The organism is Clostridium sp. (assembly GCF_030532265.1).
In the GTDB taxonomy this organism is placed as follows: Bacteria; Bacillota; Clostridia; order Clostridiales; family Clostridiaceae; genus Clostridium.
The window spans coordinates 1-57,671 of the sequence record NZ_JAUNLM010000007.1; the positions used below are offsets into that span (position 1 = coordinate 1).

Below are 57,671 nucleotides of genomic sequence, written 5' to 3' on the forward strand. Positions count from 1 at the left end.
GTATTAGATAGATACTTTGGATAATAACAAACATCATAAAAACTTATAAACTTCCTATAATGAATCATCAAAGTTACATTAAGTAGTATACTTAATGTAACTTTTTTATATGGAAATAATTAAAAAAATAATAATAGTAAATGTTTTCAAATTTTAATAAAAATAAAGTTATATTAAATTTAGGTTAAAAAATAAAACAATACGTTAACAAAAAGGGTAAAGCATTTAAATAAAAAAAAGTAACGATTATACTTATTAAGGAATGGTTTCAAACCATATATGTTAATAAGGAGTGACAGAGATGTTCAATTTAAATCCAAGAGAAGATAAATTTTTTGAGATGTTTGTTGAAGAAGCTAAAAATATTCATGAAGCTGGTAAATTATTAAAAAGAGGATTTGTTGAATTAGAAGACAAAGAAAAAATTTCTAAAGAAATTGGAAGTCTAGAGCATAAGGGAGATAAAATAGTTCATGATAGTATAGTTGAGCTTGAAGATGCTTTCATAACACCTATAGATAGAGAAGATATTTATAAGTTAATAAAGAAAATGGATAATATATTAGATTCAATTGATTCAGCAGGAAGTAGACTTATAATGTATGATGTAAAAACAAGCAAAAAAGAAGTAATCAAATTATGTGAAATGATTGAAATGGCAACTGAGGAAGTTGTTAGATTAATGGAAGAGCTTAAGAAAATAGGCAAGAAAAACAATAGAATAGTAGAAAAGATAAAAAAGATAAATTCTATAGAGCATAATGGAGATTTACTTTATAGAGAAACAATAACAAACTTATTTAAAAGTGGCGAAGATGTATTAGAAATAATAAAATGGAAAGAAATAGTTACACTTTTAGAAAATACTTTAGATTATTGTGAAAAAGTTGCAGCAATAGTTGAAGGAGTTGTAATGAAGAATGCCTAGTACAGCAGTTATAATTACGATAGCTATAGTTATTTTAGCTTTATCTTTTGATTTTATAAATGGATTCCATGATACTGCAACAGCAGTTGCAACAACAATAACAACAAGGGCCTTAAAGCCAAAAACTGCAATACTTCTTTGTGCTACATTTAACTTTTTAGGAGCATTTATGGGAACAGCAGTTGCAAAAACAGTTGGTGATGATATAGTAAGTCATAATTATATGCCACAATGGGTATTAATTGGAGTATTAATTGCGTGTATAGTATGGAATATAATAACATGGTATTTTGGAATACCAAGTAGTTCATCTCATGCTCTTATAGGTTCTCTTATTGGTGGAGGAATAGTATATAATAGATCTTTTCATGTTGTTCAATGGGCAAATGTATTTGATCATGTAATAGTATGGTTAGTTCTTGGACCTGCCATAGGATTTGTTTTAGGATACATAGTAATGGTTATATTAAATTGGATACTTAAGCCATTTAAACCAAGAGGAGTTAATAGATTATTTCAAAAGCTTCAAATATTAGCATCTGCTTTTATGGCGCTTAACCATGGAGCCAATGATGCACAGAAATCAATGGGTATTATAACTATGGCTCTTTTAAGTGGAGGTCTTATAAGTACATTTGATGTTCCAATATGGGTAATAGGAGCATGTGCACTTGCTATGGCTCTTGGTACATCAGTAGGTGGTAAAAAGATAATAAAAACAATGGGAAGTGGAATGGCTAAACTTACTCCAGTAGGTGGATTTGCAGCCCAAATGGGAGCAGCTACTTCAATACTTGGAGCAACAATATTTGATGCACCTGTAAGTACTACTCAAGTTATAACAACAACTATAATGGGAGTTGGTGCTTCAAAGAATATAAAGTCTGTTAAATGGGGCGTTGCAAAAAATATTATATGGGCTTGGATTTTAACAGTGCCTTTAAGTGCTATAATAGCAGGAATAGTAGTAGAGATTTTAAAGATTATAGTTTAATAAAGAAAAAGTGAGATAGATAAATTCTATCTCTTTTTCTTTGTTAAGAATAATTTAAAAAAGTAGATTTTTGTAAGAAAAAAATGTAAAATATAAATTGTGCAAATAAGAATAACAAAAATACTAATTATAAGAGGAGAGATTAAATGTATATTATAAACTTTATAAGAGGGTTTTGTATGGCGCTAGCAGATAGTGTTCCGGGAGTTTCTGGTGGAACTATAGCGTTTATTTTGGGGTTTTATGATAAATTTATAAACTCATTAAATGATGTTGTATTAGGAAATAAAGAAAAAAGAATAGAAGCTATTAAATTTTTAATTAAACTAGGAATTGGGTGGATAACAGGCTTTATTTTATCTGTATTATTTATAACTTCAGTATTTAATGATCATATTTATGAAATCAGTTCATTGTTTATAGGATTTATAATTGTTGCTATACCAATAATATTTAAAGAAGAAAAAGAAAGTGTTATTGGACAATATAAAAATATAATATTTTTAATAATAGGTATACTTATTGTTGTAGGAATTACATATTTTAATCCAGCAGCAGGTGGTTCAGGAATCACGGTATCAGTAGAAAGCTTGAATATAGGTATTTCAATATATATTTTTATTTCTGCTATGATAGCAATATCAGCTATGGTTTTACCAGGAATATCAGGTTCAACTATACTTTTAATATTTGGACTTTATGCACCTGTTCTTGGAGCTATTAAGCAAGTTTTAAAGTTTAATTTTGATTATTTGCCAGTAGTAATAATATTTGGACTTGGAGTTTTAACAGGAATTGCTGTTACTATAAAAGGAGTTAAATATGCTCTTTCTCATTATAGATCTCAAACTATTTATTGTATATTAGGTCTTATGATAGGTTCTTTATATGCTGTTTTTATGGGACCTACATCATTAGAGATTCCTAAAGCACCAATGAATATGAATACATTTAGTATTTTTTACTTTATAATAGGTGGAGCTATAATAGTTTTCTTAGAAAGATTGAAAGTTAAATTAGAAAATAAAAATAGAAAATAAAAAATAAAACTACTGCATTTTGCAGTAGTTTTATTTTTCAGAAGTAATTAAAGATGTATTTCTTCCAGCGTTTTTAGCAATGTATAAGTTTTTATCTGCTAAAGTTAAAAATTCATTATCAGATATTTTTTTATCATATATTGTATATCCGCCTATACTACATGTTAAATTTATAGTTAAACCATTATATTCAAACAAATGAGCCTCTACAGTTTTTCGTATTCTTTCAGCGATTTTTTTTGCATTTTTTATTGGTGAATTATCTAATATTACTACAAATTCCTCTCCACCAAATCTTCCAAATAAATCACTTTCTCTAAGACAAGAAAAAACAACAGAGGAAAAATCTTTAAGTACATTATCTCCTATGATATGACCATATAAGTCATTAATATCTTTAAAATAGTCTAAATCAATAACTAATAATGAAATTGGTAGATTATTAGTTTCTTTTAATAATAATTTATTTAGTTTTTCATAAATTAAACGCTTATTATATGCTCCTGTAAGTTCGTCTTTATATAAGCTTTCATTTATAGTAGACATTAATTCTTTAGCTGTTATATTATTAGAGTTATCTGTTAAGAAAATATTTGTTGATATATCTTTAAGAAGTTCTACAATATATAATTTGTTATTGTACTCTACTGGAGTTGCAATTATTAAAAAGATTTTATTTTCTTTTAATTCTATTTTTATAAATGTGTCCTTTTTTAAATATGCATTGAGAGCAATACAATTTTTACACTTTTCATTTTTATTCCAAAATTTATAACATAATATAGGCTCAATAGAGTTTTTATCACCATTAGTTGATGTATTTATTACATTTGAGCTAATAGGATCTATAATTCTAATTACATCATAAAAGTTTTTAAAGTGTGATAATTTATTTTTTATTTTGTCAAGTAAATCCATAAATAACCTCTTATTAATTATAAGATTAAATTTAAAAATAATTTTATTACATATTATACTATAAAATTATATTATGTACATATATTATATTAAAACAATTTAATGTAAAGCATTTATAGACAATGCTTTTCTTCGTAATTATAATATATAGTATATTATTTTAATAATTAGGAGAGAAAAATATGATTATTGAGTTAAAAGATAGAAAAATAGAAGAATCAATTAAAAATTTAAGAAAAGCTATAGAGATTGTTGGAGGCAAGGAGTATTTAAATAATATAGAAGGTTTAGAAAATTTTGTTGAAGATATATTAAGCAATTTGTTTATTAAAGGGAAAGCTAATATAAACATAGAAGGAAGAAGATATGAAATTTCAGAGTTAATTTCTTTAAAAATAGATTTTGAAAAATATTTCTTAAAAAATAAGAGACAAATGATACAAAGAATAGTATCAAAAATAAAACAATATAATACATCATTAGAGAGTAAAATAAGAAAATTTAAAAAGAGCAATTCTATTGAAATATTTAGAGAAATAGTTGAAGAGATAGAAAAGACTTATAAGTGGGAATTTGATAATTTCTTTTTAGTTTATATAGATAATATAAATGAAGAAAAAGATTATTATGGAGAATATTTAACAGAAAAAAGAAAACAAATAATAGATAGTGTTTTAGTTAAATTAGGTATATAAAATTTTAGAAAAATATATTATAATGGTTAAGTAATTCAAATATTAAGAGAGCTTCATCTTTTTATATTTGTTTGTTTTAAGTTAAAAGTTATCTAATAGAAAAGAGTAATCTAATCTAGAAGAAAGAGGCTAACTAAATATTTAGTATAAATAATATAGGCATTTTATAAATAATTTTAATACCTATTATTGGAGTACATATTTTAAGCTGATTTTTCTATTTATTTTAGATAAATCAGCTTTTATTTATTTAGGAGGTAAAATAAGTGAATAAAATAGCAGTAATAAGTGCAATTCTTGAAGAACCAAAGCTATGCCAAGAAAAATTTAACTCTATAGTATCAGAGTTTAGAGGAAGTATTAGGGGGAGAATGGGAATACCTTTTGATGAAGGAATTTCAGTTATATCATTAACAGTTACAGGTGACATTAATGATATAAATAGTTTAACTGGAAAGCTTGGAAATATAAAAGGAGTAACTGTAAAGACAGCTATAGCAAAAAAAGAGATATAAAGAAAGGGAGAAGAATGAAAGTAAAAGACATTATTGATAAATTATATAAGGAACATAATGCCACAAGAGATGAGCTTTTATACTTGTTAAATAATATAACCTTAAAAGAACAGGAATATTTATGTGAAAAGGCAAATGAGATTAGGTTAGAGAACTATAGTAATAAGGTTTATATGAGAGGACTTATAGAGTTTACTAATTACTGTAAAAAAGATTGTGCTTATTGTGGAATAAGAAGAAGTAATAAAAATGCCGATAGATATAGATTAACTTTTGATCAAATTATGGAATGTGTTGATTTAGGAGACAAACTAGGATATAAGACTTATGTATTACAAGGTGGAGAAGATGCTTATTTTACAGATGATAAAATGGTAGAAATTATAAAAGAGATAAAGAAGAGATATCCAAGTAATGCAATAACTTTATCTTTAGGCGAAAGAAGTTATGATTCATATAAGAAAATGTTTGAAGCTGGAGCAGACAGATATTTATTAAGACATGAAACAGCTACAAAAGAATTGTACAATAAACTTCATCCAGGTGCATCTTTTGAAGAAAGACGTAAATGTTTAAGAGAATTAAAAGAAATTGGATATCAAGTTGGAGCTGGATTTATGGTAGGACTTCCAGAACAAACAAATGAAGATTTAGTAAATGATTTATTATTTGTAAAAGAATTTAAACCTGATATGTGTGGGATTGGTCCATTTATTCCACAAAAAGATACACCTTTAGGTGATGAAAAAGGTGGGACATTAGAAAAAACAGTAATAATGCTTTCTATTGTAAGATTGTTATTACCTGATGTATTGTTACCTGCAACTACTGCTCTTGGTAGTATAGACCCATTAGGTCGTGAAAAAGGAATAAAAGCAGGTGGGAATGTTGTAATGCCAAATCTTTCTCCAACAGAAGTTAGGGATAAGTATGCATTATATGATGGAAAAATATGTACTGGTGATGAAGCAGCAGAATGTAGACTTTGTATAGAAAAGAGAATGAGAAACTTTGGATATGAAGTTGAAGTAAGCAGGGGAGATAATGTAACTTGGCTTAAAGAAAATAAATGTAATGATGATTCGTCTAATAATTTGAATTCAAAAAAATATTTATCATTAAATTAAAATTATTAATGAAAAAGGTTAAAAACTTAAAAAATATCTTTTTTAATAATAGTTTAAAATATCACTTAGGAGGAGTATAATGTTTATAAATCACGAACTAATTTACAAAATTTTAGAGGAAACAAAAAATCCAAGTATAGAAGAAGCAAAAGATGTAATAGAAAGAGCAAGAAAAAAGGAAAAATTAAGTTATAGAGATATAGCAATACTTTTATCAATAGAAGATGAGGAAATTGTTTCTTCTATGTATAAGCTAGCTGGAGAAATAAAAGAGAGCATATATGGAAAGAGAATAGTTATGTTTGCGCCTCTTTATGTAAGTGATTATTGCGTAAATAATTGTGTTTACTGTGGTTATCAAAGATGTAATAAATTTTCAAGAAGAAAATTAACACAAGAAGAAGTTAGAGAAGAAGTTAAAATATTAGAAAAAATGGGTCATAAAAGATTAGCATTAGAGCTTGGAGAAGATCCAGTTAATGCACCTATTGAATATGTATTAGATTGTTTAAAAACAATATATGATACACAAAATGAAAATGGAGAAATAAGAAGAGTAAATGTAAATATTGCTGCAACAACTGTAGAAAATTATAAAAAATTAAAAGAAGCAGGAATTGGTACATATATATTATTCCAAGAAACTTACCATAAACCAACATATGATGCAATGCATCCAAATTCATTAAAGGGAGATTATGAATATCATTTAACATCTTTTGATAGAGCCATGGAAGCCGGAATAGATGATGTTGGTGGAGGAGCTTTATTTGGGCTTTATGATTATAAATTTGAAGTTTTAGGCCTTATGATGCACAATGCTCATTTAGAAGAAAAATTTGGGGTTGGATTCCATACAATATCAGTTCCAAGACTTAAAAAGGCAAGTGGAGTAACAATGGAAAAGTTCCCATATCTTTTAACAGATGATATGTTTAAAAGATTAGTTGCAGTACTTAGAATTGCAGTTCCATTTACTGGTATAATTCTTTCAACAAGAGAATCTGCTGCTATGAGAAAAGAAGTATTAAGATATGGAGTATCACAAGTATCAGCAGGCTCAAGTACAGGAGTTGGAGGATACAAAGAAAGAGAAGAAAATGGAAATGATGATAGACAATTTGAGACTGCTGATGAAAGAACACCACTTGAAGTTATAAAAGAATTATTAGATGATGGATATATACCAAGTTATTGTACTGCATGTTATAGAACAGGAAGAACTGGAGATAGATTTATGAAACTTGCAAAATCTGGTGAAATACAAAATGTATGTGAGCCAAATGCTATAACAACTCTTGTGGAATATGCTTTAGATTATGGTGATGATGAGTTTAAAGAAAAAGCTTTAAAAAATGCAGAGATTGTTGCAAATGCTATAAAAAATGAAAAGACTAAAAATATAGTTTTAAATAATATTAAGAAACTAAAAGAAGGAAAGAGAGATCTTTTCATGTAATAATAGGAGATGACTAATATGAACAATACACCTAATGCAAATAGAAAACATATTGCTATTTTTGGTAATACAAATAGTGGTAAATCTTCACTTATGAATAGAATATTAGGTCAAGAAATGTCTTTAGTATCAGAAGTTATGGGAACAACTACAGATCCAGTGCAAAAAGCTATGGAGCTTATACCAGTTGGACCAGTTCTTTTAATAGATACGGCAGGTCTTGAAGATAAATCAGAACTTGGAAACCTTAGAATGCAAAAAACAATGGAAGTATTAAAGAAAACAGATGTTGCTATATTTGTTCTTGATGCATCAAGTCCTGATTTTGAATCTTTTGATAAATGGAAAGTTGAAGCTTTAAAATATAATATTCCCTTTATAGTTGCTGCAAATAAAGCTGAAGTTGCAAGTAAAGAAATTGTAGAAACATTAAAAACTAAGTATAAAGAAGTTATATGTACATCTACAGTTGCAAATATAGGAATTAATGAAATAAAGGAAGCTTTAGTAAATATATTAGAAAAAGAAGATGAAGAAAAATCACTAATTGGAGATTTAGTGCCTTATGGTGGTAAAGTTATTTTAGTTGTACCTATAGATTCAGAAGCACCAAAAGGAAGACTTATACTTCCACAAGTTCAAGTTATAAGAGATTGTTTAGATAATGGTATTAAGAGTTATGTAGTTAGAGACACAGAGCTTTTAAGTGCATTATCTGATTTAAAAGATATAGATTTAGTTATAACAGATTCACAAGCTTTTAAAAGTGTTAGTAAAATAGTTCCAAAAGATATTAAGCTTACAAGTTTCTCTATATTATTTGCAAGGCAAAAAGGTGATTTAAAATCATTTATAGATGGAGTTAATAAAATAAGATTATTAAAACCTGGAGCAAATATATTAATATCTGAGAGTTGTACTCATAATGTATCTCATGAAGATATAGGAAGAATTAAAATTCCAAAGCTTTTAGAAAAGTATGTTGGTGGAAAATTAAACTTTGAATTTAGGGTAGGACATGATTTCCCAGAAAATATACAAAAATATGATTTAATAATTCATTGCGGTGCTTGTATGATAAATAGAAAAACTGTTTTAAATAGAGTTAAAATTTGTAGTGATAAAGAAATACCTATAACAAATTATGGTGTTGTTCTTGCATTTTTAACTGGAATATTAGATAGATCTACAGAGAATTTAATATAATATTTCTATAAAAAGAATGGTTATATAACCATTCTTTTTTGTTTAAACAAACTTATTTATGTTATATTAAATAAGTAAAATAAAAAACAATGGAGAGAACTTATGAAAAATCAATTTGAAAAGTTTAAATTAAGTAAAGAAATAATAAATGCATTAAATGATTTAGGATATATAAAACCTACAAATGTTCAGGATTTAGTAATTAAAGAAGGGCTTTTAAAAAAAGATTTAATAGTTAAATCTCAAACTGGAAGTGGAAAAACTGCTGCATTTTTAATTCCTATATGTGAAAAAATAGATTGGGAAGAAAATAAACCTCAAGCTTTAATATTAGCTCCAACTAGAGAGCTAGCTATGCAGATAAGAGATGATATTTTAAATATAGGAAGATATAAAAGAATTAATGCAGTAGCATTGGTTGGAAAAGAATCATTTAAAGAGCAAGAAAAAAAGTTAAAAGGTAAAGTTCATTTTGTAGTTGGAACTCCAGGTAGGGTTTTGGATCATTTAGACCAAGGAACTTTAAATGGAAAACTGCTAAAATATTTTGTTATAGATGAAGCTGACGAAATGTTTAATATGGGTTTTATTGGGCAAGTTGAAGGGGTGTTTAGAAGAATAAGTAAAAAGCGTGTAACTATGTTATTCTCTGCTACAATTAATGAAAATATTAAAGAACTAAGTAAAAAATATATGAATAGACCAGTAGAAATAAGTATAAAAAAACAAGGTTTAGTAACTGAGACGATAACTCATGGTTTAGTAAAAGTAGATGGAAAAGAAAAACTTAATAAAGTAAATGAGATTTTAATAAAAGAAAAACCAGAAACTGCAATTGTTTTTTGTAGAACAAAAGATAATGTGGAGTTAGCATTTGAATATTTTAAGAAAAAGGGATATTCAATAGATAAAATACATGGTGATATGTTGCAAAAAGATAGAACAAAAAAGATGGACGAATTTAAAGAAGGAAAATTTAGAATATTAATTGCTACTGATATAGCATCAAGAGGAATTGATGTAGATAATGTAACTCATGTAATAAATATAGATATACCTGTTGAAAAAGAGGCTTATGTTCATAGAATTGGTAGAACGGGAAGAAAAGGAAAAAGTGGTAAATCTATAACTATTATGACTCCTTTTGAAAATAAATATTTAGAAAGAATAGAAGAGTACATAGGATTTAAAATAGAAGATTATAAAGAATGTGAAAATATAAATATAGATGAAAGTATAAAAATTTTAAAAAGTAGACCTCAAATTAAAAAGAGTACAAAGAAATTAAATAAAAATATAACTAAAATATATTTAAATGGTGGAAAGAAGAAAAAAATAAGAGTAATAGATATAGTTGGAACTATAATGAGTATAGAAGGTATTGAAAAAGAAGATGTAGGTATAATTGATATTCAAGACAATGGATCAACTGTTGAGATACTTAATAATAAAGGAAGAAAAGTAATTTCTAAATTAAAAGAAAAAACTATAAAGGGGAAAAAGCTAAGAGTAGAAATAGCTAAAAAATAAATTAAAAATAGATGTGATAAATATTTTTTATTACATCTATTTTCTGTTTTAACAGGAATAAAGTTAAAAGTATAAAATAAATATATTAGTAAAAGGGTATAATAGGAGTGATATACTTGGATTTAGATTTAAAAGTTCCAACAGAGATTTTATTTGATAAAGACATAATAAAAAATAATTATAAAAAGTTTGAAAATTTAGGAGAAATAGCTTTAATAGTTATTGGTAAAAAATCAGCAAAAATAAATGGGGCGCTTCGTGATATATTAAGTGCTTTAGATGCTTATAATAAAGAATATTATATATTTGATAAGGTTGAGGAAAATCCTTCAATTGAAACAATAGAATCAGCTAGCAATTTAGGTAGAACGATAAAAGCAGATTTTATTATAGGAATTGGAGGAGGCTCGGCAATAGATGCATCCAAGGCAATTGCCTTTATGATAAAAAATTCAAATGTAAATAAAGATAATATATTTAATCAAAAAAAGTTAGATAGTTTACCTGTAATTGCAGTTCCAACTACAGCAGGAACAGGAAGTGAAGTAACTCAATATTCAATAATAACTGATAACAATAAAAGATGTAAAAGAAATTTAGGACAAGATATTTATCCTAAAATTGCATTTATAGACCCTAAATATACAAAAGGATTAAATATAGAAATAAGCAGAAATACAGCGATGGATTCCTTTTCTCATATAGTAGAAGGATATTTAAATAGTAATTCTACAGAATATACAGATAGATTGGCTTTAGAAGCTTTAAAAATATGGTCAGAAGCTTCTGATGATTTATTAGATGGAACATTAACTGACGAGGATAGAGAAAAACTTATGGTAGCATCAACTATTGGGGGAGCTATAATATCAAAAACTGGTACATCTCTTCCTCATGGTATGGGTTACCCATTAACATATTATAAGAATATTCCACATGGAATAGCAAATTTATGTTTGTATAATGAATATTTGGATTCATTTAAAAATAAAAACAAAATCAACAATATAGTAAATATATTAGGATTTACTTCATTAAAGGACTTAAAAAAGTTTATAAGTAAATTAATAGAAATTGATATAAATGTTACAAAAGAAGAAATTAAAAGTTATACAGATGAAGTATTTAAAAATAAAGAAAAGTTAAAAAATCATATTGAAAACATAACATATGATGACTTATATAATATATATTATAAAAGCTTAATAGAGAAATAATATATGATATACTAATTATATATTATTTAAGAAAAGAGGAGATTTTATGAAATACGAGTTTAAATATGAAGATAAAAATTATGAATTAAATAATGAAAACATAATTGAATTAATAAATGATGAAGAAAACCCAATAGAAGGTTTAAATGTAGATAAAATATTAGAACTTTTAAATGAAAGTAAGGAAGTTGATTTTCAAAAAGCTTATTATGATACACCTTGTGAAATATGTAATGAAAATTTTAAAGAAAAAAAGAGTATAAGTGAATATTTAGAATATTACTTTTATGTTTATTCTAAAAATGGGAAATATATTATAAGTGATATTTCAAAGGAATATGAAGGGTTAACCTTTAATAGGTTAGAATTAGAAGGAAAGGTTGATAATAGCTATATTGTAACTATTATTGTTTGTGCAAATTGTAGTGAATATATAATTCAAATAGAACAGTTAGAAGTATAATAAAATACAGAGGTTATCTATAAGATAGCCTCTTTTTTATATAAAAGTATAAATTTATATTTAATATAAATTATTAAAGTATTATTTAAGTTAAATTTATTTAACTTATGGAATACATTTATTTATAATTTTAAAAAAGCAATTAATAATAAGCATATTCCTGAAAGCCAAGAAAGGTCTGTGTTTGTTTGCTTTTTGAGAACATTACTACCTATATAACATCCTAATTTAATAGCAAGTATTCCAAGTAAAAAACATGCAATTAAAAGTAATAAAGGACTAATGCTTAGAAAACTTGCTCCAAAACCTACTGCTAAACTATCTATAGATAAAGCTAATGCTAAATAAATTGATTCTTTTATTGATATTTTTTTTGATTTATCAAAATCTGCTTTAGTTTCATCTATATAAACTGTAAGAGCAAATTTAAAGTCAAATAATTTAAAAGTAAGAGGTTTATCAAGCTTTGAAAAGTTACTAATATATTTTTTGAAAAAAACTTCAAATAATTTATAAATACCTAAACATACAAAAATAAAAAAGCTAATATATTTAGGTAAAAATTTAGGCATTATATTTTCTAAATAGTTACCAAGTAGAAGAGAAATGGCGAGCATAGCACATGATACTACATTTATTATAATTACAGATAGATTAGGAATTTTTATTTTATCAGCGCCATAGGCTATACTGGCTACAAAAGAATCTATTACAAGAGAAAAAACTAAAATCAGTATTTCCATAAAACTTTACCTCGAAAAATTTTATATGCTATATTATATTATGACAAATTTCTACAAGTGTGATTTAGTATATGAAGTTTTTAAATATTATACATATTTTAAATTATTTTATAACTTGAAATAAAATATTTAATAATTATAGATTAATAAAATGTAGTTTTACATAGGTTTTTATCATATAATAAATTACAAATATAAAAAAAGTGGGGAAATTATGTTAAATGTAGATTGGTTTTTAAATTTATTAAATAATTATAGTGAAATTGCCATTTTCATAAGTTTAATAATAAGTATAATAATTGCAATTTCTGGAGTTATACCATCTGTTTTTTTAACAGGAGCTAATATATTATTCTTTGGACCTATTTCAGGTTTTTTTATATCTTTAATTGGTGAAACAATTGGTGGATTTATTACATTTAAGTTATATAGAAAGGGATTTAAAAAAGGATTCAATAATTTAACTAATAAACATAAAGTTTTAAAGGAAATATCAAATAGCAAAGGAAATAGAGCAGCCTTTTTAATATTTCAAGGTAGAATAATACCTTTTATACCATCTGGTTTTGTAACACTAGCAGCATCTGTTAGCGAAATAGATGATTTTAGATATAATATAGCTACATTTTTGGGAAAGATTCCTTCTATATTATTAGAGGTTTTAGTAAGTTATGGTATAGTATCTTCAGGTGAAAAGTCAATAAAGTTAGCAATTACAATCATAGCAATTTACCTTATTTATAAGTCAATAAAGAGTAAAAAAGTATGATATAATAAATCTGATAAAGTTTAATTAAAACATTAAAGGGGAGTATAGAATGTATAAGTTAATAGCACTAGATATGGATGGAACTCTTTTAAATGAAGAGAAAAAAATAACAGAAAGAAATAGAGAAGCAATAAAAAAGGCTAAAGAACTTGGGGTATATGTTGTTTTAGCATCAGGTAGACCTATAGATGGATTATTAAAATTCTTAGATGAACTTGATCTTTTAGGAGACAATGATTATGTTCTTAGTTATAATGGATGTTTAGTTCAAAAAACAAAAAGTAGAGATGTTGTTTGTGATGTTACAATAACAGGTAAAGATCTTAAGTATTTAAAAAGATTAGCTGATGAAGCAGGACTTAATATTCATGCTTTCTCAAAGGAAAAAGGATTAATAACTCCTAAGGAAAATACATATACAAGTTATGAAGCATATCATAATGGAATAGATTTTTATATAAATGATTTTAGTGATATAAAAGATGACGAAGAAATAATAAAGGTAATGATGATTGATGAACCAGAAATATTAGAGGAAGGAATGAAAAAGTTACCTAAAGAAATATATGAAAAGTATAGTGTAGCTAAAAGTGCACCATTTTTCTTAGAATTCTTTAATAAGAAAGCAAATAAAGGAGAAGGTGTTAAGTTATTAGCTGAACACTTAGGAATAAAGAGAGAAGAAATAATTACAATGGGAGATGAAATGAATGATTTCCCAATGATAGAATATGCAGGTCTTGGAGTAGCTATGGGAAATGCATGTGATAAAATAAAAGAAATAGCAAATTATATAACTGATACAAATAATAATGATGGTGTTGGTAAGGTTATAGAGGAATTTGTAATAAAAGATAGAATATAAAATTTAATTTAAAGTGCTGATTAATTCAGCACTTTTTTTATTTAATATCTAATTTTCTTTAAATTAGTATAAAGGATAAATTTATATATAATAAAAATATTATAATAGGTTATTGTATAAAATTTATTTAAATAACAAAATTAGGATAAAAATTGAGTGAAAATTGAAATAAATGATAGATAAAATAAAAAAATATCAAATTTAAATATTAATATATTGAAAAAATAATAATTAAAAGTATATAATCAATTAGTAATACATTTAGCAGGATGGAGAGGATAAGATGGAAGAAAATAGAGAAAAATTTTCATCAGGCTTAGCTATATTTTTCGCAACTTTAAGTTCTTGTGTAGGACTAGGGAATATATGGATGTTTCCTTATGTTGTTGGAGAAAATGGAGGAGCAGCATTTATAATTATTTATTTAGCGTGTATTCTAGTAATTGGAATACCAGCACTTATTAGTGAATTTGCATTGGGAAGAGAAACAAAGAAAAATGTTTATGGTGCAGTAGCAAGTATAACAGATAAAAAGTTTTTTAGGATAATTGGGATAATTGGAGTAACATCATCTTTCTGTATGTTATTTTTCTATACAGTAGTTACTGGATGGGTATATTCATATGTTGTAAAAGCAATTACAGGACAATTTGCAGGTGCTAATGCACAAACTTTAACAAATATGTTTAATCAAACAAGTATTGGTCCATTAAGTCCTATATTATGGCAACTTTTAGCATTAATTGTTGGTGGAATTATACTTACAATGGGTGTTAAAAGTGGTATTGAAAAAATGACTAAAGTATTAATGCCAATACTTATAATTTTACTTCTTTTTTGTGCAGTTAGAAGTTTAACTTTACCAAATTCAATAGAAGGAGTTAAATTTTTATTTAAACCTGATTTTTCAAAGGTAACATTTTCAGTATTTTTATCTGCCCTTGGATTAGCATTTTTTAAACTTTCAGTTGGTACAGGATCAATGATTACATATAGTAGCTATTTTACAGATGATACTAACTTAATATCAACTGGAACAAAGGTTGCTTTATCAGATACTTTTGTGTCATTAATTGCAGGAACAGCAATATTTCCAGCGGTATTTTCATTTGGACAGAAACCAGAAGGAGGGCCAGGACTTTTATTTAATACTGTACCTTTAATATTCTCAAAAATACCAGGTGGCTCAATACTTGGAGTAATATTCTTTTTACTTACTGCAATAGCTGCAACAATGGCTATGATATCAATATTAGAAGTAATAGTAGCTATGCTTACAGAACAATTTAAAATAGAAAGAAAAAAATCTATAATAATTTGTATAATTGTTATTTTAATATTTGGTTCATTAGCTGCATTATCAGCTAACCCAAATGGAATTTTAGCACATAATACTATATTTGGATTAACATTTTTTGATTTTTATAATGATCTTATATCAAATGTTTTATTACCTATAAATGGATTTTTAGTAACTATATTAATGGGACATATTGTAAGTAATAAAATATATGTTTCTCAGTTAACTAATAATGGAACATTAAAGAATGAAGGATTGGTTAAGTTTATTACATTCTTAGTTAGATACATAACTCCGGCTTTAATATTTATAGTTTTTATAAAAACATTTATTTAGAAAAGCCATTATATAAAAATAGCAATAAGAAGAAAACTTATTGCTATTTTATTATTTAGATTATAAACTCTATCCACCTAAAGTTATATCCTGTTCGTTATACCAGTTTAGTGCTTGAAATAAATGATTTTCATTAAAATTAGGCCATAAATCATCTATAACATAAAAGTCTGAATAAACTGATTGAACAGGTAAAAATCCACTTAGTCTTCTTCTACCTCCCCAACGAATTATTAAATCTATTCTAGAGATGTCATTTGATTGAATATAATTAATTATATTTTTGTATTTATTATTACTATTTTTTAATGAGTAAAGATCCCATTCCCACCCGTAATTAATTAAGAAGTTTACCTTTATTCCACCTTTTCCAAATACTTTACGCTTTGTGTAAGGTATTAGTTCTTTTGGAAAGTTTTTAGAATCTTTATTTCCTATAACTAATATTTCACAGTCTTCTTTTTGTAGTAATTTTACTGATTCTATACAAGCATTTATAAATGCTTTTTTTTGTTCAGAAGGTCTTTTTGTATTATCAATTGTAAATCCATAATAAGTTAGTTCTTTAATACCTAGTTTTTGGCATTGTTTAAATAATATAAGTCCTGGTAGTATTCCAAGAGAGTATCCTTTGTCTTTGGTTAAACCTACTGATGTAGCATATCTTCTATTTCCATCTGGAATTATACCAATATGATTTGGAATTCTCATACTATTTTCCTCCTAAAATTTTAATATTTTTATTATTTCCAGATTAATAAAAATTATCCAAATATAAATTTATAAAACAGTTGAAAAATATATATAATGTAAAGTATAGTAAGATAGAAATAAACACGAATAGGTGATAAAATGATAGATTTAAATGAATTAAAATCATGTAAAATGCTTAAAGGCATTAATGAATTAACGTTAAGAAAATTATGTGAAATAGGTAAAAAGGTTCACTTTAAGAAAGAACAACATGTATTTAGAGATAAAGATTATATAGATGAAATTTACATAGTACAAAGTGGAAAAGTATCTTTATACAAATTAAATGAAGCTGCACATAAAAAAATAATATTTATATTAGGAGAAGGAAATATATTAAATGAAGTTATATTAGAAAGAATGAAGGCATCAATAAGTTGTGAAATGTTTGACGAAGGATATATATATGTTTTTGATAGAAATAACTTTATAAAAGTTATGAGTGAAGATTTTGAATTAGCAAAAAAAGTTTTAGATTCATTATCTTTAAAGGTTAGAAGATTATATAGACAAATGAAAAATTCTACTCCTCTTAAAATTGAGAAAAGGCTTGCAGCTAAGCTGTGGAAGCTATCTAAGGATTATGGGGTAGAGTGTGGAACTGAAACTTTAATTAATTTAAAAATAAGCATTACATATCTTTCAGATATGTTTGGAATGCCAAGAGAAACTATCTCAAGAGCTATAAAAATATTAGAGAAGGAGGGGCTTATAAGAAGAGAAAATAAAAAAGTTATTATAATTAATAGAGACAATTTGTCTAATTATTTTAAAGGTTTGTGATAATTATCACAGATAAGAAAAAAGAAAGGGAATATAATTAGGGGGAATTAAAAATGTATTTAGAAGATTTTAATAAGATTGTAGCACTATCTAGAAAGAAAACTAACCTATTAACTAATAATTTAAGAGGTTATTTTGTTAGTGCTATTCTTGCAGGTCTTTTTGTGGGATTTGGAGTAATACTTTCTTATACAGTTGGAGGTACACTAAATGAAGCTGGATCGCCATTTACAAAAATAGTTATGGGACTTTCGTTTTCAGTAGCGTTAAGCTTAGTTATTTTTGCAGGAGCAGAACTTTTTACGAGTAATGCTTTAGTTATGACATCAGGATGCTTAGGTGAAGAAATTAAATTTAATGATTTAATAAAAATATGGGGAGTTAGTTACTTTGGTAATTTTATTGGGTCAGTTTTAATAGCAATACTTTATTATGCATCAGGGCTTTGGAGAGGTATTTCAGGTGAATATATGGCAGAATATGCTATGAATAAAATTAATGTTATTCCAGGAGAATTGTTTATAAGAGGAATTCTCTGCAATATATTAGTTTGTTTAGCTGTATGGTGTTGTTACAGAATGAAGGATGAGTTAGGAAAAATTCTAATGATTACACTTTGTGTATATGTATTCTTTACAACAGGTTTTGAGCATAGTATAGCAAATATGTCATTACTTACTATTGGAAATTTAGTACCTTATGGAGATGTTAATATAATAGGAAGTTTGTATAACTTATTATTTGTAACATTAGGAAATATTGTAGGAGGAGTAGTATTTGTAGCAATCCCTTATTATATAATTTCAACAAATAAAAGAGCTCATTAGGAAGGAGTTTATTATGGGATTTAAAATTAGAACTAAAGATTTAAATGATGTTTTTGAAAACTTATCAAAAAGTTATAAGATTATGGCACCAACTGTTATAGAAGGGGCTGGAAGATCATCAGAAACAGATGTTGTGAGATACGATGTAGTTAAAAAAGTAGAGGATATTGAATTTAATAAAAAATCAGATTATTCATATAAGGAAGCATTAATTCCTATAACAGAAACAATATTATTTTTTAACCAAGATGAATATAAAGTACCAGACTATAAAGAAAAGCCACAAATAATATTCTTAAGAAGCTGTGATTTACATGCTGTTAAAAGATTAGATGATATTTATTTAAGAAATGGCTTTGAAGATCCTTATTATAAAAGAATAAGAGATAATGTAAAGTTTGTTCTTATGGGATGTGAAAATAGCTTTGATAGCTGTTATTGTGTTGATATGGGAACAAATAAATCAGAAAACTATGATGCTTATTTAAAAGTTACAGATGAATATGCATACTTAGATATAAAAGATGAAGAACTTAATGGCTATTTTAATGATATTCCTAAAAAAGAAGAAGAAATAAAACCAGATTTTGTTTTAGAAAATAAGGTAAGTGTTAATATACCAGAAAATTTAAATATAAATATATTTAAATCAAAAATGTGGGATGAATATTCAGAAAGATGTATAGCTTGTGGAAGATGTACATTTGTTTGTCCAACTTGTACTTGTAATTCAATGCAAGACATATATTACAGCGATAATGAAAATGTAGGAGAAAGAAGAAGAGTTTGGGCTTCATGCCAAGTTCCAGGATATACTACAATGGCTGGTGGACATGAGTTTAGAAAATCAAATGGTGAAAAGATGAGATTCAAGATCATGCATAAAGTATATGATTATAAAAAAAGATGGGGATACCATATGTGTGTTGGATGTGGAAGATGTGATGACATATGTCCAGAGTACATAAGTGTATCAGGATGTATAAATAAATTACAAGATGCAATGGACGAGGTGAACGCAAATGATAAATAATGATTATATACCATTTCCTTCAAAAATATTAGAAGTAATTGAACATACAGATATAGAATATACATTTAGAATGGAATTTAAGGGCGATGTAAAACCAGGACAATTCTTTGAAGTATCAATTCCAAGATATGGTGAAGCTCCAATATCAGTAAGTGGAATAGGTGAAAATTTTGTTGATTTAACAATAAGAAGAGTTGGTAAAGTTACAAATGAAATATTTAAAAATTATGTTGGAGACAAGTTATTCATGAGAGGACCATATGGAAATGGATTCGATGTGGATAATTATAAAAATAAAGAATTAATAGTTGTAGCTGGAGGAACAGGACTTTCACCAGTTAGAGGAGTTGTAAGTTATTTTGCTAATAATTCTTCAGAAACTAATGGTTTAACTTTAATTACAGGATTTAAGAGCCCAAAAGATATGCTTTTTAAAGATGATTTAAAAGCTTGGGAAGATAAAATGAACTTAATAGTTACAGTTGATTCAGCAGAAGAAGGATATACTGGACATACTGGTCTTGTAACTAAGTTCATACCTGAACTTGAGATTAAAGATAAAGAAAATGTTCAAGTTATAGTTGTCGGACCACCTATGATGATGAAGTTTACTGTAATGGAGTTTTTAAAACTTGGAATAAAAGAAGAAAATATATGGATTTCTCAAGAAAGAAAAATGTGTTGTGGACTTGGAAAATGTGGACATTGTAAGATAGATGATACATATATATGTTTAGATGGTCCAGTATTTAATTATACAAAAGGTAAACTTTTAATAGATTAGGAGGAACGTTTTTATGGATATGAATACAAAGAAGCTTAAGAAAAATGCGTTCAGAGTAACTAAAACAAGAGGAGTTACAGCTTCAAGAGTTAGAGTACCAGGTGGACACTTAGACTCAAAATATTTAGGAATGATTCAAGAAATTGCAGATAAGTATGGTAATGGATCTGTTCATATAACAACAAGACAAGGATTTGAAATTCCAGGAATTAAATTTGAAAATATTGATGAAGTAAACAAAATGCTTCAACCTATAATAGAGGGACTTCAAATAAATCAAGAAGTTAAGGGAGAAGGATATACAGCAGCTGGAACAAGAAACGTTGCAGCTTGTATAGGAAATAATGTTTGTCCTTTTGCAAATTATAACACAACTAATTTTGCAAAAAGAATAGAAGAAGCAATATTCCCAAATGATCTTCATTTTAAAATAGCTCTTACTGGATGTCCAAATGATTGTATAAAGGCTAGAATGCACGACTTTGGAATAATAGGGATGACAAAACCACAATATGATTATTACAGATGTGTAAGTTGTGGAGCTTGTGTTAAAGCTTGTAAGAAGAAAGCAACAGGGGCATTAACTTTTGAAAATTATAAAGTAAAAAGAGATGCTAGTAAATGTATAGGTTGTGGAGAATGTGTAATGTCATGTCCTACAAGAGCTTGGACTAGAAGTAAAGAAAAATATTATAGACTTTCAATAATGGGAAGAACAGGAAAGAAAAATCCAAGACTTGGAGAAGACTTTTTAATTTGGGCTGATGAAGATAGTATAGTTAAAATTATAGAAAATACTTATAAATACGTAAAAGAATATATAGCAAAAGATGCACCAGGTGGAAAAGAGCATATTGGATATATTATTGATAGAACAGGATTTATGGAATGGAAAAAATGGGCTTTAGAAGGAGTTACTCTTTCAGATGAAGCTATAATGAAAAATAATGTTTACTGGAGTGGAATAAAATATCCTAATCTTTAATAATTTTTAGTTCTAAATCTCATATAACTACGAGTTTATATAAAATATAATAAAAAGTTATTTGAATATCACTAGAATCTGATTTACAATTTATATTGAAAGTCAAATTTCTAGTGATATTTTTATTTAATAAAATATAATAAAAAAATAAAATAGAAGATAAATATAAATCGTTGTATAATGTTAAAGATAGTTATAAATAATATTTTATAAATTTATATAAATTAATTAATGGAGTGAGACGATGATAGCAGTTTTAGGAATACGAAAACATATTCCATTGCACATAAGGGAAAAATTTTCTATAAAGCAAACCCTTAGAGAAAAAGCAACAAAGGAACTAAAGGAAAGCCTTGAAGAAGTAGTTATATTAAGTACTTGTAATAGGACAGAAATATATTTTAATCATTCTTTATCTAAAAAAGAGGCTTTAGAAAAAATATTTAAAGCATTAAATTGGGAAGAGGAATTAAGAGAATATATTTTTTATATAGAAGGTGATGAAGCAGCAATACATTTATTTAAAGTAATATGTGGTTTCCATTCTAAAATATTAGGAGAAGATCAGATTTTAGGTCAAGTGAAAGATGCGTATATGTATGCGTTAGAAGCAAAATCAATAAATTTAGAACTTCAAAGATTATTTCAAGAGGGAATAACATGTGGTAAGAAATTTAGAAATGAGGCTAAGCTTTATGAAATACCAGTGTCATCAGCATCAATTGCTGTTAATAAGGCTATTGAGAGTAATTGTGAAAAATTTATGGTTTTAGGACATGGGGATGTAGGGCAGCTTGTTGTGAAGCATTTGTTATCTCACAATGTTAAAGAGATAATTATAGCAGTAAGAAATGTAAGTTCTTTAAGCTATGAAGAAGAAAATATTAAAGTAATAAGTTTTAATGATAGAGAAAAGTACATAAATAGTGTTGATTGTATAATATCTTGTACTTCAGCACCTCATACAGTAATTACAGAAAAAGAAATAAATATTGAAGGTAATGATATTATAATATTTGATTTAGCACTTCCAAGAGATGTTAGTGAAGAAGTTAAAAATATAAATAGGGTTACTGTTTATAACATAGATGAAATTAGTAAAGTAGATGACATAAATAAAGAACTTAGAGTTCAAAGAATGAAAGAATTTTATTATTTAATAGATGAGTACATAGAAGTTTATAATAATTGGAGAAGACTTAGAGAAGTAACGCCATATATAATAAATTTTAAAAAGCACGGAGATTTAATTTACAAGAAAAGGTATGAAACATTTAAAAATAAAGAAAGTAAAGAAGATAAGCTAGTAAAAATGCTTATGAAAAGTACATCTGATGCTTATGTAAATAAGGCTATAGAAGTTTTGAAGGAAGAAACTATAAAAGGTCGTGGTAATGAATGCATGAGGATTTTAGAGAAAATATTCATAGAGGAAGTTTAAATAGATTAATGCTTTCACTTTTACCAGAAAGTTTAAATGTATTAGTAATTGGTGCTGGAAGAGCAGCTTTTATTAAAGCAAATACTTTTTTAAAAAGTGGAAGTAAAGTTGTTGTTGTTGGAAAAGATATAAGTGAAGATTTTTATAAAGTAAAAGATGAAAATTTAAAAATAATAAAAGATGAATATAATAAAACATATTTAAAAGGGAAACATATAATTATTATTGCAATAGATAATGAATATGTTATGTATAATATAATAGAAGATTGTAAATCTGAAGATAAAATATATATAAATTGTAATGATACAACAAAAAGTATGGGTATGATACCTATGAATATAAATTCTAATGAAATTATTATAGGTATTAATACTTTAAGAGGAAATCCTAAGGGGGCAAGATTTGTATCAAATAAAATATTAAATGAAGCTAAAAATTTAGATGAATTTATAAAAGTAACTTCTATAATTAGAAATAATTTAAAAAATATTGATTGTAATAAAAATGAAATATTAGATTTTATAATAAGTGATGATTTTAAATTAGCTGTAGATAAAGGTAAGGAGAAGATTTTATTAAATCTTTTTTATGATAATGATTTAGTAGATAAATTATTTTATATTAGGTAGGGTGAAAAAATGAAATTTGTAGTAGCAACAAGAAAATCTATGCTGGCACAAGTTCAAGCAGATAGATTTATAGATTTGTTAAAGACAGTTAATGTAGAGGGTGAAAAGCTTCTAGTTATAACTGAAGGAGATAGAAGATTAGATATAACTTTAAATAAAATAGGTGGAAAAGGTTTATTTGTTAAGGAAATAGAGCAGAAAATGATAGAAAAAGAAGCTCATATAGCTGTACATAGTATGAAAGATGTACCACATGAACTTCCTGAAGGTTTTGAACTTATATGTATACCTGAAAGAGAAGACATAAGAGATGTGTTTGTATCAGCAAATGGCATTCATTTTAATGAATTAAAAAAAGGTGCAGTAATTGGAACAAGTAGTTTAAGAAGAGAGGTTATGCTTAAAGAACTTAGACCAGATTTAAATATTGTTCCGATAAGAGGTAATGTGCAAACAAGACTTAAAAAAATGAAAGACGAAAATATGGATGGAATAATACTTGCTGCAGCGGGACTTAAAAGATTAAACATGGAAGATATAATAACAGATTATTTTAATCCTAAAGAATTTTTACCAGCAGTTGGACAAGGTGCCCTTGGAATAGAGTGTCTTGAAAGTTTAGAAAATAAAGAAGTTTTAAAGAAACTTGATAATAAAGAAGTTAGATTACAAGTATTAGCAGAAAGAAGCTTTATGAGAGCTTTAGGTGGAGATTGCCATAGCATGATTGGAGTTTACTCTGAAATTCAAGATGATAATTTATATATGATAGGAACTTTTTTAGTTAATGGGAAAGTAGTTAAAAAAGACATATTAGGACATAAAAATAATGGTGAAGAATTAGGAAAAACTTTAGCAAAGAAAATATTAAGTGAGTAGGATTTAGGAGGAAACTTATGAGTAAAGCTTATATTATAGGTACAGGACCAGGAGATGAGGAACTTTTAACTTTAAAAGCGAAGAGAGTAATAAATGAATGTACAGCAGTACTTTATGATAGATTAGTTTCAAATAATATTTTAAATTATTTAAATGAAGATTGTGAAATTTATTATTGTGGAAAAGAGCCAGGAGCTCATTATAAAACACAAGAAGAAATAAATGATATGATTGTAAAACTTGCAAAAGAAGGTCATATTGTAGGAAGAATAAAAGGTGGAGATCCATATGTATTTGGAAGAGGAGGAGAAGAAGTTATAGCATGTAGAGAAGCTGGTATAGAATTTGAAGTTATACCAGGAGTTACATCACCTATAGCTGTATTAAATTATGCTGGAATTCCAATAACACATAGGGGAATAGCACAAAGTTTTCATATTGTAACTGGAATGTCAGCTAAAGATTTAAATGTAAATTATGAAGCATTAGCTAAAGAAAATGGAACTTTAGTATTTATGATGGGACTTTCAAATATTGATAGAATTACAAGTGAACTTATAAAATATGGAAAAGATAGAAATACTAAAGCTGCTGTAGTTATGAGAGGAACTTCTTCAAAACAGAAAAAAGTTATTGGAAATTTAGAGAATATAGGTGATAAAGCTAGAGAAGCAAATTTACAATCTCCATGTATAATAGTAATTGGAGATGTTGTATCTTTAGAAAATGAATTATCATGGTATGAAAATAAACCTTTATTTGGGAAAAATATATGTATAACACGTTCAAAGGAACAATCTAAGGATTTAAAGATTGAACTTAAAAAATTAGGTGCTGAAGTTACAGAAATAAATTCTATAGTTATAAAAGATACATCAGATAAACTAGATAGTATTAAAGATGATTTAAGTATATTTGACCATATATTATTTACTTCTGTAAACGGAGTTAATAAATTTTTTGATTATTTAGTTAAAGAAAAGATTGATGTTAGAAATATAAAAGCGAAAGTATCATCTATTGGAAAAGCAACAACTAAAGCTTTAGAAATGAGAGGAATAATTCCTTTTAAAACTTCAAGAGAATTTGTTGGAGAAAAACTTTTTGATACTATAAAACCTTTTATAAAGGAAGGGGACAGAATCCTTATACCTTCATCATCAAAAAGCAGACCTTTCTTAGCTGAAGAACTTAAAAAATTAGGAGCTATAGTTACAAAAATAAATGTTTATGATGTAACAAAAGGTGAAGTCAAAAATACTAAAGCTTTTGATGAAGTTGATGCAATATTATTTACATCACCATCAACTTTTGAAAATATGAAAGAAATGGTTGGTCTTGATAAAATAAAAGAAAAAATTTGTATAGCAATAGGACCTATAACAAATAAAGCATTAAATGAAAGTGGAGTAAATTCATTTGTTTGTAAGGAACATTCACAAGAAGGATTTTTAAAAGAGATAAAGGATATATTAAAGGAAGTGCATTAAAATGATAAAAAGAGGAAGAAGATTAAGAGTAAATGAAAATATGAGGAGTTTAGTAAGAGAAACTTCATTAGCTCCTGAAGATTTTATATTACCATTATTTGTTGTTGAAGGAAATGGAATAAAAAAAGAAATAGAATCTTTACCTGATGTATATCATTATTCAATAGATATGTTAGATGGAGTTATAAATGAAGCTGTAACGCTTGGAATAAAAGGAGTAATTTTATTTGGTATACCAGATCATAAAGATTCTTGTGGTAGTGAATCATTTGCAGAAGATGGAATTGTTCAAAAAGCTATAAGAAAGATAAAAGAAATAACAAAAGATATTTTAATAGTTACAGATGTTTGTATGTGTGAATATACAGATCATGGTCATTGTGGAATAATACATAATCATGATGTAGATAATGACGAAACATTAGATTATTTATGTAAAATAGCTGTATCACATGCTAAAGCTGGAGCAGAAGTTATAGCTCCATCTGATATGATGGATGGAAGAGTTTATAGAATCAGAGAAGCTCTTGATAAAGAAGGATTTAAAAATGTTTCAATAATGAGCTATTCAGCAAAATATTGTTCAGCTTATTATGGACCATTTAGAGCAGCTGCAAATTCAGCACCTTCATTTGGTGATAGAAAAACATATCAAATGGATCCAGCAAATAGAAGAGAAGCTATAAAGGAAGTTTTATATGATATAGAAGAAGGAGCAGATATTGTAATGGTAAAACCAGCTCTTTCTTATTTAGATATAGTAAGGGAAGTTAGAGACACAGTTAATCTTCCTGTATGTGTTTATAATGTAAGTGGAGAGTATGCTATGATAAAAGCTGCTGGAAAAATGGGACTAATAGATGAAAATAGAATAATACTTGAAACTTTAACATCAATGAAAAGAGCAGGAGCAGATATAATAATTACTTATCATGCATTAGAAGCTTCTAAGCTTTTAAGAAAGTAAGGAGATATTAATTATGATGAATAAAAAAATATTTGAAGAATCAAAAATTTATATGCCAGGTGGTGTAAATAGTCCAGTTAGATCTTTTAAGGATATGGGAATAACTCCTCCAGTAATAAAAAGTGGAGAAGGAGTTATTATTAAAGATGAAGATGATAATGAGTATATAGATTTTGTTTTAGCATGGGGACCATTGATACTTGGACATTGTGATAAAGATGTTGTTAATGCAATAAATGATGAGTCAAAAAGAGCATTAGCTTTTGGAGCGCCAACTAAGCTTGAACTTGAAATGAGCAAATTTATGTGTGAAAATCTAGATACAGTAGATATGATTAGAATGGTTAATTCAGGAACAGAAGCTACTATGAGTGCTATAAAACTTGCAAGAGGATACACTAAGAAAAATAAAATAGTGAAATTTGCTGGATGTTATCATGGTCACTTTGATGGTTTCTTAGTTGAAGCAGGTTCAGGGGTTCTTACAGAAGGAATAGCAGGCTCATTAGGTATACCAGAAGGTAGTATAAAAAATACATTAATAGGCATATATAATGATGAAAATAGTATGGAAGAATTATTTTCAAAATATGGTGATGATATTGCTTGTGTAATTATAGAGCCAGTTGCAGGTAATATGGGAGTTATAAAAGCTAAAGATAGTTTTATAAAAACATTGAGAAGACTGTGTGATGAATATGGAGCACTTTTAATATTTGATGAAGTAATGAGCGGATTCAGAGCTGCATTTAAAGGAGCACAAAGTCTTTTTGAGGATAAGCCAGATTTAGTAACTTATGCTAAAATAATGGGCGGTGGTCTTCCATCAGGAGCTTATGGTGGAAAGAAAGAAATAATGGAAAATCTTTCACCTCTTGGGGGAGTATATCAAGCAGGAACTATGTCAGGTAATCCTATTGTTATGGCAGCAGGTCTTGCGACTTTAACTAAACTTAAAAATAATTTAAATTGGTATGATCATATAGAAAAATTAGGACAAAAGTTTGAAAATGGTATAAAAGAAATTTCAAATAAGTATGGAATTGGAACTGTTGTAAATAGAGTTGGTGGAATGATGACAGTATTCTTTACTGATGCAGAAAAAGTTGAATACTATGAAGATGTTAAGAAGTGTGATGGAGATAGATTTAAAAGATACTTCCTTCATATGATAAATGATGGATTTAATATACCACCTTCACAATTTGAAGCATTATTTTTATCAGTAAAACATGAAGAAGAACATATAGATAAATTTTTAGCTAGTTTTGAAGAATTTGCAAAAAGTGAAGTGAAGTAAGTTGAATATTAAAAAAGCTGTTGTTATTGTAGCTTTTGGAACAGCAAAAGATGAAGGGTTTAATAAGTACTTATTGCCATTTTTAAAAGATGTAAAAGATAAGTATGGAAAAGAATATGATTATTTCTTTTCTTTAACCAGTGAAAAAATGCTTAGTAAGTTATCTTTAGATATAAAGGGTTATAAACAAACTTTAGAAGAACTTAAAAATAATAATTATAAAATAGTTTATGTAGAAGCTCTGTATTTATCTAGAGGAAAAGAGTACTTAAAGGTATTAGAAGCTACAGAAGAATATAAAAAGTACTTTGAGAAAATTAAAGTTACAAAACCTTTAATGGAAGAGAGAGAAGACTTAATAGATTTTTACATAAATAAATATAAAAATATATTATTTATTTGTCATGGAATATTAGGAAGTAAAGATAACTTTGAAGAAAAATATATAAATAAAGCTATAGAAATTAATAAAAAGCTAGATAAAAGCTACATAGCTTTAATTAATAATAAAGAGGCTTATAAATATTTGTTAGAAGATATAAAGAAAGATAATATAAAAGAGATAGCTATAGTTCCTATTCTTATAACAAAGGGATATCACTTTAATATAGATATTATATCTGACAAAGATGATAGTATATTAAGTAAGCTTAAATCTATGAATATAAAAGTAGAAATAATAGATAAAGTATTATCACAAAATAAATTATTTAGAAATATAGTTTTAGATATATTTGATAATATGATTATAGAGTAAAAATAAAGAGGTAATTTTTAATTACCTCTTTATTTTTTAAATATCATCTACATCGGTTTCTTCACCATATCTAACAGTTCCCTTAGCTGAAAAACTATCTTTAGGACTTCTGTTTATAAATGTTCCATCATTAGGTTCAGGTGAATTAATATTTACTTTTTTTATTTTCTTATTTTTTTTATTCATATTTTAATAAAAACCTCCTTACAATAATCATTAGTTTATGTATATATATAATCATTATTCATAAAAAGTAAAAATAAAATTCATTAAATATCTAAAAAATTTACAAAATAGTTTAAAATATTTTATTTTATGATAAAATATATATAAAACTAAATTGTTTATTAGGGGGAGTAGAATGCAAGAAGAATTAATAAAATCATTAAGTACAATATTTATTGTGATGACTATCTTTTCACTTATAAACTATATTATTGTTTCGCTAGCTCTTTATAAAATAGCTAAGAAGGAAAAATTAAATAAGCCTTGGCTTGCATGGATACCAGTTGGTAATGCATACATATTAATTAGCTTAGGAAAAGGTAATATTGGTTTTGTATTTACTTTGGTAGTTGCAATGTTTAGTACAGGCTTAATTGGTGATATTGCAATGGCTATATATACTGTATATTCAGTTTACATGTATTTTGTAATATGTAAAAAATATAATGTTAGTATAATTCCTATTGCTATCGGAGTAGCATCATTAATAGTTAGTATGATTCCTTTTTTATCAATTTTAGTAATACCAATGTATTTAATAAACCTTTATGGACAATTCAAGTTATTAAAAGCAGCAGACAAAGAAATAATTGAAAATAATAAAAATATTAAAACAAAAATATCTTTAAGTAATGGAAGATAAAATATTTAGGATACCACTTTTTTGGTATCCTATTTTGATATATAATATGATTTAAGGGGACATAAATTTTTTTAAGGAGCTGAAATTTATGAGTGATGATAGAATAATTGATTTTAATGAATTAAAAAATAGAGTTAATGAGAAAGATATAGATAAATTTGAAAATTATATTTATGATTTATATTATAAAACACAAACTGGTGAAATGAATTTAAGTGATTTTTCAACTAATATTGCAGACTACATGGCAAAAAATAATATATCTCAAAAGAAACTTTTTGAAATACAAAAAAAGGTTATGGAAAGATATGGTTTTGATCCTTCTAGTATGGAGGAGAATCTTAAGAGTATGGGGTTAGATTTGAGTTTAGAAGATATTCAACCGGATTATGAGAAAATGAGAAAAAAGATGTCTTTTAAAGAAAAGTATAATAAAAAAATAGAATCAAAAACAATTGATACATATTGTATAAGAAATCAAATAAATGATGTAAAAATAAACTTAGATAAAGAATATGTAACATTAATAAGTGAAAGAACTATTGATTTAAATGATACTGAATTAAATGAGTTTTTATGTTCATATAAAAAGATGGTTGATGGAAATACATTGAAAGTTACAATATGTCAAAATAGTAATATATATGAATATTAAAATTAAAAGTCAGATTATTTTCTGGCTTTTAATTTTATTTTTTTTTAAAAGATGATATAATATCATGATGAATGAGGTGATAAAATGAGCGATATAGCAGGACAAGGATGTCCAAGATTAATTCCAGAAGAAGAAAAAAAGCCTTTAAAAGAAATAGAAAGAAGTATTGTAAAAAGATACAGAAAAAATATTTGGTCTAAATTTATTAAGGCTATTAAGCAATATAATTTAGTTGAAGAAGGAGATAAAATTGCTGTTGCAATTTCTGGTGGAAAAGATTCACTTTTAATGGCAAAGCTTTTCCAAGAACTTAAAAGGCATGGTCAAATAAATTTTGATTTAGAATTTATTGCTATGGATCCAGGATATCATAAGCAAATAAAAGAATTATTAATAGATAATTTAAATTACTTAAATATACCTGCACATATTTATGAATCAGGAATATTTAATGTTATAGATGAAAAGGCTAGTGATTATCCATGTTATCTTTGTGCAAGAATGAGAAGAGGATCATTATATGCAAAAGCACAGGAGCTTGGATGTAATAAGTTAGCTCTTGGACATCATTATAATGATGTTATAGAAACAACACTTTTAAATATTTTATATGCAGGCAATTTTAAAACTATGCTTCCTAAACTTAAATCACAAAATTTTGAAGGTTTAGAACTTATAAGACCAATGTATCTTATAGAAGAAGATTACATAAAAAGATTTATAAACTATAGTGGTATATGGCCACTTAATTGTGCATGTATGGTTGCAGCTAAAAAAGTTGGAAATAAGAGATTTGAAATAAAAGAATTAATAAAGAACTTAAAAGAAAATTTTGATGGTGTTGATAAATCAATATTTAAAGCTGCAGAGAATGTTTCTATGGATTCTATTTTAGGATGGGAAAAGGATGGAGTAAAACATTCTTACTTAGATTTTTATGATGAAGAGTAGTTATAAATTATTAAAAGGTGATTTTAAAAATCATCTTTTTTTATTTTATTAAATTTATCTCTATAGAATTTAATTATATTTAATGATTTAAATTTTATATATAATTTATTTACAGTAGTTTATTTAATTGGTATTTATATAAATTATTAAAAAGTAGAAATTTTTATATAATATAGTTTATATTTATTTAATATTCAAATAAATTATACTTTATTTTGATTAAATAGTATTTAAATATTATAATTAAATAGAAAAAAATAAAAATTTGATATATTATTAATAGTATAGAAAATAAAAAGTAGTTAAGGAGAATTTATAATGATAAAACCATCAGAATATCATAGTCAAGGTTATAATTGTGCAGAATCTATAATAAAGTCATATAACGAGGAATATAATACTGATATTCCAGTAGCATTAGGAAGTGGAATGGGTACAGGAGTAGCTGTTGGAAGTCTTTGTGGAGCGGTTAATGCTGCAGTATTAATAATTGGATACTTAAAGGGAAGGGAAAATAGATTAGATAAAAATGAAGCAAGAATGTATTCAAAAGAACTTATGAATAGAATTAGAGAAAAGTATAATTCAGAAATATGTTTAGACTTAAAGAAAAGTAAAGTAGGGTGTGGAGAAATAATAAATTTTTCATATGATGCACTTAAGGATATATTAAGCAAATAAATGAAACACTTTAAATATTTAATCTTAGTTAAATATTTAAAGTGTTTCAATTTTATATTATAAAAATTTATTTGAATACTGTGATAAAAATTAATTATTTTTTTATAGTATTTTGAATGAATAGTTAATCTTGACATTTATATATTTCAAAAGTATTTTATATATATAGATGTTTATATAAGCTTATTAAATGGCTTAAAGATATTTAGTAAATTTACTTAATAACGAGGTATCTATTTATGAAAAAATTAGATCCAATAAATGATAATATAATTAGTTTAGTTTTAAAGTTTATGTTACCAAGTATAATAGGGATGATTGGATTATCTTTATGTATATTTTTGGACACTATGTTTATTGGTAGAGGAATTGGAAATAATGGTTTAGCAGCTCTTAATATTTCATTACCAGTGTATAGTACATTTACTGCAACAGGTTTAATATTTGGAGTTGGTGGAGCTACGTTACTTTCTATAAATATTGGAAGAAAAAAGTATAATGTGTTAAATGAAATATTTACAACATCAATAGTTATAGCTTTTGGTATAGGAATAATATTTTCTATTGTAGGAAGTTTGAATTTAAAAAAAATAGCCATACTTTTAGGAGCATCTAATGAGCTTTTACCATTAGTAATGGATTATTTGAAAATTATTTTATTTGCAAGCTTTATGTACATATTATCTAATTGTTTAAATGTATTTGTAAGAAATGATCATGACCCTAAAGTTTCTATGTGGGCAATAATAGTAACAAATATTATAAATATAATTTTAGATTATATATTTATATTTCCATTAAATATGGGGATGAAAGGGGCGGCACTAGCAACAACTATAGGTCAATGTTTTGGAGTAATGGTTTTACTTACTCATTTTTTCAAAAAATCATGTAGAATAAAACTTAATATAAAACGATTTTCTTATAAATATATAAAAAGAATAATTACAAATGGATTTGCAAGTTTTATTTTAGAAATATCAGGTGGCATAGTAATACTTATGTTTAACATGACATTATTAAGGATAGGTGGAGATATAGCTGTATCAGCTTATAGTATAATAGCAAATGTTGCATTAATATTTATTGCAATATTTAGTGGAATATCTCAAGGAATACAACCACTTTTAGGAACAAATTATGGGGCCAATAAATTTGATAGAGTCATTTCTATATATAAAATTGGAACTAAGATTTCTTTTATTTTAGGTACAATATTTTTCTTTATAGGAATATTAGAACCACAAATTTTAGTAAGTATATTTTCAAGTAGTAAAGATGAATTAATGGAAGTTGCAAAAATAGGTATTATGATTTATTTTGTTGCATTTATACCAGCAGGTGTAAACATTGTAAATATTGGGTTTTTACAAGCAATTGAAAGATCAAAGTTTTCAATTTTTTTATCTTTAATGAGAGGATTAGTATTGATATTTATAATACTTAATATATTTTCAAAATTACTTGGATTATATGGAGTTTGGATGACTATACCAGTAGTTGAATTTTCAGTTCTTATAATATCAACTTTATTGGTAAGTAGTGTAAAAAATAAAATTAATATATATTAATAACAAAAGGGGATGTGGGAAGATGAACTTATTAATTAATGGTGATGATTTTGGATTATCAAAAGGTGTATCAGAAGGAATAATAAAATGTTTAAAAGAAGGTATAATGGGTGATACAAGTGCTATGGCAAATATGCCATTTTTTGAAGAAGCTATAAAACTTGCTTTTGATTCTGGAATAAATGAAATGGGAATTCACTTAAATTTTACATGTGGAAGACCTGTAAGTGAATTTTCAGAAGTAAAAAGTATATGTGATGAAAATGGCAATTTCTATAGAAAGCCTAATCTTATACCTAAAGATGTAAGTATTATAGAGGCTGAAAAAGAGATTAGAGCACAAATAGAAAAGTTTAAAAGGACTGGAATGAAAATAAATCATATAGATAGTCACCATCACTTTTACGCATTTAATAAAGATATATTAAATTTAGTAGTAAATATAGCTGATGAATTAGGAGTTCCTATGAGATGTCCATTTAATGAAGATAAATATATTTTAGAAAAAAAAGGAGTAGTTTGTCCGGATTATTTTGATAATTCATTTTATTTAAATAATATATCTTTAGATTATTTAAAAGAAAGATTGGATTATTTAAAAGATAAATATAATACAATAGAATTTATGGCTCATCCATCCAATAATGGACAAGAGCTTAAAAATATATCATCATATAATACGATAAGAGAAAAAGAATTAGAAATACTTACATCAGATGAAATGAAAGAATATTTATTAAAAAATAATATAAAAGTTATAAGTTTTTCTGATTTATAATAATATATAGGAAGTGAAGTTATGACAACAGAAGAAATAAAAGAAATGGATTCAAATATACTTTTAAGTATAATAAATCTTAAGTTAAGAGATTATTATTCAAATTTAGATAATTTATGTTATGATATGGATATTGATAAAGATGTATTAATAAATAAGCTAAAAGAGGCGAATTATTTATACGATAAGGAATTAAATCAATTCAAATAACTTAAATAAAAAGTATCTTAAAATAAGATACTTTTTATTTTGAATTATTTGTAGAATAAATGGTATAATATAGGTTATAATATATGAATAAATGCTTGAATTTGAAAGGATGGTTTTAAATATGAACATCAAAAAAACAGGTAAATTAACAGTTTTACTAGCAGCAACAACTGCTCTTGTAGCATCATTAGTTAATGACAAAAAAAGAAAAGATCAAGCTTTAAAAAAGGATGAAAATGAATAATTAAGTTTGAGTAAAAAATAATATAATATTATTTTTATCTATTGAAAGATTTATTATAAAATAAGTATTAAAAGTTATCTAGTTTTATATATTTAACTTGACAATTTTAAAATTTAATTAAATTAGAATTTCTATTAATTATAGAATTCATTGAAATTTTTTATTAAAGTATTTATTAAAAAGTTTTATTATATGAAATAAAGCAGCTTTTAAAGGCTGCTTTATTTCATATAATGGAATTCTTCTTTAGTATTTTCATTTATAGTCTTAAAGGTATAATCATTAGACTTGTAATAATCTATTATTGAAGGAAGAGCATCAATTGTATTTTTATTTATATCAGCGCAATGCATCAATAAAATAATATTATTTTTAGAGCTTTTAGAATTTTTTATATATGAAGAAGGAGAACCATTAGGATTTGCTCCATCCCCACTATCAACATTCCAATCATATATTTTAAAATTATTATCATGTAAAAGAGATACCATACTAGGAGTAAGTTTATATGTCATATTATTAGTTCCAAAAGGAAACCTTAAAATTTTAGGACATATTCCAATAGTTTTATTAATTAATTCTTGAGTTTTAATCATTTCATTTAAAAAGCTTTTATTAGAAGAATAAAGTTTATTTCTTTCATGTGAAAAGCTATGTAATCCTATAGAGTGCCCTTCTTTATAAACTCTTTCAAGAATATTTTCTTTACCATCAATTTCTTTGCCAATCATAAAGAAAGTAGCCTTTACATTTTTTTCTTTTAAAATATCTAATATTTTAGGAAGAACTTTTTTTGATGGTCCATCATCAAAAGTTAGATAAATTACTTTTTCTTCAGATTTGACAATAGCATTACAAGGTTTTATTGGAAATAGAGTAATAATTAAAATAAAGCTAAACATTAAAATAAAAAATTTTTTCATAAAAACACCTCATTAAAAAAACAGTAATAAATACTTAATATTATTTTTTCTAAAAAAGATAATTATATTCACTAATAAAAAAGTATTGAATATGATAAAAAGATGTGATATACTTCAAGAAAATAAAATAATCTTTAAGTTAGTCCAGAGAGGCTAGTAAGAAGTCAAATAATTATACTATAACTTTGTATAGTTATGCCCATATTTATATTAAAGTCGTATTTATACACTTCTTACTAGTTAGTAAGAAGTTTTTTTTATAAATAAAAACCTTTTTAATCCAGTCCAGAGAGGCTGAAAAGAGGAGAAGTTTTAAATTTCTCCTTAATATAATGAGGAGTGATATTTTATGCAATTATTTGAAACATGTGAATTAAAAGTAGAAAGAGACTTAAAGGCTAAAGCCTTAAGATGCGTTTTAGCACTTCAACATCTTATAGCTATGTTTGGAGCAACTATATTAGTGCCAATGCTTACAGGATTAGACCCATCAGTAGCATTATTTACAGCGGGAGTTGGAACTTTAATATTTCATATATGTACAAAAGGAAAAGTTCCAGTATTTTTAGGATCATCATTTGCTTTTATTGCCGTAATAAATGCAGTAAAAACAGATTATGGTGATTTAAGATATGCACAAGGCGGAATGTTCGTTGCAGGACTTATATATGTTCTTACATCTTTCTTAATTAAAAAAATTGGAGTAGAAAAAGTAAAAAAAGTTTTACCAGCTCAAGTTGTAGGACCTATGATAATGGTTATAGGACTTAATCTTTTACCAACTGCAGCAGGAATGGTAAGTAAAAATATTATTCTTGGACTACTAACTCTTGGCATAACATTATTAATAAAATTTTTTGGAAGAGGATTTACAAAGCAAATAGCTATACTTATAGGTGTTGGAGTAGGTTATACAGTAGCACTTTTAACTGGATTTGTAGATACAGCATTAATAAGCGAAGCATCAATGTTTGCAATTCCAAACTTTACATTACCTAAGTTTAATATAGGAGCAATAATGATAATAGCACCTGTAGTTCTTGCAGTTTTTATGGAGCATATAGGTGATATAACAACTAATGGAACTGTAGTAGGTAAAAATTTTATTGAAGACCCAGGTCTAAATAGAACACTACTTGGAGATGGACTAGCTACTTTAACAGCATCTATGCTAGGAGGACCTGCTAATACTACATATGGTGAAAATACAGGGGTACTTGCATTAACTAAAAATTATGATCCTTCAATATTAAGAATAACAGCGTTGTTTGCTATAGCTCTTAGTTTTATTGCTAAGTTTGGAACAGTAATAAGAACTATACCTGAACCAGTAATGGGAGGAATAAGCTTAATGTTGTTTACTATGATAGCGTTAATTGGAGCTAAAACAATTAAGAACGAAAAAGTTAAATTTAATTGGAAAAATATTATAGTAATTACTTCAATATTATTTGTAGGGCTTGTAGCACCATATATAAATCCATATTTAGATCAAAACTTTGGATTTATAATAGGAATTAAGGTTACAGAAGCCGTAACTATATCAGGACTAAGCTTTGCAGCTATAGTAGGAGTTATAGTTAATATACTATTAAATGGTATAAAAAGAAAATAGTAATTTAATCACAATCTTCAAGTAATAATCATATTGTGTAATAGGATTATTATTTGGAGGTTTTTATTTTGAGAAAAAGAAATTATGAGAATAAAGACAAAAAGAAATCTACATTTAGTAAAGAATGTGAGAAAGAAAAGCTTGGGAAAATAACTGTATATGCATTTAAAGATAGTTTAGATGGAGAAAAACTAGAAAACATAAAAATTAACCTTTATAGAATAAATGGTATTTCTCCTCATCTTGAAAGAAGCTGTTATACAAACAAGCTTGGAAAAGTTGAATTTTTGAACATAGACAATGGTAATTATAGAGTCATAGAAATAATTGATAAAAGTAAATATGATAAGCCAGTTTATATAAAATGGAATGAAATAAATATTACAAATAATTACACTGAAGAAACTATATATATAATTAATAAAGAAAAGAAAACATATAAAAGTTAATAAGAGAATCCATTAAATTGGATTCCTTTCTTTGTTTTATGATATAATTTATAAAAACTTTAATAGATAGAAGAAACGGAGATACATTTATGAAGATAAGAGTTAAATATTTTGAAGGTGCAACTAGATTAAAAAAAATAGAAAAAGGTAATTGGATTGATGTATATTCAAATAAGGATGTATTTGTTCCCGTCAATGAAAGAGCTATGATACCACTTGGATTTGCTTTAGAATTACCGAGTGGATGGGAAGCTCATTTAGCTCCAAGAAGTTCAACATTTAAAACATGGGGTATAATACAAACAAATTCAGTAGGTGTTGTTGATGATACATATATAGGAGATAATGATCAGTGGCATATGCCTGTATATTGTCTTGAAGGAAAACATTTTAAAGATGAAAAAAATTTAGATAAAAATGAAAAGTTTGAAGGAACTTGGATTAAAAGAGGAGATAAAATAGCTCAGTTTAGAATAATGGAAGTTATGCCAGAAATTGAGTTTTTAGAGGTTGAATCATTTGGAAATTCTGATCGTGGTGGATTTGGAAGCACAGGCAAAAGATAATAAAAAAAGACAAAAGCTTTGAAGCTTTTGTCTTTTTTTTAATCATTATTTAATTCTTCACTTAAAATTTCCCATTCTTCATAAAGACTTTCTATTTTAGCTTCAGTTTCAGAAATTTCTTTGTTAACTCTTTCTGATTCTTTAGGATTAGAATAGATTTCTTCTAAGCATAAGTCATTATTAAGTTTTTCTAAAAGTTCTTCAGAATTAGATATTTCACTTTCAATTTCTCTAAGTCTTGTACGTTTAATTCTAATTTCTTTTTGAGCAAGTTTAACTTTTTTCTTTTCTTCTTTTATTTGAGTTTTTGTTTTACCATTAGAGAAATCTTCAAATTCTTTAAATCTTGTAGGGTTTTCTTTTTTCTCTATATAATAATTATAATTACCAAGATATTCATTCATGCCATTTTCTTTAAGTTCTACGATTTTATTTATTACTTTATTTAAGAAATATCTATCGTGAGATACTATAAGCATACTTCCATCATAGCTTAAAATTGCATCTTCTAATGCTTCACGAGATGGAATATCTAAGTGGTTTGTAGGTTCATCAAGAAGTAAAAAGTTCGATTTAGATAGCATAAGCTTTAATAAATTTATTCTACATTTTTCACCACCACTTAAATTTTCAATTTTCTTGAATACATCATCTCCAGTAAATAAAAATGAAGCTAAAGCATTACGTATTTTTGTAGTAGTAAGGTCAGGAAAAGCATCCCATACTTCATCTAAAATAGTTTTATTATAATCAAGGTCTGATTGTTCTTGATCATAATAGCCTATATTTACATTAGTACCAAGTACAACCTTTCCTTTATCACTATTAATTTTTTTCATAATTATATTAAGAAGAGTTGTTTTACCCCTTCCATTTTCACCAATTAAAGCAACTTTTTCTCCACGTTTTAAATCAAAAGATATATCTGAAAATAGCTTATTATTTTCAAATGATTTTGATAAGTTTTCTATGTGAAGAACATCATAACCACTTTTTACAGCTGTTTCAAAAGAGATTTTAGAAGCTTCTTTTTCTTTATCTGGAGCATCTAATCTTTCCATTTTTTCTAAAGCCTTTTCTCTACTTTCAGCTTTTCTTACACTTTTTTCTCTATTAAAAGATCTAAATTTTTGAATTATTTCTTCTTGTCGTTTTATTTCAGCTTGTTGAAGATTATAAGCTTTAAGCTGAGATTCATAGTCTTTCTTTCTAAGTTCTAAATATTTTGTATAAGGTGCATTATAACAGTTAACATGACCATTTATAACTTGAAATGTTTTATTTGTTACAGCATCTAAGAAAAATCTATCATGGGATATTACAAGAAGAGTACCTTTATATGTTTTTAAAAATTCTTCAAGCCATTCAATTGCTTCTAAATCAAGGTGGTTTGTAGGCTCATCTAATAAAAGTATATCTGGAGATTGAAGAAGTAATTTACATAGTGCAACACGAGTTTTTTGTCCACCACTTAAAGTTTGAATTTTTCTGTCAAAATCTTCTTCTAAAAAACCTAAACCTTTAAGTACTCTAGCTATGTCCCCTTTATATGTATAACCACCTCTATGAGTATATAAGTCTTGAGCTGTTGTATAATCTTTTATTAATTTTTCATGATAGCTAGAATTAGACTCATCATAAGGTTCATTCATTTTTATTTCTAAATTTTTTATTTTATTTTCTAATTGAATTAGTGAATCAAAAACAGTACATGCTTCTTCATATATTGTATTTGTTGAATCAAGGTTTAAGTGCTGAGCAAGATAACCTATAGTTTTATTTTTATCTAAAAATATTTCACCTGAATCAGGTGTTAAATTTTTAGATAATATTTTAAATAAAGTAGATTTGCCCTCACCATTAGGACCAATTAAACCAACTTTATCACCTTCATTTATAGATACAGTTACATCTTTTAATACATCTTGTATACCATAACTTTTTTTTATATTTCTACAACTTAAAACAATCATATTTTATCCTCGCCTCGTATTTTTATAATCTTGTTTTATTATACTATTTATAAAGTTTTATATCAATTTATTACATAAATAGAGGTTTTAATATCCTTTAATAGGTGATAATATAAATATAATTATAAGTATTTTTATGGAGGATAATATGAGGGAAAATAATATAGTTAGTACTTTACTTTTGAAAAAGAAAAAAAAAGAATTAGATTTGTATAATTCGGCTTATGAGCTTTTTAAAAACAAGGGGATTAATAATACATCTATAGATGAAATAGTAAAAAAAGCTGGGGTTGCAAAGGGGACATTTTATTTATACTTTAAAGATAAGTATGATGTTGTAGATAAATTAATTAACTTAAAAAGCTCAATGTTAATAAAAAAAGCTTATCAGCAAACTCAAAGTAAAAATTTTAAAGAGTTTGAAGATATGGTATTTTACTTTATAGAATATATAATAGATTATTTTAAGGGGGACAAACTTTTATTAAAGGTTATAAATAAAAATTTCTCTTATGCTATACATAAAGATTCTAAACTTTTAGAAAGTAATAAAGAAGTAAAAGAAATAATAGATGTATTTTTGGAAGAATTATCTAAAAAAGGGATTAAGAAAGAAGAAGGAGAAATAACATTATTCATGATATTAGAGCTAGTTGGAAGTGTATGTTATAGTTCAATAATTTTAAATGAGCCAGCAGATATAGAAGTTATAAAACCTATTTTATTTAAGAAGGTTAGATGTATGCTTAGATAATTTTGAAAGGAGCTATCACTTTAAGATAAGCTCCAAAATTAAATTATTTATCACCGTCTTTTGCAATTATATAACCAAGTTGAGGTTCACCTTTTAATAAGCCTATAATATATAATGTTTCAAATTCTCCAGGAACTAAAGATACGTCATTTAATGTCTTAGTAGTTATATTACTATCTGAAAATAGTAAATCAAAATCATATATTCCAGGGGATAGAGGATAATAGCCGGTTGTCTCTAAATACTCAACTTCATTAAATAGGGGATCAGAATTTTTAAGTGATAATGTAAGAAGTGGAGAATTTTGAGATAAATTTATAAATCTTAAAAAAGATATTTCAGAGTTAGTTTTACTACCTGCATCTTTTAAGCTAAATAATGAAAGATTAGAATTATTAGTTACTAAACTTACAGTATATACGTTAGAAGGTAGTAAAGTTATATTTTCTTTTAAAATTGGATTATCGTATGTTCCAGCTTTAAAGAGTTCTATTAAGTAAGTATCAGGAGCCATATTTACATATTGAGTTAATGTACCAAATTTAACATTTGATGCTAATAAAGAACCGTTAGCATATATATCATAAGATTCGGCTCCTGAAACTGCGTGAATAAATCTAATTTTACATGATAAGTTAGGAAGATTAGAATTTAATAAAAACATTTAAACACCTACTCTCTATAACAATACATATTTGTTAATTTTATAATTCTTTTTATTAGAGTTTTAGCAATCGGAAATGGAATCCTATAAGATTGCATAGTTTTTAAAATCATTGGATTATTAACTCTAATTTTTTCGAATATTTCATTTGGATTACATTTGTTTTGAGGTACTGGTCTAAATTTATTATCATTACAAATATCTATAAGGTCATTTTCATCTAAATCCATATCAAAATTTCTTAAAATTTCAGTTGGTATAGGAACATTAAATTCATTTTCCAATTCAGTACTAACTGCTTTGTTATAACAATAAAGTTCATTATTTTTACCTAAAGCATCTTCTATAGCTTGTTTCCTTAAGTCAAATTGAAAACCAAAACCTTCAGGAAGTTTATTATCAAAGTTTAAAAAATTATCTAATTTTATTGAATCAACGTTTGGACTAAATCCTGAACTTAAATTTCTAAAGGATGAATCTATATTAAAAGTTTCAAAGATAGGCTCATCTTCTTCTAGAAAATACATATATTTTTTATCTGGTTTCATTTTTTACCTCCAAAGAATAATATATATTAAATATATGAATTTAAAATATTGTTGTTACTTATACATATTCTTAAATTTTATTATATAGAACAATATAAGTTAGGGTGAGTACTATATAGTGGGGAGGTTGTTTAAATGGAAATGTATCGAAATGAATTAAGAGAAAAGATTATAGGTTTAGATAGTAAAATTACATTGAAAAATGGTAATAAATCATGTCAAATAAATTTTGATAATGCTGCCACAACACCTCCATTAAAGAGCGTGATTGATTATATAAATTTATTATCAAATTATTATGCATCTATAGGAAGAGGAACAGGGCAGAAGGCAAGTTTTACAACAAAAATTTATAATGAAGCAAGGGAATATCTTTTAGATTTTTTCAATATAAAAAACAAAGATAAATATACAGTTATATTTGTTCATAACACAACAGAAGGAATAAATAAAATTGCTCAAACATTAGTAAATAAAAAAGATGTAGTATTAACAACAAGAATGGAACACCATTCAAATGACCTTCCATGGAGAGAAAATTCTAAAGTTGATTATGTAGAGGTTGATGAACTTGGAAGAATAGATTTTAATTCTTTAAATGAAAAAATTAATGAATATAATGGTAATATAAAATTTTTAAGTATAACTGGTGCATCAAACGTAACAGGTTATATGAATGAAATTTATAAAGCTAGTAAATTAATTCATAAAGCTGGTGGAAAAATAATTGTTGATGGAGCCCAATTAGTTCCTCATGTAAAGGTAGATATGAGTGGAAAAAGCTCAGATGATTATATAGATTTTTTAGTTTTTTCAGCTCATAAATTATATGCTCCTTTTGGAGGAGGAGCAATAATATGTAAAAAAGATGAATTTAATTCAAAGAAACCTAATATGCAAGGTGGTGGGACTGTTGAATTAGTAAAGGATTTTGATGTAGAGTATTTAAATACTCCAGAAAAAAATGAAGCTGGAACACCTAATTTTTTTGGTGTAGCATCTTTAGTTAAAGCTTTAGAAGAATTAGATAAAATAGGCTTTAATAAACTTATTGCTAGGGAAAAAATGTTATTAGGAGTATTAAATGAAGGACTTAAAAATATAAATAATATAGTACTTTATGGAGATTGTAAAAATATACAAGACAGATTAGGTATAGAAGTATTTAATATAAAAGGTATTTATCATAGAGATGTAGCAAAACTTTTAGCAGAACACAAAGGAATAGCAGTTAGACATGGGTGGTTTTGCGCTCATCCATATTGTAGAAGGCTTATGGGAATTGATGAGGTTAAAGCTTCTGAGTATCTTATGGATAATTCAAAGAAAATGTATGGAATGGTAAGAGTTAGCCTTTCTCCATATAATACAATAGATGAAATATATGATTTATTAAATGAACTTGAATATATATCAAAAAATTATTCTAAAAAAATTTAATAAAATAGAAAAGAGTAGTTAAATATGAAAAGATGTGTCTATTGTAATAGAGAAATAGAGATAAAATATTTATTAAAGCAAAAGGATATTAATAAAATAAAATGTCCTTATTGTACTAAAGAGTTAAAGGTGAATAAAATATCTAAGTTATTTGCAGACTCTACCTTAATTTTAATTTCGGCTTTAATAATAATATTTCCTATAAGATATATTACTAAATTTAGCTTTATAGCTTTATGGGTAATATTATTTATCGATTTAATAAGACCTTTATTATATTCATATGAATAAAAGCACAGCGAAGATGCTGTGCTTTTTTACATTATGGTCATATATTATTTATAAAAAACTTTATACTTTGGAAGATTGTTTTCCAAGCATAAAGAAGGAGTTCCTTCAAATAATGGTGAAAAATATTCAAAAGCTTCTTCAGTTAAATTATTTCCATCTTTATTAATCCATTCTTTAGGAAAGTATTTAACATTATTGGCAACTTTAGATGCTTCAACCTCAAAAAATGATGTTTTATAAGGTGAATTACTTTCTCTTTTTATACCAACCATAGAACCATTTTTATTATCCATAGCATACTTTAATGCTTCATATCCAGCAAGGTAAGCTTCTTCGATATCAACCTTTGAAGCACAGTGCATAGCACATCTTTGAAGTACACCAAGTTCTAATGCTTTAACTCTAGTTGTAATACCAGCAGTTAATATAAGGTTTCTTAAGCATTCGCTTACTCCACCTAATTGGGTATGTCCAAAAGTATCTTGTGAGATACAGTTAAATTCAGTTATAAATTTCCCATTTTCATCTTTTAATCCTTCTGAAACGACAATATATACTTGATTTTGTTCTTCAAATTTTTTTCTTACATCAATTAAAAATTTTTCTTTATCAAAAGCTACTTCAGGAAGATAAATAAAATCAGCAACTTGTCTACCATTAATTTTTGCACAACATGCAGATGCTGCAAGCCAACCAGTATCTCTTCCCATTGTTTCAATAATAAATATTCCGTTATTAGTATATACTGATGCATCAAGATAAGTTTCAAGAACTACAGTTGAAATAAATTTTGCAGCACTTGCAAAACCAGGAGTGTGATCAGTATACATTAAATCATTATCTATTGTTTTAGGAATTCCTATAAATTTTATGTTTAAACCATTTTCTTTAGCATATTTAGATAACTTCGCAGTTGTATCCATTGAATCATTTCCGCCTACATAGAAAAATGCTTCTATATCTAATTTAGATAAAATATCTAATAATTTATCATATTCTTCAGTTGAATCTTCAATTGGCTTTAATTTATATCTACAAGATCCTAATCCTGATGATGGAGTGTATGTGAATGTATTTAATTCATCACAACTTTTAGAGGACAATTCTATAATATTATTTTTTAGTATGCCTTCAATTCCGTTTAATCCGCCATATACTTTATCATATAATTTTAATTCCTCATTTGCTTTAACTAAACCAACTACACTTGAATTAATTACTGAAGTTGGACCTCCTGATTGTGCTATAATACAATTTGACATAAATACTCTCCTTTAGAACAACATATATTTAGTATATGTGATATACTATTTAAAAATTAATCTACTCTGTTTATTAATATACAATAAAAAATGTATAAAATAAAGTATTTTTATTAAAAAAGTTAAAAAATATATTATTTTAAATTAATTTTTAAAATAGAATATACTAAAAGAAAATAAATTTTTACATACCTATTCCTTTAAAAATACATAAATAAGTGTTAATATTTAAATATAAAATCTTTTAAATTTAGGGTGGAGTATATTTAATGGATATTCAAAAGATACTAAGAGGTAAAAAAATAAAAGTAACTAAGGCTAGAATGGAAATTTTAAAAGTCTTATTAGATAAAAAAGATGGCATAACAGCTGAAGAAATTTTAGGAGTATGTAAAGATGAAGGGGTAAATATAAATTTAAGTACAGTATATAGAACTTTAGATTCTTTTCATGAGAATAAAATTGTTGATAAATATATTTTAGAAGATGGAGTATCATCTTATAAAATTCATAAGCATAATCATAGCCATTTATTAGAATGTGACATATGTCATAAAGAAGTTGAAATGCCATGTCCTATAGGGCAAATAGAAGAGTTAATAAAAAGACAAACAGGATTTACATTAACAGAGCATAATATTGAAATAAAAGGAATATGCGAAGAGTGTAAAAAAACATCTCAAAAATAAATTTTGAGATGTTTTTTTATTTAGAAAATAAATTTTTAATAAGAATTGTTAAAAGTAGAGTAAATACAGACACTATAGCAATAGTACCACCTGGTGCACTATTTATATAATAAGATAAGACTAGTCCAAACATTATATCAAATAAACCAAATAATATTGAAAAAATAAGTGTTTTATTAAAATTTTTATTCAATTGTATTGCTGTTGCAACGGGAACTACTATTATTGAAGATATAACAAGTATCCCCATTATTCTTATTGACATTGATATAGTTGCACCTATTAGCATAGTAAAAATATAGTTTATAAGTTTAACTCTTATTCCAGAAGTTTTAGCACCTTCTTCATCAAAAGTAACATATAACAGTTTATTATATATTAAAAGAAGAATAGCTAAGCATATAAATCCTGTTATAAGTATTAAAATAATATCTTGTTTAGTTACTGTAAGTATACTTCCAAATAAAAAAGAATTAACATTTGCAGATGCTTTTCCGCTACTTATAAGAATTATAGCTATACCTAAACTAAGTGTAAGTACTATGGACATTACAAGTTCTGCATAACGTTTATAATAATCTCTTAAAAACTCTATTATTATTGCACAAAGTGTAGTAAATAAAAATGCTGTTATAATTGGATTAACCCCTATAACAAGACCTATTGCAACTCCTGCAAAAGATGAGTGTGACAGAGTATCACCAATCATTGAATACCTTCTTAAAACTAGAAATAATCCTATAAAAGGACATAGTATAGATATAACAGAACCAGCTATGAAGGCATTTCTCATAAAATCTAATTCAAACATAAAAAGCTCCTTTCTATTATAGATTTAAAATTTTTTTGTCAAATGAAGCTCTATGCTTTAAATAGTCTTCTTTAGTATATAAAGTTGGAAAGCCATTTATTACTTCAAGTATATGAGTTGAATATTTTAAAGCCATATCAATATTATGTTCTACTGAAATTATAGTTTTACCGTTTTCTGTATTTAATTTATGAAGTAAAGAATAGATTGATGATTGATTTTTATAATCAACTCCTGTTGATGGTTCATCTAAAATAATAAGTTCAGGATTTCCCATAAGAGCTCTAGCAATAAAAATTCTTTGTTGTTGACCACCTGATAAACTTCCTATTAATTTATTTGTAAATTCTATCATATTAACTTTATCTAGAACTTTTTTAATTTCATTTTTGTTACATACTCCAATTGATTTACCATGAGTTTTTAATATTTCGTATACAGAAATAGGGAATTGAGAGTTAAAGCTTTCTAATTTTTGAGGAACATAAGCTATTCCTTTAGCATTAACATCTATAGTTCCAGAGGTTGGCTTTAAAAGACCTAATATAAGTTTTAATAAAGTAGTTTTTGCACTACCATTTTCTCCAACTATCGAAAGATAAACACCCTTAGGTATTTTTAAATTAACATTATCTATAAGATAAGGAGGTTTATTTGTATATGAAAATGTAAGATTATTTATATCAATCATATTATCATCTCCTAAAAAATAATTACTCCTTATTATACACTTTTGTGCAAATGATTTGCAAGTTTAATAGGGTTATTTTAATAAATATGAGTTTTCTAATTTCCAGTGATTATTAGAGTATTTTAAATGGCACTCAACCTTCAGAGATTCATGTGGTTTATTTTTTGATAGGCCTGAAATCTCAACAACAGCAGAATTTCCATCTGAAAATTTAAGTTTCATAGTTTGAACTCTTAGTAATGCATTGTCAATATTAGATGTCATAATATATTCAACAGCAGAAGAAATATCTTGACACTTTATATAGGCATATACTTTTTTTGTAGTAAATACAGTAATTAAAGAAATTGATAAAATTAAAATAAAAAATGTTCTTCTTCTTTTTTGCATACGTATATATTTTTCTCTTCTAGTAAGTCTTCTATTTCTTTTTATTTTAGCTTTTCCCATAATATCTCCCCCAAAAATACCTTATAATAAAATATTACCATATTTTACCATAAAGTAAATATGTAAAGAATATTATATTAAATTATTTCATAAATTAGTAAGTATGGTTTATAATAAAAACAAATAATAAATTAGGCAGAATAGAAAGGATGTAAACTATGGATTTTTCAAGTTTAGTTTTAATGGAAAAAGATAAAGAAACAGGTTTTATAAAGAAGGAGTTAGGAAGCTATAGTGTAGATGAAAGTGCTTTATTTGTAAAAAAGTTTTTTTTAGAAGGTGAAGAAATTAATCTTTATTTTGATACTAATAAAGATGTTGAAGAATGGGAATATTCAGCTATATATGATTTGTTTAATAAAGATGTTTTTGAGGAAAAGGGATATAAAGTAGAAGAAGATTTAGATGAATATAATCCTACATTTATTTTAAAATTTGATTATGTAGATGACCATAATAAAATGCAAGATAAAGTTAATGAAATTTTATCTTTAATTTCAAATGAAATGGAAGCTGTATTTAACAATATAAAAGGAAAAGAAGAAGAATATAAAGAAGATTAGAATTTTTTTTAAAACATATAATAAAATTAGTGCTAAAACATAACGGGTGAAGCTCAAAATATAGCTTCACCTATTAATATAATAAAAGGAGGAAAGAGAATGGCAAATGATATATTAAAAAATAGAAGCGAAATAAAAGAAGAAGATAAATGGCAAATAGAAAAAATATATAATTCAAAAGAAAAATGGGAAGATGAGTTTGAATTTTTAAAAAAGGAAGCACCAAAACTTAAAGAATTTAATGGAAAATTAAATAATCCTAAAAATATTGTAGATTATTTAAAAGAAACAGAAAAATTTTCAAGACTTGCAGAAAAATTATATGTATATGCCCATTTAAAAAGTGATGAAGATACTACAAATAATGAAAATCAAGCTAGAATGAGTAAAATTGATAGTTATATGGCTGAATTTTCAAGTTATACAGCATATTTTGTTCCAGAAATACTTTCACTTGGAGAAGAGTATATTAAATCAGCTATGGAAACAGAAGATGAGCTTAAAAAATATAAATTTATATTTGAAAGCATTTTAAGTGAAAAAGATCATGTTTTAAATAAAGAAATGGAAGAACTTATGGCTAAAGTATCAGATTGTTTAGATGCTCCAAGTTCAATTCAAAATATATTAAGTAATGCAGATATGACTTTTCCAGAAATAGAGGATGAAAACAAAAAACTTATAGAGCTTACAGAAGGAAACTACTCTGGTTTTATAAAATCTAAAGATAGAAAAGTTAGAGAAGAAGCATTTAAAGCATTATTTGGTTCATATAATAAATTAAAAAATACTTTTGCAACAACTCTTACATCATCAATAAAAAATTTCTATTTTAATGCTAAAGTAAGAAATTATAAATCATGCTTAGAAGCCTCACTTAAACCTAATAATATACCTGTAGAAGTATATAAAGAGGCTGTTAACACTATAAATAAACATTTAGGATCTCTTCATAAATATGTGTCCTTAAAGAAAAAGATGCTTGGTCTTGATGAAATGCATATGTATGATTTATATGTTCCAGTTATTGAGATAGAAAAGGAGCATATAGAATTTGATGAAGGTGTAAAAATTGCAAAAGAGGGTTTAAATCCACTTGGAGAAGAATATCTTCATATATTTGAAGAAGGAATTAATTCAGGATGGATAGATAAATATCAAAATAAAGGTAAAAGAGGGGGAGCATATTCTTGGGGTTCATATGATACAATGCCTTATGTACTTCTTAACTATAATTTTGAATTAAATGATGTATCTACATTGGTACATGAAATGGGTCATTCAATACATTCATATTATTCAAGAAAGACTCAACCTTATTTTTATGCAGGATACACTTTATTTTGTGCAGAAGTAGCTTCAACAACAAATGAAGCATTACTTATACACTATTTAATAGAAAAAGAAACTGATAGAAATAAAAAATTATATTTAATAAATCAAGAGCTTGAGCAAATAAGAACTACAGTATTTAGACAATTAATGTTTGCAGAATTTGAGTTATTTTCTCATGAAAGTATAGAAAGTGGAAATCCACTTACAGCTTCTGAATACTCAAATAAATGGCATGAATTAAATAAAAAATATTTTGGTGATGATATAATAATTGATGAAGAAATTGATATTGAATGGGCTAGAATACCACATTTTTATTCAGATTTTTATGTATATCAATATGCAACAGGATATGCAGCAGCATCAGCATTTGCAAATTCAATATTAAATAAAGAGGAAAATGCAGTAAATAGATATATAGAATTCTTAAAAAGTGGAGGAAAAGATTATCCTATAAATTTACTTAAAAATGCTGGTGTAGATATGACAACATCAAAACCTTTAGAAGCTACAATAAATAGATTTAACGAATTATTAGAAATGTTAGAAAAAACTTTATAATATTAACAAGAGGCAATCTAAAATATATTTTATTAGATTGCCTTATTATATAATAATCTTTTATAATGGTAATATTATGAATGTACTTTAGGAGGAGATATGAAAAATTTAAAAAATAAAATTTATTCTTTTCTTGCTAATACACAAGGATTTTATATGAATCAATATTATAGTAATTTTCATAATGATAACTTATGGATTGCATTAAAAGATGTTGAAGGTGGTATTTATGCTGTAATAATATCAAAAGATTCAGAAGAAGATATAGATTATGATGAAGCATATAATTATTTAAAAACTTTAGGAAAAAATTTTTTGTTAAATATTTTAGTATTGGTTAATGATAATTATATAAACTCATATAAAAATAAATATAGCAAGATTGTATACAATACTATTACTAAAGAGGTTTTATTTTGTAGTGAAAGTGCTATTCCTCTTAAAGAATGTATTAATATTATAGATAAAGAAAATGATATAAATAAAAGAGTTAAAATATTTAAAGAATATCCTGTTACAATGATACTTATATTAATTAATGTAATTATCTTTATAATAACAGCTATATTATCAAAAAGTATTATTGATATAAATACTATTGTTTTAGTTGAATGTGGAGCAAAAGTAAATTATTTAATAAATAAAGGACAGATTTTTAGACTTTTAACAGCAGCATTTCTACATGGAGGAATAATGCATATATTATTTAATATGTATTCTTTATATATAGTAGGTACAGTTGTTGAAAAGATATATGGTTGGAAGAAATACATTAGTATTTATATATTATCAGCATTAACATCAAGTATTTTAAGTTATATGTTAGCACCTATGACTATATCAGTTGGGGCATCAGGAGCTATATTTGGTATTTTAGGAGCTTTCTTATATTTTGCAATTAAAGAAAGAAAACATCTTCAAAGAGGTACTTTAGGAAATATTATAGCAGTTATAGTTTTAAATCTTTATATTGGATTTACATCAACAAGTATAGATAATTTAGGTCATATAGGCGGATTTTTAGGAGGATTTATACTGTCAATATTCTTATATAAAGATAGAGATTAGAAAGGAGAGTAATAAGATGAAAAAGTTAAGCTATGATAGTATAATAACTTATGGATTTATTGTTTTAGTAGCAATAACAGGTATCTGGGATTTTATATATAGAGGTGGAGTAAAATTTCCTAGAATATTACTTATAATTGCTACAGTTATTGGGGTTAAATTACTATTTAAATTTACTTTCTTAAAAAAATGTAAAATGCTTTATGTTTGTGTTATTATTTTTATATTCTTTTCAATGTATCTAGCTAATGTATTAGATTTTTATTCTATAAATGGCTATGATAAAATACTTCACTTTGCATCAGGCTTTCTAATAGGTATATTTGGATTTGCACTTTATGTATTTTTATTTGGAATAAAAAATAAAAATGCAAAAAGTATAGCTGTTGTAATATTTACTATTATGTTTTCTATTGCATCAGCAGGAGCGTGGGAGATATGGGAGTTTACTACAGATCAATTATTTGGACTTATGGCACAAAATGGGTTACATGATACTATGTATGATATAATACTTGGTAGTTTAAGTGGGATAATAGTATCAATTCCGATTTACTTATATACAAAAGGAAAGAAATTTAAAATTTTAGATAAAATAGTAAAGGAAATAGAAGATTAAAAGTAGGAGTTTTTTCTCCTACTTTTTTGTTTAAATATAAAAATAATACATAGAAATCATATTATATAAATTTTTCTTTTGGCATAATTTATATAAATAATTTTTTCCTTTTATAAAGTCCTTATTTTGTATTAATTTATTAAAATGATTTATTTCAAAGTTAGATAATAAAGGCTCTAATTTAAAATATATTTCTTTCAATGCTAATATATAAGTATCTTCATTTGAAGTTTTATAATAAAGGCTTTCTATAAATGAATAGAATTTATTAAATCCATAAGTATTTAATAAGTATTCTCCTTTTTCATAAGCAAATTTATCTTTTTCTTTTAAATAAAATTCATAAGCGTTTAGTTCATTTTTTATATCTAATATATTAGTTAATTTATTATATTCTTTGAATAAATTAATAGCTTTTATTGCAGAAAAATCTTTATCTTTAACTTCTAGCATTATATCTATATCAAAATTTTGAGTTTCTAAAATATAATCTAATATTTTTTGAGAAGTTATAGTAAAAGAATGAGAACCTTGTTTTTTATTAATATCTTGTTCGCTGTAATGAACTTTTATATTTCCATCAGTACATTTCCAAGAGTGTTTTATTTTACTTAAAATTGAGCATGGATTTTCATAAAATCCCTTAAAGCAATAATTATGCAAATTATCATAAACTATTGGTATAGAACATTTTTCACTAATATATATTAAATCATCAATACTATAGTTTTTTTCATCATTTTCTATAACTAATCTATTTTTTATATTTAAAGGAAGAGAGTTGTAAGTATTTATAAAGTTATTTATTGCTGTGGGCTTATCATTATATATACCACCAATATGCAAAATTATTTTATGTTTATTATCTAAGTCAAAACTATCTAGAAATTTAGTATGATATTCTAAATCTTTTATAGATTTTTTTACTGTATCAGAGTTATTGCTATTTATTACTGTGTATTGACCAGGATGCATAGAAACTCTTATATTATTTTTTTTAATAAAATCACCTATAATTTTTAGTTTATCTTTAAATTCATAACTCCAATTAAAGTTGTTTATAGGATGACTGCCAAAAGGTATAATATCAGAAGCGATTCTAAATAAATATATATCATTCGATATATTATATTTTAAAATTTTTAAAAGGTCATCTAAGTTTGAATTAATTTTTTCTGTAAGTAATGTTTCATTATAGTTTTTTATTGAAAAACTTCTATTAGTTCTATTTGGTATTTTTAAAGGGATACATGCATAACCTATTTTCATAATTACTCTCCAAGCATATTTATTTTTATATATAGTTTTAGAAACTATTATAGAAAAAATTCATGAATTTAAAGGAATAATTTTTTAAAATATATAATTATATGGAAAATTATATAGAAAAGTTGTATTATATAAATAAAATATTTAAGGGGGCTTAAATTATGAATGGACAAAAATATGTAGAAAATGTATTAGAATTAGTAAAGCAAAGAAACTATGGTGAAAACGAATTTATAGATGCAGTAACAGAGGTATTAAATTCTTTAGTTCCTGTATTAGATAAAAATCCAGAGTTTATTAAAAATGGAATATTAGAAAGAATTGTAGAACCAGAAAGACAAATTTTCTTTAGAGTACCTTGGGTTGATGATGAAGGAAATGTTAGAGTTAACAGAGGGTTTAGAATTCAATTTAATAGTGCAATAGGACCATACAAGGGAGGACTTAGATTCCATCCATCAGTAAATCAAAGTATAATAAAGTTTTTAGGTTTTGAGCAAATATTTAAAAATTCACTTACAGGATTACCAATAGGTGGTGGCAAGGGTGGATCAGATTTTGATCCAAAAGGAAAGTCTGATATGGAAGTCATGAGATTTTGTCAAAGCTTTATGTCAGAACTTTGTAGACATATAGGCAGCGATATAGATGTACCAGCTGGAGATATTGGAGTTGGAGCAAGAGAAATAGGATACATGTATGGATATTATAAAAAAATAAGAAATTTAAGTGAGCAAGGTGTATTAACAGGAAAAGGCTTAACTTACGGTGGAAGTCTTGGAAGAAAAGAAGCTACAGGTTATGGATTAGTATATTTTGTAGATGAAATGCTAAGAGATAAAGGAGATAGTTTTAAAAATAAAAGTGTTGTAATATCAGGCTCAGGAAATGTTGCTATATATGCATCAGAAATGGTAAAAGAATTAGGTGGAAAAGTTGTTGCACTTAGTGATTCAAATGGATACATATATGATGAAAATGGAATTAATTTAGATGTTGTAAAAGAAATAAAAGAAGTTAAAAGAGGTAGAATAAAAGAATATATAGATTATGTTAAAACTGCAAAATATGAAGAAGGTCACAGAAATATATGGAAAATAAAATGTGATATAGCTCTTCCATGTGCAACGCAAGGAGAAATAAATAAAGAGTCAGCAGAAATACTTGTTAAAAATGGAGTATTGTTAGTTGCAGAAGGAGCTAATATGCCATCAAGTTTGGAAGCTATAGAAGTATTTCAAAATAATAATGTAATGTTTGGACCTGCTAAAGCAGCAAATGCTGGAGGGGTTGCATGTTCAGCTCTTGAAATGTCACAAAATAGTATGAGATTATCATGGACTAAAGATGAAGTTATAGAAAAACTTAAAGACATTATGAGAAATATATATATAAACTCAAGGGATGCAGCTAAGGAGTATGGAGAAGAAGGAAATTTATTAATGGGAGCAAATATAGCAGGATTTTTAAAAGTTGCTGAAGCAATGGTTTCACAAGGAATAGTATAATATATGTAAGAATAGGTTTAGTAAATTCTAAGCCTATTTTTTATAATTATAAGAAAGTCAAACATAAATTTATAAAATGGAAAATTAACTATAAATTCTTAAATAAATTTAATTTTTATATACTTGATTTTTATGTTATATTGAATTATATTTAAAAGGATGTATTTTAGAGAAAATAGAAAAATGAATGGGGAAGAATTTCCATTTGTCATTAGGAGTGAATTTAATGGGAAAGATAATTTATGCCGTAACAGCAATTTTTCAATTCTTAGTATTTTTCATAACTATGTATTATTTAGTATTGGCTTTCTTTGGGCTATACAGAAAAAAAGAAAAGAAAAATTATACGCCAACTAAAAAGTTTGCTATGATTGTAGCGGCACATAATGAAGAAGTAGTTATAGGCAAACTTATTGATAGTATGCAAAAACTAAATTATCCAAAAGAATTATATGATGTTTTTGTAATTGCTGATAACTGTACAGATAAAACTGCGGAAATATCAAGAAAACATGGTGCAAATGTTTTTGAACGTTTTAATAAAGACAAGAGAGGTAAAGGATACGCTCTTGAGTGGATGTTTGATAAACTTTTTAAAATGGATGATAAATATGACGCTATATGTATATTTGATGCAGATAATCTAGTTCATGAAGACTTTTTAAAAGAAATAAACTCAAAGATGTTAGAAGGATATAAAGTTGTACAAGGATATATAGATAGTAAAAATCCAAATGACTCTTGGATTGCAACTTCATATTCAATAGCATTCTGGTCACAAAATAGAATGTTCCAATTATCAAGAAATAATGTTGGATTATCAAATCAATTAGGTGGTACTGGATTTGCTATAGATACAAATATGTTACAAAAATTAGGATGGGGTGCAACATGCCTTACAGAAGATTTAGAGTTTACTTGTAAACTTGTATCTCATGGAGAGAAGGTTGGTTGGGCACATGATGCAAGAATATTTGATGAAAAACCATTAACTTTGAAGCAATCATGGTCACAAAGAAAAAGATGGATGCAAGGGTTTGCTGATGTATCATCAAGATATTTCTTTAAATTAATAAAAGAATCTATTAAAAAGAGAAAATGGTATATGTTTGATTGTGCACTTTATGTATTACAACCATTTGTAACACTTTTATTAGCAGCATCAGCTATACTTACATTAATTCAAGGTAATTTTGGAACATCAGATATATTTGTAATAAGTAATGTATTTAGTGATATTGGATGGAAAGTATTTATAATTTGTCAATTCTTAGTAACACCTTTAGTTTTAAAATTAGAGAAAAAAGTTTCAATGGGATTCTTTGCGATAATATTTATATATTCAATGAATGTATTCATATTACCAATATTATCAAGCATGTTAGATGGCCAGTTTGCCTTTTGGATTGTAACTGCATTATTTAATTTAATTATGCTTATAATTACATTTATTGCTTTAGGAAAAAGTGGTTTAATATTATTTATAAGATTCCTACTATATGGATTGTATACTTTAACTTGGATTCCAATTACAATTCAAGGTATACTAAATAAAAATAATAAAGAATGGAGCCATACTAAACACGTAAGAAATGTTGAGATATGCGATTTATAAAAAGATTTAAGGTTTTTTACCTTAAATCTTTTTTTAATAAAATAAATAGTTTTGATAATAATAATATTGTTGTTTATAGATTTTTCAATTAATAAAATATTAAAAAAATTTATATTGAAATTATTTTGGTTAATTGTATAATATATTTATAAATAATGATTGTTAAATAAAAAGAGATATTATATAAAAATTATGAGAAGGAGAGATTTATATGAATATAAAATTAAATGGAGAAAAGGTAACATTAAGAGGAAGTGAAATTAGAGTTGGTCAAGAAGCACCAGATTTTATAGTTTCAAACGTTGAGTTAAAACCAGTTACATTAAAAGATACAAAAGGTAAAAGAGTATTTTTAACTGTTCCATCAATAGATACACCAGTATGTGATTTAGAGGTTAAAAGATTTAATAAAGAAGCAGAAAAATATAAAGATACTAAAATATATGTAGTTTCAGTAGATTTACCATTTGCTCAAGCTAGATGGTGTGGAGCTGAAGATGTTGATAATGTAATTACTTTATCAGACTACAAAGATAGAAGTTTTGGAGAAAACTATGGTGTATACATAGAAGAAGTAGGATTTTTAGCAAGAGCAGTATTTGTTGTTGATGAAGATAATAAAGTTATATATACAGAATATTGTGAAAATGTAAGTGATCATCCAAATTATGATAAAGTTTTAGAGGTTTTAGATAACTTAAGTAAATAATAAATTAATATTAACTTAAAAAAGTCGTACAAACATATGTACGACTTTTTTTCTTTTTTAATTTGATAAAAATGTGATAGAATAGAATGGTTAATAATTTGAATAGGAGTTTTGATATGTTTAACATAATAGATTACGAGAAAATAGCAGATGATAAAAATTGTATTTTTGTTGATGTTAGAAGCGAAAGTGAATTTAATAAATCAACAATAAAGGGAGCAATAAATATACCAGTTCTTTTAGATGATGAAAGGGCAGAAGTAGGTACTCTTTATGTTAGAAAGTCAGTAGAAGAAGCAAGAAGTAAAGGGATTGAATTTATTTCAAAGAGACTTCCAGAAATTTTTAATAAGATGCAAGATTTATATAAGATAAGAAATAAAAAAATTATAGTATTTTGCTCAAGGGGTGGAATGAGAAGCGGAAGTATATATTCTTTATTATATTCATTGGGTATAAAGGTATATAAATTAAGAGGTGGATACAAAGCTTATAGAAATTATATAAATGAAAACTTTGAAAAAATAAATGAAGATGTTAAATATATAGTATTACATGGCAAAACAGGAGTTGGAAAAACTGAATATTTAAAGGCTTTAAAAGA

Annotated in this window: 61 protein-coding genes (1 of these 61 running past the window's edge); 48 read left to right on the forward strand and 13 right to left on the reverse strand. The window is 25.7% G+C overall.

Annotation, left to right across the window (positions count from 1 at the left end):
• Positions 1-301: 301 nt before the first annotated feature.
• The 3 genes from Q4E08_RS02990 (at position 302) to Q4E08_RS03000 (ending at position 2,962) form a co-directional block, all read left to right on the forward strand.
• Positions 302-928: a DUF47 domain-containing protein gene (locus Q4E08_RS02990; protein WP_303128178.1), complete on the forward strand. Its 627-nt coding sequence runs from the start codon at positions 302-304 to the stop codon at positions 926-928.
• Positions 921-1,922 (forward strand): inorganic phosphate transporter, encoded by a 1,002-nt coding sequence (locus Q4E08_RS02995; RefSeq protein WP_303128180.1) that lies wholly within the window; start codon positions 921-923, stop codon positions 1,920-1,922. Before Q4E08_RS02990 ends, Q4E08_RS02995 begins: the two co-directional genes overlap by 8 nt.
• Before the next feature lie 146 nt (positions 1,923-2,068).
• Positions 2,069-2,962 (forward strand): DUF368 domain-containing protein, encoded by an 894-nt coding sequence (locus Q4E08_RS03000; protein WP_303128182.1) that lies wholly within the window; start codon positions 2,069-2,071, stop codon positions 2,960-2,962.
• Between the two features lie 30 nt (positions 2,963-2,992).
• Here the strand turns inward: Q4E08_RS03000 and Q4E08_RS03005 are convergent, their stop codons facing one another.
• Positions 2,993-3,880 carry a GGDEF domain-containing protein gene (locus Q4E08_RS03005; RefSeq protein ID WP_303128185.1) on the reverse strand — a complete coding sequence of 296 codons (888 nt, stop codon included), beginning with the start codon at positions 3,878-3,880 and terminating at the stop codon, positions 2,993-2,995.
• A gap of 182 nt (positions 3,881-4,062) precedes the next feature.
• Between Q4E08_RS03005 and Q4E08_RS03010 the strand changes: the two genes are divergently transcribed.
• The 8 genes from Q4E08_RS03010 to Q4E08_RS03045 all read left to right on the forward strand — a co-directional run bounded on the left by Q4E08_RS03010 (position 4,063) and on the right by Q4E08_RS03045 (position 12,092).
• A complete protein-coding gene (locus tag Q4E08_RS03010) occupies positions 4,063-4,575 on the forward strand; it encodes a hypothetical protein (protein ID WP_303128188.1) in 513 nt (170 codons plus the stop codon).
• 266 nt (positions 4,576-4,841) lie between these two features.
• Complete coding sequence (locus tag Q4E08_RS03015) at positions 4,842-5,090, forward strand: TM1266 family iron-only hydrogenase system putative regulator (RefSeq protein ID WP_303128191.1); 249 nt, start codon at positions 4,842-4,844, stop codon at positions 5,088-5,090.
• Positions 5,091-5,104: 14 nt separating this feature from the next.
• A complete protein-coding gene (gene hydE / locus Q4E08_RS03020; protein ID WP_303128198.1) occupies positions 5,105-6,217 on the forward strand; it encodes a [FeFe] hydrogenase H-cluster radical SAM maturase HydE in 1,113 nt (370 codons plus the stop codon).
• Between the two features lie 79 nt (positions 6,218-6,296).
• Complete coding sequence (gene hydG / locus Q4E08_RS03025; RefSeq protein WP_303128201.1) at positions 6,297-7,676, forward strand: [FeFe] hydrogenase H-cluster radical SAM maturase HydG; 1,380 nt, start codon at positions 6,297-6,299, stop codon at positions 7,674-7,676.
• Positions 7,677-7,694: 18 nt separating this feature from the next.
• Complete coding sequence (gene hydF, locus Q4E08_RS03030) at positions 7,695-8,882, forward strand: [FeFe] hydrogenase H-cluster maturation GTPase HydF (RefSeq protein ID WP_303128204.1); 1,188 nt, start codon at positions 7,695-7,697, stop codon at positions 8,880-8,882.
• Positions 8,883-8,984: 102 nt separating this feature from the next.
• Entirely contained in the window at positions 8,985-10,412 is a 1,428-nt protein-coding gene (locus Q4E08_RS03035) for a DEAD/DEAH box helicase (protein ID WP_303128206.1), read from the forward strand.
• Positions 10,413-10,528: 116 nt separating this feature from the next.
• Complete coding sequence (locus Q4E08_RS03040) at positions 10,529-11,629, forward strand: iron-containing alcohol dehydrogenase family protein (protein WP_303128209.1); 1,101 nt, start codon at positions 10,529-10,531, stop codon at positions 11,627-11,629.
• A gap of 46 nt (positions 11,630-11,675) precedes the next feature.
• Positions 11,676-12,092, forward strand: a complete 417-nt coding sequence (locus Q4E08_RS03045; RefSeq protein WP_303128211.1) for a DUF3785 family protein — start codon at positions 11,676-11,678, stop codon at positions 12,090-12,092.
• A gap of 122 nt (positions 12,093-12,214) precedes the next feature.
• On the opposite strand, the gene ytaF is transcribed toward Q4E08_RS03045, so the two are convergent.
• The gene (gene ytaF / locus Q4E08_RS03050) at positions 12,215-12,835 is read right to left on the reverse strand and encodes a sporulation membrane protein YtaF (RefSeq protein ID WP_303128220.1); all 621 of its coding nucleotides are present in this window, start codon (positions 12,833-12,835) and stop codon (positions 12,215-12,217) included.
• Between the two features lie 214 nt (positions 12,836-13,049).
• Here ytaF and Q4E08_RS03055 point away from each other — a divergent pair, with 214 nt between their 5' ends.
• The 3 genes from Q4E08_RS03055 to Q4E08_RS03065 all read left to right on the forward strand — a co-directional run bounded on the left by Q4E08_RS03055 (position 13,050) and on the right by Q4E08_RS03065 (position 16,105).
• Positions 13,050-13,604, forward strand: a complete 555-nt coding sequence (locus Q4E08_RS03055) for a TVP38/TMEM64 family protein (RefSeq protein WP_303128222.1) — start codon at positions 13,050-13,052, stop codon at positions 13,602-13,604.
• 49 nt (positions 13,605-13,653) lie between these two features.
• Entirely contained in the window at positions 13,654-14,469 is an 816-nt protein-coding gene (gene yidA, locus Q4E08_RS03060) for a sugar-phosphatase (protein ID WP_303128225.1), read from the forward strand.
• Between the two features lie 283 nt (positions 14,470-14,752).
• Positions 14,753-16,105 carry a sodium-dependent transporter gene (locus tag Q4E08_RS03065; protein ID WP_303128227.1) on the forward strand — a complete coding sequence of 451 codons (1,353 nt, stop codon included), beginning with the start codon at positions 14,753-14,755 and terminating at the stop codon, positions 16,103-16,105.
• A gap of 69 nt (positions 16,106-16,174) precedes the next feature.
• Here the strand turns inward: Q4E08_RS03065 and Q4E08_RS03070 are convergent, their stop codons facing one another.
• Positions 16,175-16,816, reverse strand: coding sequence for an undecaprenyl diphosphate synthase family protein (locus Q4E08_RS03070; protein ID WP_303128230.1), 642 nt, complete (start codon positions 16,814-16,816; stop codon positions 16,175-16,177).
• Between the two features lie 141 nt (positions 16,817-16,957).
• On the opposite strand from Q4E08_RS03070, the gene Q4E08_RS03075 reads away from it, so the two are divergent.
• The 12 genes from Q4E08_RS03075 (at position 16,958) to Q4E08_RS03130 (ending at position 28,736) form a co-directional block, all read left to right on the forward strand.
• On the forward strand, positions 16,958-17,641 hold the full coding sequence (locus Q4E08_RS03075; protein WP_303128233.1) for a Crp/Fnr family transcriptional regulator: 684 nt from the start codon (positions 16,958-16,960) through the stop codon (positions 17,639-17,641).
• A 53-nt stretch (positions 17,642-17,694) separates the two neighbouring features.
• Complete coding sequence (locus Q4E08_RS03080; RefSeq protein WP_303128241.1) at positions 17,695-18,468, forward strand: formate/nitrite transporter family protein; 774 nt, start codon at positions 17,695-17,697, stop codon at positions 18,466-18,468.
• Between the two features lie 13 nt (positions 18,469-18,481).
• Positions 18,482-19,501: an anaerobic sulfite reductase subunit AsrA gene (gene asrA, locus Q4E08_RS03085; protein ID WP_303128244.1), complete on the forward strand. Its 1,020-nt coding sequence runs from the start codon at positions 18,482-18,484 to the stop codon at positions 19,499-19,501.
• Positions 19,491-20,285: an anaerobic sulfite reductase subunit AsrB gene (gene asrB, locus Q4E08_RS03090; RefSeq protein ID WP_303128247.1), complete on the forward strand. Its 795-nt coding sequence runs from the start codon at positions 19,491-19,493 to the stop codon at positions 20,283-20,285. The genes asrA and asrB overlap by 11 nt, the downstream gene beginning before the upstream one ends.
• 13 nt (positions 20,286-20,298) lie before the next feature.
• A complete protein-coding gene (gene asrC, locus Q4E08_RS03095; protein ID WP_303128249.1) occupies positions 20,299-21,270 on the forward strand; it encodes a sulfite reductase subunit C in 972 nt (323 codons plus the stop codon).
• A gap of 244 nt (positions 21,271-21,514) precedes the next feature.
• Positions 21,515-22,711 (forward strand): glutamyl-tRNA reductase, encoded by a 1,197-nt coding sequence (hemA, locus tag Q4E08_RS03100; RefSeq protein WP_303128252.1) that lies wholly within the window; start codon positions 21,515-21,517, stop codon positions 22,709-22,711.
• Positions 22,669-23,343 (forward strand): NAD(P)-dependent oxidoreductase, encoded by a 675-nt coding sequence (locus Q4E08_RS03105; protein ID WP_303128263.1) that lies wholly within the window; start codon positions 22,669-22,671, stop codon positions 23,341-23,343. The genes hemA and Q4E08_RS03105 overlap by 43 nt, the downstream gene beginning before the upstream one ends.
• Positions 23,344-23,352: 9 nt before the next feature.
• Positions 23,353-24,222 carry a hydroxymethylbilane synthase gene (gene hemC / locus Q4E08_RS03110; RefSeq protein WP_303128265.1) on the forward strand — a complete coding sequence of 290 codons (870 nt, stop codon included), beginning with the start codon at positions 23,353-23,355 and terminating at the stop codon, positions 24,220-24,222.
• Positions 24,223-24,239: 17 nt separating this feature from the next.
• On the forward strand, positions 24,240-25,712 hold the full coding sequence (gene cobA, locus Q4E08_RS03115; RefSeq protein ID WP_303128267.1) for a uroporphyrinogen-III C-methyltransferase: 1,473 nt from the start codon (positions 24,240-24,242) through the stop codon (positions 25,710-25,712).
• Position 25,713: 1 nt separating this feature from the next.
• Positions 25,714-26,679, forward strand: coding sequence for a porphobilinogen synthase (hemB, locus tag Q4E08_RS03120; protein ID WP_303128269.1), 966 nt, complete (start codon positions 25,714-25,716; stop codon positions 26,677-26,679).
• A gap of 13 nt (positions 26,680-26,692) precedes the next feature.
• Entirely contained in the window at positions 26,693-27,979 is a 1,287-nt protein-coding gene (gene hemL, locus Q4E08_RS03125) for a glutamate-1-semialdehyde 2,1-aminomutase (protein WP_303128271.1), read from the forward strand.
• A 1-nt stretch (position 27,980) separates the two neighbouring features.
• Complete coding sequence (locus Q4E08_RS03130; protein ID WP_303128273.1) at positions 27,981-28,736, forward strand: sirohydrochlorin cobaltochelatase; 756 nt, start codon at positions 27,981-27,983, stop codon at positions 28,734-28,736.
• A 36-nt stretch (positions 28,737-28,772) separates the two neighbouring features.
• Here the strand turns inward: Q4E08_RS03130 and Q4E08_RS03135 are convergent, their stop codons facing one another.
• Positions 28,773-28,922, reverse strand: a complete 150-nt coding sequence (locus Q4E08_RS03135; protein ID WP_303128280.1) for a hypothetical protein — start codon at positions 28,920-28,922, stop codon at positions 28,773-28,775.
• Positions 28,923-29,097: 175 nt separating this feature from the next.
• Here Q4E08_RS03135 and Q4E08_RS03140 point away from each other — a divergent pair, with 175 nt between their 5' ends.
• The 8 genes from Q4E08_RS03140 to Q4E08_RS03175 all read left to right on the forward strand — a co-directional run bounded on the left by Q4E08_RS03140 (position 29,098) and on the right by Q4E08_RS03175 (position 34,694).
• Positions 29,098-29,604 carry a hypothetical protein gene (locus Q4E08_RS03140; RefSeq protein ID WP_303128282.1) on the forward strand — a complete coding sequence of 169 codons (507 nt, stop codon included), beginning with the start codon at positions 29,098-29,100 and terminating at the stop codon, positions 29,602-29,604.
• Between the two features lie 88 nt (positions 29,605-29,692).
• Positions 29,693-30,259, forward strand: a complete 567-nt coding sequence (locus Q4E08_RS03145) for a DUF3867 domain-containing protein (protein ID WP_303128284.1) — start codon at positions 29,693-29,695, stop codon at positions 30,257-30,259.
• A gap of 84 nt (positions 30,260-30,343) precedes the next feature.
• A complete protein-coding gene (locus Q4E08_RS03150; RefSeq protein WP_303128287.1) occupies positions 30,344-31,210 on the forward strand; it encodes an ATP-binding protein in 867 nt (288 codons plus the stop codon).
• Positions 31,211-31,528: 318 nt separating this feature from the next.
• Entirely contained in the window at positions 31,529-31,891 is a 363-nt protein-coding gene (locus Q4E08_RS03155; RefSeq protein WP_303128290.1) for a C-GCAxxG-C-C family (seleno)protein, read from the forward strand.
• A 239-nt stretch (positions 31,892-32,130) separates the two neighbouring features.
• On the forward strand, positions 32,131-33,462 hold the full coding sequence (locus Q4E08_RS03160; RefSeq protein WP_303128296.1) for an MATE family efflux transporter: 1,332 nt from the start codon (positions 32,131-32,133) through the stop codon (positions 33,460-33,462).
• A gap of 22 nt (positions 33,463-33,484) precedes the next feature.
• Positions 33,485-34,240 carry a carbohydrate deacetylase gene (locus Q4E08_RS03165; RefSeq protein ID WP_303128298.1) on the forward strand — a complete coding sequence of 252 codons (756 nt, stop codon included), beginning with the start codon at positions 33,485-33,487 and terminating at the stop codon, positions 34,238-34,240.
• Between the two features lie 21 nt (positions 34,241-34,261).
• On the forward strand, positions 34,262-34,450 hold the full coding sequence (locus Q4E08_RS03170) for a DUF4250 domain-containing protein (protein ID WP_303128304.1): 189 nt from the start codon (positions 34,262-34,264) through the stop codon (positions 34,448-34,450).
• A 121-nt stretch (positions 34,451-34,571) separates the two neighbouring features.
• Positions 34,572-34,694 (forward strand): hypothetical protein, encoded by a 123-nt coding sequence (locus Q4E08_RS03175; RefSeq protein WP_303128305.1) that lies wholly within the window; start codon positions 34,572-34,574, stop codon positions 34,692-34,694.
• 221 nt (positions 34,695-34,915) lie between these two features.
• On the opposite strand, the gene Q4E08_RS03180 is transcribed toward Q4E08_RS03175, so the two are convergent.
• On the reverse strand, positions 34,916-35,617 hold the full coding sequence (locus Q4E08_RS03180; RefSeq protein ID WP_303128306.1) for a polysaccharide deacetylase family protein: 702 nt from the start codon (positions 35,615-35,617) through the stop codon (positions 34,916-34,918).
• A 349-nt stretch (positions 35,618-35,966) separates the two neighbouring features.
• Between Q4E08_RS03180 and Q4E08_RS03185 the strand changes: the two genes are divergently transcribed.
• From Q4E08_RS03185 to Q4E08_RS03195, 3 genes are all read left to right on the forward strand, one after another.
• Positions 35,967-37,232, forward strand: coding sequence for a uracil-xanthine permease family protein (locus Q4E08_RS03185; RefSeq protein ID WP_303128308.1), 1,266 nt, complete (start codon positions 35,967-35,969; stop codon positions 37,230-37,232).
• A 68-nt stretch (positions 37,233-37,300) separates the two neighbouring features.
• Positions 37,301-37,681, forward strand: a complete 381-nt coding sequence (locus tag Q4E08_RS03190; protein WP_303128310.1) for a transthyretin-like protein — start codon at positions 37,301-37,303, stop codon at positions 37,679-37,681.
• Positions 37,682-37,770: 89 nt separating this feature from the next.
• Positions 37,771-38,247: a dUTP diphosphatase gene (locus Q4E08_RS03195; RefSeq protein WP_303128313.1), complete on the forward strand. Its 477-nt coding sequence runs from the start codon at positions 37,771-37,773 to the stop codon at positions 38,245-38,247.
• Positions 38,248-38,285: 38 nt separating this feature from the next.
• Here the strand turns inward: Q4E08_RS03195 and Q4E08_RS03200 are convergent, their stop codons facing one another.
• Entirely contained in the window at positions 38,286-40,220 is a 1,935-nt protein-coding gene (locus Q4E08_RS03200) for an ABC-F family ATP-binding cassette domain-containing protein (RefSeq protein WP_303128315.1), read from the reverse strand.
• Positions 40,221-40,368: 148 nt separating this feature from the next.
• On the opposite strand from Q4E08_RS03200, the gene Q4E08_RS03205 reads away from it, so the two are divergent.
• The gene (locus tag Q4E08_RS03205; protein WP_303128317.1) at positions 40,369-40,974 is read left to right on the forward strand and encodes a TetR/AcrR family transcriptional regulator; all 606 of its coding nucleotides are present in this window, start codon (positions 40,369-40,371) and stop codon (positions 40,972-40,974) included.
• A 43-nt stretch (positions 40,975-41,017) separates the two neighbouring features.
• On the opposite strand, the gene Q4E08_RS03210 is transcribed toward Q4E08_RS03205, so the two are convergent.
• Positions 41,018-41,638 (reverse strand): DUF4397 domain-containing protein, encoded by a 621-nt coding sequence (locus tag Q4E08_RS03210; protein ID WP_303128319.1) that lies wholly within the window; start codon positions 41,636-41,638, stop codon positions 41,018-41,020.
• An 8-nt stretch (positions 41,639-41,646) separates the two neighbouring features.
• The gene (locus tag Q4E08_RS03215) at positions 41,647-42,186 is read right to left on the reverse strand and encodes a hypothetical protein (RefSeq protein ID WP_303128328.1); all 540 of its coding nucleotides are present in this window, start codon (positions 42,184-42,186) and stop codon (positions 41,647-41,649) included.
• Positions 42,187-42,321: 135 nt separating this feature from the next.
• On the opposite strand from Q4E08_RS03215, the gene Q4E08_RS03220 reads away from it, so the two are divergent.
• Complete coding sequence (locus tag Q4E08_RS03220) at positions 42,322-43,626, forward strand: aminotransferase class V-fold PLP-dependent enzyme (RefSeq protein ID WP_303128330.1); 1,305 nt, start codon at positions 42,322-42,324, stop codon at positions 43,624-43,626.
• Between the two features lie 335 nt (positions 43,627-43,961).
• Here the strand turns inward: Q4E08_RS03220 and Q4E08_RS03225 are convergent, their stop codons facing one another.
• Positions 43,962-45,179, reverse strand: a complete 1,218-nt coding sequence (locus tag Q4E08_RS03225) for a 6-phosphofructokinase (RefSeq protein ID WP_303128333.1) — start codon at positions 45,177-45,179, stop codon at positions 43,962-43,964.
• Positions 45,180-45,448: 269 nt separating this feature from the next.
• Here Q4E08_RS03225 and Q4E08_RS03230 point away from each other — a divergent pair, with 269 nt between their 5' ends.
• The gene (locus tag Q4E08_RS03230; protein WP_303128336.1) at positions 45,449-45,868 is read left to right on the forward strand and encodes a Fur family transcriptional regulator; all 420 of its coding nucleotides are present in this window, start codon (positions 45,449-45,451) and stop codon (positions 45,866-45,868) included.
• 16 nt (positions 45,869-45,884) lie between these two features.
• On the opposite strand, the gene Q4E08_RS03235 is transcribed toward Q4E08_RS03230, so the two are convergent.
• The 3 genes from Q4E08_RS03235 to Q4E08_RS03245 form a co-directional block, all read right to left on the reverse strand.
• Positions 45,885-46,679: a metal ABC transporter permease gene (locus Q4E08_RS03235; protein WP_303128339.1), complete on the reverse strand. Its 795-nt coding sequence runs from the start codon at positions 46,677-46,679 to the stop codon at positions 45,885-45,887.
• A 16-nt stretch (positions 46,680-46,695) separates the two neighbouring features.
• The gene (locus Q4E08_RS03240) at positions 46,696-47,370 is read right to left on the reverse strand and encodes a metal ABC transporter ATP-binding protein (protein ID WP_303128342.1); all 675 of its coding nucleotides are present in this window, start codon (positions 47,368-47,370) and stop codon (positions 46,696-46,698) included.
• A gap of 72 nt (positions 47,371-47,442) precedes the next feature.
• A complete protein-coding gene (locus Q4E08_RS03245) occupies positions 47,443-47,820 on the reverse strand; it encodes a hypothetical protein (protein ID WP_303128348.1) in 378 nt (125 codons plus the stop codon).
• Between the two features lie 158 nt (positions 47,821-47,978).
• Here Q4E08_RS03245 and Q4E08_RS03250 point away from each other — a divergent pair, with 158 nt between their 5' ends.
• From Q4E08_RS03250 to Q4E08_RS03265, 4 genes are all read left to right on the forward strand, one after another.
• Positions 47,979-48,383 (forward strand): DUF6762 family protein, encoded by a 405-nt coding sequence (locus Q4E08_RS03250; protein WP_303128352.1) that lies wholly within the window; start codon positions 47,979-47,981, stop codon positions 48,381-48,383.
• A 99-nt stretch (positions 48,384-48,482) separates the two neighbouring features.
• Positions 48,483-50,279: an oligoendopeptidase F gene (gene pepF, locus Q4E08_RS03255; protein WP_303128355.1), complete on the forward strand. Its 1,797-nt coding sequence runs from the start codon at positions 48,483-48,485 to the stop codon at positions 50,277-50,279.
• 99 nt (positions 50,280-50,378) lie between these two features.
• Positions 50,379-51,347: a rhomboid family intramembrane serine protease gene (locus tag Q4E08_RS03260; RefSeq protein ID WP_303128357.1), complete on the forward strand. Its 969-nt coding sequence runs from the start codon at positions 50,379-50,381 to the stop codon at positions 51,345-51,347.
• Between the two features lie 16 nt (positions 51,348-51,363).
• Positions 51,364-51,966 carry a hypothetical protein gene (locus Q4E08_RS03265; RefSeq protein WP_303128359.1) on the forward strand — a complete coding sequence of 201 codons (603 nt, stop codon included), beginning with the start codon at positions 51,364-51,366 and terminating at the stop codon, positions 51,964-51,966.
• Positions 51,967-51,996: 30 nt separating this feature from the next.
• On the opposite strand, the gene uvsE is transcribed toward Q4E08_RS03265, so the two are convergent.
• On the reverse strand, positions 51,997-53,235 hold the full coding sequence (gene uvsE, locus Q4E08_RS03270) for a UV DNA damage repair endonuclease UvsE (protein ID WP_303128362.1): 1,239 nt from the start codon (positions 53,233-53,235) through the stop codon (positions 51,997-51,999).
• A gap of 161 nt (positions 53,236-53,396) precedes the next feature.
• On the opposite strand from uvsE, the gene gdhA reads away from it, so the two are divergent.
• From gdhA to mnmH, 4 genes are all read left to right on the forward strand, one after another.
• A complete protein-coding gene (gene gdhA, locus Q4E08_RS03275; protein WP_303128364.1) occupies positions 53,397-54,743 on the forward strand; it encodes an NADP-specific glutamate dehydrogenase in 1,347 nt (448 codons plus the stop codon).
• Between the two features lie 226 nt (positions 54,744-54,969).
• A complete protein-coding gene (locus tag Q4E08_RS03280) occupies positions 54,970-56,358 on the forward strand; it encodes a glycosyltransferase family 2 protein (RefSeq protein WP_303128367.1) in 1,389 nt (462 codons plus the stop codon).
• 211 nt (positions 56,359-56,569) lie between these two features.
• Positions 56,570-57,067, forward strand: coding sequence for a thiol peroxidase (tpx, locus tag Q4E08_RS03285; RefSeq protein WP_303128369.1), 498 nt, complete (start codon positions 56,570-56,572; stop codon positions 57,065-57,067).
• Between the two features lie 116 nt (positions 57,068-57,183).
• On the forward strand, positions 57,184-57,671 hold the 5' end (the start) of the coding sequence (gene mnmH, locus Q4E08_RS03290; protein WP_303128372.1) for a tRNA 2-selenouridine(34) synthase MnmH. 550 nt of this gene lie beyond the right edge of the window; only the first 488 of its 1,038 coding nucleotides appear in the window; its start codon is at positions 57,184-57,186; its stop codon lies beyond the right edge, outside the window.

Coding starts and splice junctions, on each gene's coding strand:
- Q4E08_RS02990 (WP_303128178.1), top strand. CDS start 302: ATGTTCAATTTAAATCCAAGAGAAGATAAATTTTTTGAGATGTTTGTT.
- Q4E08_RS02995 (WP_303128180.1), top strand. CDS start 921: ATGCCTAGTACAGCAGTTATAATTACGATAGCTATAGTTATTTTAGCT.
- Q4E08_RS03000 (WP_303128182.1), top strand. CDS start 2,069: ATGTATATTATAAACTTTATAAGAGGGTTTTGTATGGCGCTAGCAGAT.
- Q4E08_RS03005 (WP_303128185.1), bottom strand. CDS start 3,880: ATGGATTTACTTGACAAAATAAAAAATAAATTATCACACTTTAAAAAC.
- Q4E08_RS03010 (WP_303128188.1), top strand. CDS start 4,063: ATGATTATTGAGTTAAAAGATAGAAAAATAGAAGAATCAATTAAAAAT.
- hydE (WP_303128198.1), top strand. CDS start 5,105: ATGAAAGTAAAAGACATTATTGATAAATTATATAAGGAACATAATGCC.
- hydG (WP_303128201.1), top strand. CDS start 6,297: ATGTTTATAAATCACGAACTAATTTACAAAATTTTAGAGGAAACAAAA.
- hydF (WP_303128204.1), top strand. CDS start 7,695: ATGAACAATACACCTAATGCAAATAGAAAACATATTGCTATTTTTGGT.
- Q4E08_RS03035 (WP_303128206.1), top strand. CDS start 8,985: ATGAAAAATCAATTTGAAAAGTTTAAATTAAGTAAAGAAATAATAAAT.
- Q4E08_RS03045 (WP_303128211.1), top strand. CDS start 11,676: ATGAAATACGAGTTTAAATATGAAGATAAAAATTATGAATTAAATAAT.
- ytaF (WP_303128220.1), bottom strand. CDS start 12,835: ATGGAAATACTGATTTTAGTTTTTTCTCTTGTAATAGATTCTTTTGTA.
- Q4E08_RS03055 (WP_303128222.1), top strand. CDS start 13,050: ATGTTAAATGTAGATTGGTTTTTAAATTTATTAAATAATTATAGTGAA.
- yidA (WP_303128225.1), top strand. CDS start 13,654: ATGTATAAGTTAATAGCACTAGATATGGATGGAACTCTTTTAAATGAA.
- Q4E08_RS03065 (WP_303128227.1), top strand. CDS start 14,753: ATGGAAGAAAATAGAGAAAAATTTTCATCAGGCTTAGCTATATTTTTC.
- Q4E08_RS03070 (WP_303128230.1), bottom strand. CDS start 16,816: ATGAGAATTCCAAATCATATTGGTATAATTCCAGATGGAAATAGAAGA.
- Q4E08_RS03075 (WP_303128233.1), top strand. CDS start 16,958: ATGATAGATTTAAATGAATTAAAATCATGTAAAATGCTTAAAGGCATT.
- Q4E08_RS03080 (WP_303128241.1), top strand. CDS start 17,695: ATGTATTTAGAAGATTTTAATAAGATTGTAGCACTATCTAGAAAGAAA.
- asrA (WP_303128244.1), top strand. CDS start 18,482: ATGGGATTTAAAATTAGAACTAAAGATTTAAATGATGTTTTTGAAAAC.
- asrB (WP_303128247.1), top strand. CDS start 19,491: ATGATAAATAATGATTATATACCATTTCCTTCAAAAATATTAGAAGTA.
- asrC (WP_303128249.1), top strand. CDS start 20,299: ATGGATATGAATACAAAGAAGCTTAAGAAAAATGCGTTCAGAGTAACT.
- hemA (WP_303128252.1), top strand. CDS start 21,515: ATGATAGCAGTTTTAGGAATACGAAAACATATTCCATTGCACATAAGG.
- Q4E08_RS03105 (WP_303128263.1), top strand. CDS start 22,669: ATGCATGAGGATTTTAGAGAAAATATTCATAGAGGAAGTTTAAATAGA.
- hemC (WP_303128265.1), top strand. CDS start 23,353: ATGAAATTTGTAGTAGCAACAAGAAAATCTATGCTGGCACAAGTTCAA.
- cobA (WP_303128267.1), top strand. CDS start 24,240: ATGAGTAAAGCTTATATTATAGGTACAGGACCAGGAGATGAGGAACTT.
- hemB (WP_303128269.1), top strand. CDS start 25,714: ATGATAAAAAGAGGAAGAAGATTAAGAGTAAATGAAAATATGAGGAGT.
- hemL (WP_303128271.1), top strand. CDS start 26,693: ATGATGAATAAAAAAATATTTGAAGAATCAAAAATTTATATGCCAGGT.
- Q4E08_RS03135 (WP_303128280.1), bottom strand. CDS start 28,922: ATGAATAAAAAAAATAAGAAAATAAAAAAAGTAAATATTAATTCACCT.
- Q4E08_RS03140 (WP_303128282.1), top strand. CDS start 29,098: ATGCAAGAAGAATTAATAAAATCATTAAGTACAATATTTATTGTGATG.
- Q4E08_RS03145 (WP_303128284.1), top strand. CDS start 29,693: ATGAGTGATGATAGAATAATTGATTTTAATGAATTAAAAAATAGAGTT.
- Q4E08_RS03150 (WP_303128287.1), top strand. CDS start 30,344: ATGAGCGATATAGCAGGACAAGGATGTCCAAGATTAATTCCAGAAGAA.
- Q4E08_RS03155 (WP_303128290.1), top strand. CDS start 31,529: ATGATAAAACCATCAGAATATCATAGTCAAGGTTATAATTGTGCAGAA.
- Q4E08_RS03160 (WP_303128296.1), top strand. CDS start 32,131: ATGAAAAAATTAGATCCAATAAATGATAATATAATTAGTTTAGTTTTA.
- Q4E08_RS03165 (WP_303128298.1), top strand. CDS start 33,485: ATGAACTTATTAATTAATGGTGATGATTTTGGATTATCAAAAGGTGTA.
- Q4E08_RS03170 (WP_303128304.1), top strand. CDS start 34,262: ATGACAACAGAAGAAATAAAAGAAATGGATTCAAATATACTTTTAAGT.
- Q4E08_RS03175 (WP_303128305.1), top strand. CDS start 34,572: ATGAACATCAAAAAAACAGGTAAATTAACAGTTTTACTAGCAGCAACA.
- Q4E08_RS03180 (WP_303128306.1), bottom strand. CDS start 35,617: ATGAAAAAATTTTTTATTTTAATGTTTAGCTTTATTTTAATTATTACT.
- Q4E08_RS03185 (WP_303128308.1), top strand. CDS start 35,967: ATGCAATTATTTGAAACATGTGAATTAAAAGTAGAAAGAGACTTAAAG.
- Q4E08_RS03195 (WP_303128313.1), top strand. CDS start 37,771: ATGAAGATAAGAGTTAAATATTTTGAAGGTGCAACTAGATTAAAAAAA.
- Q4E08_RS03200 (WP_303128315.1), bottom strand. CDS start 40,220: ATGATTGTTTTAAGTTGTAGAAATATAAAAAAAAGTTATGGTATACAA.
- Q4E08_RS03205 (WP_303128317.1), top strand. CDS start 40,369: ATGAGGGAAAATAATATAGTTAGTACTTTACTTTTGAAAAAGAAAAAA.
- Q4E08_RS03210 (WP_303128319.1), bottom strand. CDS start 41,638: ATGTTTTTATTAAATTCTAATCTTCCTAACTTATCATGTAAAATTAGA.
- Q4E08_RS03215 (WP_303128328.1), bottom strand. CDS start 42,186: ATGAAACCAGATAAAAAATATATGTATTTTCTAGAAGAAGATGAGCCT.
- Q4E08_RS03220 (WP_303128330.1), top strand. CDS start 42,322: ATGGAAATGTATCGAAATGAATTAAGAGAAAAGATTATAGGTTTAGAT.
- Q4E08_RS03225 (WP_303128333.1), bottom strand. CDS start 45,179: ATGTCAAATTGTATTATAGCACAATCAGGAGGTCCAACTTCAGTAATT.
- Q4E08_RS03230 (WP_303128336.1), top strand. CDS start 45,449: ATGGATATTCAAAAGATACTAAGAGGTAAAAAAATAAAAGTAACTAAG.
- Q4E08_RS03235 (WP_303128339.1), bottom strand. CDS start 46,679: ATGTTTGAATTAGATTTTATGAGAAATGCCTTCATAGCTGGTTCTGTT.
- Q4E08_RS03240 (WP_303128342.1), bottom strand. CDS start 47,370: ATGATTGATATAAATAATCTTACATTTTCATATACAAATAAACCTCCT.
- Q4E08_RS03245 (WP_303128348.1), bottom strand. CDS start 47,820: ATGGGAAAAGCTAAAATAAAAAGAAATAGAAGACTTACTAGAAGAGAA.
- Q4E08_RS03250 (WP_303128352.1), top strand. CDS start 47,979: ATGGATTTTTCAAGTTTAGTTTTAATGGAAAAAGATAAAGAAACAGGT.
- pepF (WP_303128355.1), top strand. CDS start 48,483: ATGGCAAATGATATATTAAAAAATAGAAGCGAAATAAAAGAAGAAGAT.
- Q4E08_RS03260 (WP_303128357.1), top strand. CDS start 50,379: ATGAAAAATTTAAAAAATAAAATTTATTCTTTTCTTGCTAATACACAA.
- Q4E08_RS03265 (WP_303128359.1), top strand. CDS start 51,364: ATGAAAAAGTTAAGCTATGATAGTATAATAACTTATGGATTTATTGTT.
- uvsE (WP_303128362.1), bottom strand. CDS start 53,235: ATGAAAATAGGTTATGCATGTATCCCTTTAAAAATACCAAATAGAACT.
- gdhA (WP_303128364.1), top strand. CDS start 53,397: ATGAATGGACAAAAATATGTAGAAAATGTATTAGAATTAGTAAAGCAA.
- Q4E08_RS03280 (WP_303128367.1), top strand. CDS start 54,970: ATGGGAAAGATAATTTATGCCGTAACAGCAATTTTTCAATTCTTAGTA.
- tpx (WP_303128369.1), top strand. CDS start 56,570: ATGAATATAAAATTAAATGGAGAAAAGGTAACATTAAGAGGAAGTGAA.